Annotated in this window: 56 protein-coding genes and 2 tRNA genes (1 of these 58 only partly in view); 19 read left to right on the top strand and 39 right to left on the bottom strand. The window is 68.4% G+C overall.

What is annotated here, in order from left to right:
* Together NM1_RS32765 and NM1_RS32760 are read left to right on the top strand one after the other, a co-directional pair.
* Window positions 1-161 carry the end of a DivIVA domain-containing protein gene (locus NM1_RS32765; RefSeq protein ID WP_068029028.1) on the top strand. Its footprint begins 742 nt before the window's first position, so only the last 161 of its 903 coding nucleotides appear in the window; its start codon lies beyond the left edge, outside the window; the stop codon is at window positions 159-161.
* A 60-nt stretch (window positions 162-221) separates the two neighbouring features.
* Window positions 222-587: a group I truncated hemoglobin gene (locus NM1_RS32760; protein ID WP_068029024.1), complete on the top strand. Its 366-nt coding sequence runs from the start codon at window positions 222-224 to the stop codon at window positions 585-587.
* A 1-nt stretch (window position 588) separates the two neighbouring features.
* Here the strand turns inward: NM1_RS32760 and NM1_RS32755 are convergent, their stop codons facing one another.
* From NM1_RS32755 to NM1_RS32685, 15 genes are all read right to left on the bottom strand, one after another.
* Complete coding sequence (locus NM1_RS32755; RefSeq protein ID WP_068029021.1) at window positions 589-1,176, bottom strand: cob(I)yrinic acid a,c-diamide adenosyltransferase; 588 nt, start codon at window positions 1,174-1,176, stop codon at window positions 589-591.
* A 297-nt stretch (window positions 1,177-1,473) separates the two neighbouring features.
* Window positions 1,474-1,908, bottom strand: coding sequence for a DUF2550 domain-containing protein (locus NM1_RS32750; RefSeq protein ID WP_068029017.1), 435 nt, complete (start codon window positions 1,906-1,908; stop codon window positions 1,474-1,476).
* Window positions 1,909-2,210: 302 nt separating this feature from the next.
* The gene (locus tag NM1_RS32745) at window positions 2,211-2,903 is read right to left on the bottom strand and encodes an MspA family porin (protein ID WP_068029014.1); all 693 of its coding nucleotides are present in this window, start codon (window positions 2,901-2,903) and stop codon (window positions 2,211-2,213) included.
* A 29-nt stretch (window positions 2,904-2,932) separates the two neighbouring features.
* Window positions 2,933-3,595, bottom strand: coding sequence for an MspA family porin (locus NM1_RS32740; protein WP_068029011.1), 663 nt, complete (start codon window positions 3,593-3,595; stop codon window positions 2,933-2,935).
* Window positions 3,596-3,827: 232 nt separating this feature from the next.
* Window positions 3,828-4,205, bottom strand: a complete 378-nt coding sequence (locus NM1_RS32735; RefSeq protein WP_068029008.1) for a F0F1 ATP synthase subunit epsilon — start codon at window positions 4,203-4,205, stop codon at window positions 3,828-3,830.
* A 6-nt stretch (window positions 4,206-4,211) separates the two neighbouring features.
* Complete coding sequence (atpD, locus tag NM1_RS32730; protein ID WP_068029005.1) at window positions 4,212-5,660, bottom strand: F0F1 ATP synthase subunit beta; 1,449 nt, start codon at window positions 5,658-5,660, stop codon at window positions 4,212-4,214.
* 27 nt (window positions 5,661-5,687) lie between these two features.
* Complete coding sequence (locus NM1_RS32725; RefSeq protein ID WP_068029002.1) at window positions 5,688-6,653, bottom strand: F0F1 ATP synthase subunit gamma; 966 nt, start codon at window positions 6,651-6,653, stop codon at window positions 5,688-5,690.
* 63 nt (window positions 6,654-6,716) lie between these two features.
* A complete protein-coding gene (gene atpA / locus NM1_RS32720) occupies window positions 6,717-8,354 on the bottom strand; it encodes a F0F1 ATP synthase subunit alpha (RefSeq protein WP_068028999.1) in 1,638 nt (545 codons plus the stop codon).
* 54 nt (window positions 8,355-8,408) lie between these two features.
* Complete coding sequence (locus NM1_RS32715; protein ID WP_068028995.1) at window positions 8,409-9,218, bottom strand: F0F1 ATP synthase subunit delta; 810 nt, start codon at window positions 9,216-9,218, stop codon at window positions 8,409-8,411.
* 19 nt (window positions 9,219-9,237) lie between these two features.
* Complete coding sequence (locus NM1_RS32710; RefSeq protein ID WP_114699885.1) at window positions 9,238-9,795, bottom strand: F0F1 ATP synthase subunit B; 558 nt, start codon at window positions 9,793-9,795, stop codon at window positions 9,238-9,240.
* Between the two features lie 5 nt (window positions 9,796-9,800).
* Window positions 9,801-10,049, bottom strand: coding sequence for an ATP synthase F0 subunit C (locus NM1_RS32705; protein ID WP_068028989.1), 249 nt, complete (start codon window positions 10,047-10,049; stop codon window positions 9,801-9,803).
* A gap of 70 nt (window positions 10,050-10,119) precedes the next feature.
* Entirely contained in the window at window positions 10,120-10,896 is a 777-nt protein-coding gene (atpB, locus tag NM1_RS32700; protein WP_114699886.1) for a F0F1 ATP synthase subunit A, read from the bottom strand.
* Window positions 10,897-11,207: 311 nt separating this feature from the next.
* Window positions 11,208-11,660, bottom strand: a complete 453-nt coding sequence (locus NM1_RS32695; RefSeq protein WP_174556943.1) for a Cg1360 family ATP-synthase-associated protein — start codon at window positions 11,658-11,660, stop codon at window positions 11,208-11,210.
* A 10-nt stretch (window positions 11,661-11,670) separates the two neighbouring features.
* On the bottom strand, window positions 11,671-12,849 hold the full coding sequence (locus NM1_RS32690) for an MraY family glycosyltransferase (protein WP_068028983.1): 1,179 nt from the start codon (window positions 12,847-12,849) through the stop codon (window positions 11,671-11,673).
* Window positions 12,850-12,860: 11 nt separating this feature from the next.
* The gene (locus tag NM1_RS32685) at window positions 12,861-13,526 is read right to left on the bottom strand and encodes an L-threonylcarbamoyladenylate synthase (protein WP_068028981.1); all 666 of its coding nucleotides are present in this window, start codon (window positions 13,524-13,526) and stop codon (window positions 12,861-12,863) included.
* 161 nt (window positions 13,527-13,687) lie between these two features.
* On the opposite strand from NM1_RS32685, the gene NM1_RS32680 reads away from it, so the two are divergent.
* Window positions 13,688-14,131 (top strand): nuclear transport factor 2 family protein, encoded by a 444-nt coding sequence (locus tag NM1_RS32680; protein WP_068028978.1) that lies wholly within the window; start codon window positions 13,688-13,690, stop codon window positions 14,129-14,131.
* A 106-nt stretch (window positions 14,132-14,237) separates the two neighbouring features.
* Here NM1_RS32680 and prmC read toward each other — a convergent pair whose 3' ends face one another.
* The 9 genes from prmC to argS all read right to left on the bottom strand — a co-directional run bounded on the left by prmC (window position 14,238) and on the right by argS (window position 26,254).
* The gene (prmC, locus tag NM1_RS32675; protein ID WP_068028975.1) at window positions 14,238-15,116 is read right to left on the bottom strand and encodes a peptide chain release factor N(5)-glutamine methyltransferase; all 879 of its coding nucleotides are present in this window, start codon (window positions 15,114-15,116) and stop codon (window positions 14,238-14,240) included.
* A gap of 36 nt (window positions 15,117-15,152) precedes the next feature.
* On the bottom strand, window positions 15,153-16,232 hold the full coding sequence (prfA, locus tag NM1_RS32670; RefSeq protein WP_068028971.1) for a peptide chain release factor 1: 1,080 nt from the start codon (window positions 16,230-16,232) through the stop codon (window positions 15,153-15,155).
* Between the two features lie 144 nt (window positions 16,233-16,376).
* Window positions 16,377-16,607, bottom strand: coding sequence for a 50S ribosomal protein L31 (rpmE, locus tag NM1_RS32665; protein ID WP_068028967.1), 231 nt, complete (start codon window positions 16,605-16,607; stop codon window positions 16,377-16,379).
* A gap of 745 nt (window positions 16,608-17,352) precedes the next feature.
* The gene (gene rho, locus NM1_RS32660; protein ID WP_218022181.1) at window positions 17,353-19,272 is read right to left on the bottom strand and encodes a transcription termination factor Rho; all 1,920 of its coding nucleotides are present in this window, start codon (window positions 19,270-19,272) and stop codon (window positions 17,353-17,355) included.
* Window positions 19,273-19,726: 454 nt separating this feature from the next.
* A complete protein-coding gene (thrB, locus tag NM1_RS32655; protein WP_068029053.1) occupies window positions 19,727-20,686 on the bottom strand; it encodes a homoserine kinase in 960 nt (319 codons plus the stop codon).
* A gap of 25 nt (window positions 20,687-20,711) precedes the next feature.
* Window positions 20,712-21,800: a threonine synthase gene (thrC, locus tag NM1_RS32650; RefSeq protein WP_068028960.1), complete on the bottom strand. Its 1,089-nt coding sequence runs from the start codon at window positions 21,798-21,800 to the stop codon at window positions 20,712-20,714.
* On the bottom strand, window positions 21,797-23,152 hold the full coding sequence (locus tag NM1_RS32645) for a homoserine dehydrogenase (RefSeq protein ID WP_068028958.1): 1,356 nt from the start codon (window positions 23,150-23,152) through the stop codon (window positions 21,797-21,799). Before NM1_RS32645 ends, thrC begins: the two co-directional genes overlap by 4 nt.
* Window positions 23,149-24,570 carry a diaminopimelate decarboxylase gene (gene lysA, locus NM1_RS32640; protein WP_068028955.1) on the bottom strand — a complete coding sequence of 474 codons (1,422 nt, stop codon included), beginning with the start codon at window positions 24,568-24,570 and terminating at the stop codon, window positions 23,149-23,151. The genes NM1_RS32645 and lysA overlap by 4 nt, the downstream gene beginning before the upstream one ends.
* A 25-nt stretch (window positions 24,571-24,595) precedes the next feature.
* Window positions 24,596-26,254, bottom strand: coding sequence for an arginine--tRNA ligase (gene argS / locus NM1_RS32635; RefSeq protein ID WP_068028952.1), 1,659 nt, complete (start codon window positions 26,252-26,254; stop codon window positions 24,596-24,598).
* A gap of 136 nt (window positions 26,255-26,390) precedes the next feature.
* On the opposite strand from argS, the gene NM1_RS32630 reads away from it, so the two are divergent.
* The 3 genes from NM1_RS32630 (at window position 26,391) to NM1_RS32620 (ending at window position 28,206) form a co-directional block, all read left to right on the top strand.
* Entirely contained in the window at window positions 26,391-27,353 is a 963-nt protein-coding gene (locus NM1_RS32630; protein ID WP_068028948.1) for a thioredoxin-like domain-containing protein, read from the top strand.
* Window positions 27,350-28,042: a DUF305 domain-containing protein gene (locus NM1_RS32625; protein ID WP_068028945.1), complete on the top strand. Its 693-nt coding sequence runs from the start codon at window positions 27,350-27,352 to the stop codon at window positions 28,040-28,042. Before NM1_RS32630 ends, NM1_RS32625 begins: the two co-directional genes overlap by 4 nt.
* 91 nt (window positions 28,043-28,133) lie before the next feature.
* Window positions 28,134-28,206 (top strand) — tRNA-Arg (locus NM1_RS32620).
* A 60-nt stretch (window positions 28,207-28,266) separates the two neighbouring features.
* On the opposite strand, the gene NM1_RS43180 is transcribed toward NM1_RS32620, so the two are convergent.
* The gene (locus NM1_RS43180) at window positions 28,267-29,244 is read right to left on the bottom strand and encodes a helix-turn-helix transcriptional regulator (RefSeq protein WP_068028942.1); all 978 of its coding nucleotides are present in this window, start codon (window positions 29,242-29,244) and stop codon (window positions 28,267-28,269) included.
* An 83-nt stretch (window positions 29,245-29,327) separates the two neighbouring features.
* Between NM1_RS43180 and NM1_RS32610 the strand changes: the two genes are divergently transcribed.
* Entirely contained in the window at window positions 29,328-30,266 is a 939-nt protein-coding gene (locus NM1_RS32610; protein ID WP_068028939.1) for a Gfo/Idh/MocA family protein, read from the top strand.
* Between the two features lie 92 nt (window positions 30,267-30,358).
* On the top strand, window positions 30,359-31,135 hold the full coding sequence (locus NM1_RS32605; RefSeq protein ID WP_084520265.1) for an SGNH/GDSL hydrolase family protein: 777 nt from the start codon (window positions 30,359-30,361) through the stop codon (window positions 31,133-31,135).
* Between the two features lie 64 nt (window positions 31,136-31,199).
* On the opposite strand, the gene NM1_RS32600 is transcribed toward NM1_RS32605, so the two are convergent.
* Window positions 31,200-32,117, bottom strand: coding sequence for an SDR family NAD(P)-dependent oxidoreductase (locus NM1_RS32600; RefSeq protein WP_068029047.1), 918 nt, complete (start codon window positions 32,115-32,117; stop codon window positions 31,200-31,202).
* Between the two features lie 134 nt (window positions 32,118-32,251).
* Here NM1_RS32600 and NM1_RS32595 point away from each other — a divergent pair, with 134 nt between their 5' ends.
* Together NM1_RS32595 and NM1_RS32590 are read left to right on the top strand one after the other, a co-directional pair.
* A complete protein-coding gene (locus NM1_RS32595) occupies window positions 32,252-33,205 on the top strand; it encodes an SDR family NAD(P)-dependent oxidoreductase (protein WP_068028934.1) in 954 nt (317 codons plus the stop codon).
* A gap of 142 nt (window positions 33,206-33,347) precedes the next feature.
* The gene (locus NM1_RS32590; RefSeq protein WP_373864086.1) at window positions 33,348-34,907 is read left to right on the top strand and encodes a flavin-containing monooxygenase; all 1,560 of its coding nucleotides are present in this window, start codon (window positions 33,348-33,350) and stop codon (window positions 34,905-34,907) included.
* Here the strand turns inward: NM1_RS32590 and NM1_RS32585 are convergent.
* Window positions 34,853-35,764, bottom strand: a complete 912-nt coding sequence (locus NM1_RS32585) for an SAM-dependent methyltransferase (RefSeq protein ID WP_084520263.1) — start codon at window positions 35,762-35,764, stop codon at window positions 34,853-34,855. The genes NM1_RS32590 and NM1_RS32585 overlap by 55 nt on opposite strands.
* A gap of 95 nt (window positions 35,765-35,859) precedes the next feature.
* Here NM1_RS32585 and NM1_RS32580 point away from each other — a divergent pair, with 95 nt between their 5' ends.
* Window positions 35,860-36,651, top strand: a complete 792-nt coding sequence (locus NM1_RS32580) for a thioesterase family protein (RefSeq protein WP_068028927.1) — start codon at window positions 35,860-35,862, stop codon at window positions 36,649-36,651.
* A gap of 18 nt (window positions 36,652-36,669) precedes the next feature.
* Here NM1_RS32580 and NM1_RS32575 read toward each other — a convergent pair whose 3' ends face one another.
* The 3 genes from NM1_RS32575 to NM1_RS32565 form a co-directional block, all read right to left on the bottom strand.
* Entirely contained in the window at window positions 36,670-37,320 is a 651-nt protein-coding gene (locus NM1_RS32575; protein ID WP_068028924.1) for a TetR/AcrR family transcriptional regulator, read from the bottom strand.
* Between the two features lie 26 nt (window positions 37,321-37,346).
* Window positions 37,347-39,734, bottom strand: coding sequence for an MFS transporter (locus NM1_RS32570; protein WP_068028922.1), 2,388 nt, complete (start codon window positions 39,732-39,734; stop codon window positions 37,347-37,349).
* Window positions 39,735-39,887: 153 nt separating this feature from the next.
* On the bottom strand, window positions 39,888-40,457 hold the full coding sequence (locus tag NM1_RS32565) for a TetR/AcrR family transcriptional regulator (protein WP_068028920.1): 570 nt from the start codon (window positions 40,455-40,457) through the stop codon (window positions 39,888-39,890).
* A gap of 105 nt (window positions 40,458-40,562) precedes the next feature.
* Between NM1_RS32565 and NM1_RS32560 the strand changes: the two genes are divergently transcribed.
* Together NM1_RS32560 and NM1_RS32555 are read left to right on the top strand one after the other, a co-directional pair.
* Window positions 40,563-41,729 (top strand): FAD-dependent oxidoreductase, encoded by a 1,167-nt coding sequence (locus NM1_RS32560; RefSeq protein ID WP_068028917.1) that lies wholly within the window; start codon window positions 40,563-40,565, stop codon window positions 41,727-41,729.
* A gap of 250 nt (window positions 41,730-41,979) precedes the next feature.
* Entirely contained in the window at window positions 41,980-42,660 is a 681-nt protein-coding gene (locus tag NM1_RS32555) for a hypothetical protein (RefSeq protein ID WP_068029045.1), read from the top strand.
* Here NM1_RS32555 and NM1_RS32550 read toward each other — a convergent pair.
* Window positions 42,647-43,561 carry a zinc-binding dehydrogenase gene (locus tag NM1_RS32550; RefSeq protein ID WP_174556942.1) on the bottom strand — a complete coding sequence of 305 codons (915 nt, stop codon included), beginning with the start codon at window positions 43,559-43,561 and terminating at the stop codon, window positions 42,647-42,649. The genes NM1_RS32555 and NM1_RS32550 overlap by 14 nt on opposite strands.
* A 96-nt stretch (window positions 43,562-43,657) precedes the next feature.
* On the opposite strand from NM1_RS32550, the gene NM1_RS32545 reads away from it, so the two are divergent.
* Window positions 43,658-44,227: a TetR/AcrR family transcriptional regulator gene (locus NM1_RS32545; protein ID WP_084520262.1), complete on the top strand. Its 570-nt coding sequence runs from the start codon at window positions 43,658-43,660 to the stop codon at window positions 44,225-44,227.
* A gap of 5 nt (window positions 44,228-44,232) precedes the next feature.
* Here the strand turns inward: NM1_RS32545 and NM1_RS32540 are convergent, their stop codons facing one another.
* A complete protein-coding gene (locus tag NM1_RS32540) occupies window positions 44,233-45,252 on the bottom strand; it encodes an extracellular solute-binding protein (RefSeq protein WP_068029036.1) in 1,020 nt (339 codons plus the stop codon).
* Window positions 45,253-45,403: 151 nt separating this feature from the next.
* On the opposite strand from NM1_RS32540, the gene NM1_RS32535 reads away from it, so the two are divergent.
* Complete coding sequence (locus NM1_RS32535) at window positions 45,404-46,012, top strand: Rv0361 family membrane protein (RefSeq protein WP_068028913.1); 609 nt, start codon at window positions 45,404-45,406, stop codon at window positions 46,010-46,012.
* 66 nt (window positions 46,013-46,078) lie between these two features.
* Window positions 46,079-47,500, top strand: coding sequence for a metallophosphoesterase family protein (locus NM1_RS32530; RefSeq protein WP_068028910.1), 1,422 nt, complete (start codon window positions 46,079-46,081; stop codon window positions 47,498-47,500).
* A gap of 39 nt (window positions 47,501-47,539) precedes the next feature.
* Here NM1_RS32530 and NM1_RS32525 read toward each other — a convergent pair.
* A tRNA-Cys gene (locus NM1_RS32525) sits at window positions 47,540-47,610 on the bottom strand.
* Between the two features lie 94 nt (window positions 47,611-47,704).
* On the opposite strand from NM1_RS32525, the gene NM1_RS32520 reads away from it, so the two are divergent.
* On the top strand, window positions 47,705-48,241 hold the full coding sequence (locus tag NM1_RS32520) for a MarR family winged helix-turn-helix transcriptional regulator (protein WP_068028907.1): 537 nt from the start codon (window positions 47,705-47,707) through the stop codon (window positions 48,239-48,241).
* A gap of 81 nt (window positions 48,242-48,322) precedes the next feature.
* Window positions 48,323-49,387 (top strand): acetate and sugar kinases/Hsc70/actin family protein, encoded by a 1,065-nt coding sequence (locus tag NM1_RS32515; protein WP_068028905.1) that lies wholly within the window; start codon window positions 48,323-48,325, stop codon window positions 49,385-49,387.
* Between the two features lie 224 nt (window positions 49,388-49,611).
* On the opposite strand, the gene NM1_RS32510 is transcribed toward NM1_RS32515, so the two are convergent.
* From NM1_RS32510 to NM1_RS32490, 5 genes are read right to left on the bottom strand one after another with little or no spacing between them, the layout of a single operon-like run.
* On the bottom strand, window positions 49,612-50,388 hold the full coding sequence (locus NM1_RS32510) for an enoyl-CoA hydratase (RefSeq protein ID WP_068028902.1): 777 nt from the start codon (window positions 50,386-50,388) through the stop codon (window positions 49,612-49,614).
* Entirely contained in the window at window positions 50,385-51,281 is an 897-nt protein-coding gene (gene mmsB, locus NM1_RS32505; protein ID WP_068028900.1) for a 3-hydroxyisobutyrate dehydrogenase, read from the bottom strand. Before mmsB ends, NM1_RS32510 begins: the two co-directional genes overlap by 4 nt.
* A complete protein-coding gene (locus tag NM1_RS32500; protein ID WP_068028897.1) occupies window positions 51,278-52,366 on the bottom strand; it encodes an enoyl-CoA hydratase/isomerase family protein in 1,089 nt (362 codons plus the stop codon). The genes mmsB and NM1_RS32500 overlap by 4 nt, the downstream gene beginning before the upstream one ends.
* On the bottom strand, window positions 52,363-53,502 hold the full coding sequence (locus NM1_RS32495) for an acyl-CoA dehydrogenase family protein (protein ID WP_068028895.1): 1,140 nt from the start codon (window positions 53,500-53,502) through the stop codon (window positions 52,363-52,365). Before NM1_RS32495 ends, NM1_RS32500 begins: the two co-directional genes overlap by 4 nt.
* Before the next feature lie 2 nt (window positions 53,503-53,504).
* The gene (locus tag NM1_RS32490; protein ID WP_068028892.1) at window positions 53,505-55,004 is read right to left on the bottom strand and encodes a CoA-acylating methylmalonate-semialdehyde dehydrogenase; all 1,500 of its coding nucleotides are present in this window, start codon (window positions 55,002-55,004) and stop codon (window positions 53,505-53,507) included.
* 213 nt (window positions 55,005-55,217) lie between these two features.
* On the opposite strand from NM1_RS32490, the gene NM1_RS32485 reads away from it, so the two are divergent.
* On the top strand, window positions 55,218-55,697 hold the full coding sequence (locus NM1_RS32485) for a hypothetical protein (RefSeq protein WP_068028889.1): 480 nt from the start codon (window positions 55,218-55,220) through the stop codon (window positions 55,695-55,697).
* 111 nt (window positions 55,698-55,808) lie between these two features.
* Here NM1_RS32485 and NM1_RS41645 read toward each other — a convergent pair whose 3' ends face one another.
* Window positions 55,809-55,922 (bottom strand): DUF397 domain-containing protein, encoded by a 114-nt coding sequence (locus tag NM1_RS41645; protein WP_084520261.1) that lies wholly within the window; start codon window positions 55,920-55,922, stop codon window positions 55,809-55,811.
* Between the last annotated feature and the right edge of the window lies 1 nt (window position 55,923).

Below are 55,923 nucleotides of genomic sequence, written 5' to 3'. Positions count from 1 at the left end.
CCTACGCCACCGCCGCCGCGGCGACCGCCACCCGAGCGACCCCGAACCCCGCCGTGCCGGTCGTCCGGACCGGCACGCCGATGCCGAGCCGGGCACAGCTCGCCCGCACGGACGAACTCGGCATCCAGCGGCCGGCGCGGGAACCGAACACCGACAACTAGCCCGAACATGTTGCACTACAGTTGATTTCACGTTCTACAGATTCGAGGGGGAACGCCGCCATGGCGCAATCCATCTACGACCAACTCGGCGGAGCCGAGGCCATCGCCGCCGTCGTCGACGACTTCTACGTGCGGGTGCTCGACGACCCGGACCTGGTGGGGTTCTTCAGCGGGGTGAACATGTCCCGGCTCAAGGGCCTGCAGACCGAATTCTTCGGCGCCGCGCTGGGCGGGCCGGAGCCCTACACCGGTGCCGCCATGGCGGAGGTGCACCGCGGGCGCGGCATCGCACAGCAGCACTTCGACAAGGTCGCCGCCCACCTGACCGAATCCCTGCTCGCCGCCGGCGTCCCCGAGGACGTGACGGGGCAGATCATCGGCGCCGTCGCACCGCTGGCCGACGACATCGTGAGTTCCGGAGCCTGAGCTAGGACTCCGAGCCGTCGGCGGAGCCGCCCGGGCGCCAGAGCACATCGCCGTCCGGGTTGGCCACCCTGCCCAGGATGAACAGCAGATCCGACAGCCGGTTCAGGTATTTCGCGGGCAGCACCGAGGTGTCGTCGGGGTACGCCGCGACCGCCGCCCACGCCGAGCGCTCGGTGCGGCGGGCCACCGTCCGCGCGGTGTGCAGCAGGGCGCCCAGCGGCGTGCCGCCGGGCAGGATGAACGAATTCAGGGGTGCCAGCTCGGCATTGAATTCGTCGCACCACTGCTCGAGGCGGTCGATATATGCCTGGGTGATGCGCAGCGGCGGATACTTCGGCTCCGCCACCACCGGGGTGGACAGGTCGGCGCCCGCGTCGAAGAGGTCGTTCTGCACCTGCCGCAGCACCTGCGCGATCTCCGGGCCCGGCGCACCCAGCGCGATCGCGACACCGATCGCCGCATTGGTCTCGTCGCAGTCGGCGTAGGCCACCAGCCGCGGGTCGGTCTTGGCCACCCGGGAGAAATCGCTCAGCCCGGTGCTGCCGTCGTCGCCGGTGCGGGTATAGATCCGAGTCAGGTGCACGCTCACACATTCACCCTACGGGTCCCGGCAAAGAGCGCGCCGGGAATGGGAGGGGGAGCCAGCGGCCTCGGAGCCAGAGGACGTGGGCGGCGGCCTCGGAGCCAGAGAGGCGCGGACGGCGGGCTAGGAACCCAGAGAAGCGCGGACGGCGAGCTAGGAACCCAGAGAAGCGCGGACGGCGAGCTAGGAACCCAGAGAAGCGCGGACGGCGAGCTAGGAACCCAGAGAAGCGCGGACGGCGAGCTAGGAACCCAGAGAAGCGCGGACGGCGGGCTAGGAACCCAGAGAAGCGCGGACGGCGGGCTAGGAACCTGAGAGGCGGGGTGGGCGGCGGCGGATGCGCTCGGACGGGCGGGACTCGACCCAGGAGAGGAAGGCCGCCAGGGCGCCGCGGTCCAGCGCCAGTTCGTAGCTGCCGTCGCCGTCGGACACCGCGATCACGATGATGTCGTCGGTCATGATGTCGTATTCGTCGCCGACCGGGCCGCGCCGGTCCACGACCTCGATGCCCAGGCGACGGATCGCGGCATCGGCCCCCAGTTTCAGGCTGGTCAGCTTGAAGAAGACCAATCGGTCCTCGTCGTAGCGAATCAAACCGTGGCGCCAGCCCTGGCCGCCCTTGGCGGGCAATATGCGCAGGATCGCGGCGGTACCGCCGCGGCGCAACATGACGAACCGATAGATCGAAATCAGCGCCAGGGCGACGAGCAGCAGCACCAGAATGAGAAGAAGCACCATCCCGGTCCGCAATCCAGGTCCGTCCCTTCGCCTTTGCCCCTGTGCTGTTGCGAGTGCCGTGCCATCCCGAACAAGGTCACCGTTGGGGCGAGTCTACAAACCGGTCCGTCCAGGGTCGCGCCCGGTACACCTCGCGTGCGCTCGATCCTAACGGTGGGCGGAACTCCACGGGCCGGGTCACGGAAAGGACCTGGTACGCAAGGGATTCTGGAGAGAGTAGAACGAGCGGGCTACAGGCTGGGCGAATGCGGGCCCGGCGGTGCGCCGAATACGGCGCCGCCGGACCCGCGGCACCGGGTTCGTCAGCCCATGCTGAACGGCGCGCCCCACACCGTGAGCATGCTTTCTCCGGCATCGGTCGAGACATCGGCCATCGTGAACGCCCGGGCCTGCGCATACCCTCCGCAGCCGTTGACGGCGAACGTCTCGTCGGTCCACCTGACGCTCGCGTGCGAACCCTTCACCGTCGGATGCCTCTTGTGGTCCTCGTTGCCGTAATCGTCCGGCTGCTCGATATCCAGCAAATACCGGGCGACGGCCTGGCCGGGCCCGAGGGTCAGCGTCTCCGTGGCACCGATGACCGGCGGTTGCGGCGTCAGTCCACCGTTCGCACCAGCCTTGGTGCCCTGGGTATCGGTCTCCTCCGAATTCAGCGAGGCGATATCGACCTGGCATCCGACGACATATCCGGGATTCAATTGGATACTGGCGCTGCTCGCGCCCGGTCCGGACACGTCCGCGACGACGCGGCCGCTCGTCCAGACATTGCGATGCAGTGGTGTCGCACCCATCGAGCCACTGATCGTTGCCGACTCGTCCACGATGGACAGCGTGACCTCGGTCCCGTCGCCCAGCGTGGTGGTGATCGAACCGCCGGGCAGCGGAATGAAGGTGTCGGCATTCGCGGCACCCGAGGAACACAGGCCAATCCCGACAGCGATCGCGACCGCCAGTCCCGTCAGCCGGCCACATCGCAAAGCATTACTGCGGATCATGCGTTTCCTTTCGCATTCTGTGGCCGATGTCAGCCGATGCTGAACGGCTGCCCGTAGAGAGTGAGTTTCTGGTAGTCGGGGCCGATGACCTCGACCACGGCGAAGCTGCGTGCCTGCGCATAGCCGGCGCACCCCTGCACATCCATGGGGACGTCCCGGTAATTCAGGTAGTACTGCCCGGACTTCTTCATGTCCTTGTTGTTGATCTGAACCCACTTCACCTCGCCGGGACTGATCGGGAACGACAGACCGGCGGCCGCCGACGGGGTCTGCGACAGCGTCACGGCCAGTGACGGGCCGAAATTTCCCAGTGCCACTTGGCATCCGACGAGATAGCCGACGGTGAGCCCGGAGGCGCCGTGTGTCGACGAGTTGTTCGTCCCCGGCTCGTTCAGCGCGCCGTTGTTGGGCCCGACCTCACCGTCCGGGGTTTCGATATCGACCGTGACGTTGCCGCTCACCCACGTCGTACGACCGGCTCCGTTGGCTGCCAGCGATGGCGAGATGACCGCGCGCTCACCGACATTGGTAATTTTCACGCCGGGGCGCTCGATATGCCCGTCCGGCAACGGCACGAACGTATCGGCCCGAGCCGCTCCGGGCGACCACAAACCGACCGCGGTCATAACAATTGCCGCGGCCGCGCCGAATCGCGCGATCCACCGTGGCCCTATTCCCTGGTACTTGTTCATCCACCCCTCGCTCAATCGTGACGAGGTCGCCCGGTACCGCCGATGGCGACCACGCGTGCGCCAACCAACCAGTGCTGAGGTAATGCTCGGTACTTCAGGTGAAGCTGAAAAGCTTATGAAAAGGGCCGACAGGAAATCCGGCCGTTCGGTCACGATCGGACCGTTGCCAGATGTTAACAGCAAAGGCCCCCAGGGCAATTCCCCGGGGGCCTTCGCTGGATAATTCGGCGCGTTATCGGGCGCTCACGGCCTCCGCCGCACGCACCTGTCCGCGCGCCAGACTCTGCTCCTGCTCGGACGCATTCGGATCGGCGAGCACCGCCCGCGCGGCCGCGACATCCACATCGGCGGCGAATTCCGCCGATTCGGCGAGAATCCGCACGGTCGACGCCGTCACCGAGAAGAAGCCACCGTGCACGGCGGCGACGATGCGCTCGCCCTCGGTGCTGACGATGGTCACGGTGCCGCCCTCGACCAGCTGGCCGAGCAGCGGCTCGTGGCCGGGCAGAATACCGATCTGTCCCTCGATGGTCTCGGCGATGACGAGACTCGCCTTCCCCGACCACAGCCGCCGTTCGATGGCGACCAGATCAACTGACATCTCCGCCATGGTGGACTACTTTCCGGCGATCTTCTTCGCGGCCGCCTCGACGTCGTCCAGGCCACCGCAGGAGTTGAACGCCTGCTCCGGCAGGTGATCGAATTCGCCCTTGCAGACCCGGTCGAAGTCGTCGATGGTCTGCTCCAGCGGCACCACCGAACCCACCTGACCGGTGAACTTCTCGGCCACGATGAAGTTCTGGCCGAGGAACTTCTCCAGGCGACGGGCGCGGCCGACGAGGACCTTGTCCTCCTCGGACAGCTCGTCCATACCCAGAATGGCGATGATGTCCTGAAGTTCCTTGTACTTCTGCAGGATTCGCTTGACCTCGTTCGCCACCGCGAAGTGCCGGTCGCCGACGATCGAGGCCTCGAGAATGCGCGAGGTCGAGGTCAGCGGGTCGACGGCGGGGTAGATACCCTTCTGCGAAATCGGGCGGGAGAGCTCGGTGGTCGCATCCAGATGGGCGAAGGTGGTGGCCGGCGCCGGGTCGGTGTAGTCGTCGGCGGGCACGTAGATCGCCTGCATCGAGGTGATCGAGCGACCACGGGTCGAGGTGATGCGCTCCTGCAGCTGACCCATCTCGTCGGCCAGGGTCGGCTGGTAACCGACGGCGGAAGGCATGCGGCCCAGCAGGGTCGACACCTCGGAACCCGCCTGGGTGAAACGGAAGATGTTGTCGATGAACAGCAGCACGTCCTGGCCCTGCACATCGCGGAAGTACTCCGCCATGGTCAGCGCGGACAGCGCCACGCGCATACGGGTGCCCGGCGGCTCGTCCATCTGGCCGAAGACGAGGGCGGTGTCCTGCAGGACGCCCATCTCTTCCATTTCCAGGTGGAGGTCGGTGCCCTCACGGGTGCGCTCGCCGACGCCCGCGAACACCGAGGTGCCGGAGAACTCGCGCGCGATACGGGTGATCATCTCCTGGATCAGCACGGTCTTGCCGACACCGGCGCCACCGAACAGGCCGATCTTGCCACCCTTCACGTATGGGGTGAGCAGGTCGATGACCTTGACGCCGGTCTCCAGGATCTCGGTCTTGCCCTCGAGCTGGTCGAACGCGGGCGGCTGGCGGTGGATGCCCCACTGCTCGCCGTCGCGGCCGGTGCCCGGGGAGTCCAGGCAGTCGCCGAGGGCGTTGAAGACGTGGCCCTTGACGACGTCGCCGACCGGAACCGAGATCGGCTTGCCGGTGTCCGACACCGGCACGCCGCGGACCAGGCCGTCGGTCGGCTGCATCGAGATGCAGCGAACCAGGTTGTCGCCGAGGTGCTGGGCGACCTCGAGGGTCAGAGTCTTCGCCACCGACGGGAGGGTGATCTCCGCGTGCAGGGCGTTGAACAACTCGGGAATGGCACCCCGCGGGAACTCGACGTCCACGACGGGGCCGATGACCCGGGCGACGCGGCCTGTGCCAGCGCCCGCCCGGCTCGTGCTATCTGCAGTAACTGCTGCGGTCATTTGTCTTCTTCCTAGGTGGGCTCGGGCTCAGTCGCTAGGACTTGCTGCCAGCGCGTTCGCGCCGCCGACGATTTCACTGATTTCCTGCGTGATGTTGGCCTGCCGGATCGAGTTCGCCTGGCGGGTCAGGTTGTTGACCAGATCCGTGGCGTTGTCGGTGGCGGCCTTCATTGCCGTGCGGCGCGCGGCCGACTCCGAGGCCGCGGCCTCGAGCAACGACGAGTAGATGCGGGTGTTGATGTACTTCGGCAGCAACGCCGCCAGCAGCGTGTCCGCATCGGGCTCGAACTCGTACTGGGCCGTGACCTCCGCATCGGAATCGGTGAACGGATCCGGGCCCAGCTCGTAGTTCTCGTCGACGAAGCTCACCTGGATCGGCGCCAGCCGGCGGACCTCCGGGGTCTGCGTCAGCATCGAGACGAATCGCGTGTACACGACGTGCAATTCGTCGACACCGGCCATGGTGCCCGCACCGTCCGGCGTGGCCACCTCACCGTCGGCACCGGCCATGAAGGCCGTCACCAGGTGATTGCACGCGGCCGACGCGTCGGTGTAGTTCGGGCGCTGGGAGAACCCGAGCCACGAACCGTTCACCTCACGCTGCCGGAACGTGTAGTACGTCAGGCCCTTGGCGCCCATCACATACAGCACCGGCTCCTTGCCCTCGCCGCGCAGCGTGGTGACCAGTTCCTCGGCGCGCTTGAGCACGTTCGAGTTGTAGCCGCCGCACATGCCGCGATCGCTGGTGATCACCAGGACCGCGGCGCGGCGCGGATTCGGCCGCTCCACCAGCAGCGGGTGGTTGAGATTCTTGGAGGCGGCGGCCAGTTCGCCGAGCGCCTTCGTGATCTCTTCCGAGTACGGCTTGGCGGCCGCGACCCGGGCCTGCGCCTTGGTGATTCGCGAGGTCGCGATCAGCTCCTGAGCCTTCGTGATCTTCTTGATCGAGCTCACACTGCGAATGCGGGAGCGCAATTCGCGCACGCTTGCCATCAGCTACTCACACTCCCTTCATTCGCTCGGTCTTCGACAGACAACATCCGGTCTACGACCCGATCACTTCTCGACGTGCTTGCGGGTGACCGCCAGCGACTCGACCTCTTCGTGGCCCAGTTCGCCCGCGGCGGCCTCGTTCACGACACGGCTGCCGTCGGAGGCCAGGAAGCCCTGCTTGAACTTCTCGGTCGCGGCCTTGAACTGGTCGGCGGCCTCGCCCTCGACCTTCTTGCCGCCCTCGATCGCCTTGAACGCGTCGGCGGCGCTGCGGTGCAGATCCTCCAGCAGTTCGTTGTTGAAGCGGCGGACGTCGCCGACCGGCACGGTGTCGAAGAAGCCGCCGTCGACCAGGAAGATCGACACGATCTGGTCCTCGACGGCGACCGGGCTGTACTGGTCCTGCTTGAGTAGCTCGACCCAGCGGGCACCGCGCTCCAGTTGCGCCAGCGACGCGGCGTCCAGGTCGGAGGCGAAGGCGGAGAACGCCTCCAGCTCGCGGTACTGGGCCAGCTCCAGACGCAGCGACCCGGCGACCTGCTTCATACCCTTGGTCTGCGCGGCGCCACCGACACGGGAGACGGAGGTACCGACGTTGATCGCCGGGCGCACACCCTTGTTGAACAGGTCGGACTCGAGGAAGACCTGGCCGTCGGTGATGGAGATGACGTTGGTCGGGATGAACGCCGAGATGTCACCGGCCTTGGTCTCGATGATCGGCAGACCGGTCATCGAGCCCGCGCCCAGCTCGTCGGACAGCTTCGCGCAACGCTCCAGCAGACGGGAGTGCAGGTAGAAGACGTCACCCGGGTAGGCCTCGCGGCCCGGCGGGCGGCGCAGCAGCAGCGAGATGGAGCGGTAGGCCTCGGCCTGCTTGGACAGGTCGTCGAACACGATCAGCACGTGCTTGCCCTGGTACATCCAGTGCTGGCCCAGCGCCGAACCGGTGTAGGGCGCCAGCCACTTGAAGCCGGCGGAGTCCGACGCGGGCGCCGCGACGATGGTGGTGTACTCCATCGCGCCGCGCGCCTCGAGCGCGGCCTTGACGCCGGCGATGGTCGAGCCCTTCTGGCCGATGGCGACGTAGATGCAGCGCATCTGCTTGGTCGGATCGCCCGACTCCCAGTTCGCCTTCTGGTTCAGGATGGCGTCGATGCAGACGGCGGTCTTGCCGGTCTTGCGGTCGCCGATGATCAGCTGGCGCTGGCCGCGGCCGATCGCGGTCAGGGCGTCGATGGCGGTGATGCCGGTGGCCATCGGCTCGCCGACCGGCTGGCGCTCCAGCACGGACGCGGCCTGCAGCTCCAGCGCGCGGCGCTCGTCGGACTCGATCTCGCCCAGGCCGTCGATCGGCGCGCCGAGCGGGTCGATGACGCGGCCGAGGAAGTTGTCGCCGACCGGCACCGAGAGCACGTCACCGGTGCGGCGGACCTGCTGGCCCTCCTCGATGGTGTCGAACTCACCCAGGATGACCGCGCCGATCTCGGTGTCCTCGAGGTTCAGCGCGACGCCCAGCACGCCGCCCGGGAACTCGAGCAGCTCGTTGGCCATCGCCGAGGGCAGGCCGCTGATGTGGGCGATGCCATCGCTGGTGTCGGTGACGACACCGACTTCCTCGATGGAGGTCTCGGGGGTGTAGCTCTGGGTGTAGCTCTCGATCGCGCTACGGATCTCATCGGGGGAGATCGTCAGCTCCGCCATGGTTCTTCCTGCTCTCGCTGTGTGGTCTGGAATGTCGGGGGGTGGCGCGCCGGATTATCCGAGGGACTGGCGCAGCCGCTGCAGTCGGCCGACGGCGCTGCCGTCGATCACGTCGTCACCGACGCGCACGACGACACCGGCCAGCAGGCTCGGGTCGATCTGCACGTGCACGGTGACCGGCTTGTCGTAGATGCGCTGCAGCGAGGCCGCCAGGTGTTCCCGCTGCTGCGGCGTCAGCTCCGAGGCGGCCCGCACGTGCGCCACGATCTGCTTGCGCAGCGACGCCGCCAGATCCGACAGGTGGTCGAAGACGACGCCGACGTCGCCGTGCGAGCGGCTGACCGCCTGCTCGGCCAGCTGGATCGTGATGTCCTCGACCTTGCCGGTCAGCAGGCGCCCGATCAGGCCGCGCTTGTCCGCGGCGGACTTGCCGCGGTCGGCCAGGGCCTGCTCGAGGTCCGGATTGTCCTCGACGATGCGACCGAGCCGGAACAGCTCGTCCTCGACGGCGTCGATCCGCTCGCGATCGGCCGCGGCGCGCAGCAGCGCCTCCCGGCCGAGCAGCACCAGCGTGTCGACCAGGTCCCGGGTGCGGGACCAGTCCTCGGCGACGGCCGTGGTCAGCACGGCCTGGGTGGCCGCGCTGATCTTGCCGCCGAAGACACGTTCGGCCAGTTCGGCGCGCGCCGAACTCGACACCGACTTATCCGCGAGCGCTACACGCAGCGAACGCTGGTCGTCGAGTACGGCGACAACGGCGAACAGTTCGGAGCCCGTCGTGGCGGCGACGGAGTCGCTCCCGGTGAGAGCGGCCGAAAGAGCTTCCCGGGCACGGGAACTCGCCTCGCGGCTCGCTGCGTACATGCTTCCCACTTTCGGTTCGTTACCTTCCGACCCCGATGCCGGCCTTCTCGTCCAGCTCGGCGAGGAACCGGTCGATCGACGCAGCCTGCTTGGCCTCGTCCGACACCGACTGCCCGATGACCTTCTCGGCCAGATCGACGGCGGTGTGGCCCAGTTCCGACCGCAGCTCGGTCACGATCTGCTGGCGCTGAGCGTCCAGCTGCGCATTGCCCGAAGCCACGATGCGGTCGGCCTCGGCCTGTGCGTCCGCGCGCATCTGCGCGAGGATCTGCTGGCCCTGGGTGCGCGCCTCTTCACGGATGCGCGCGGCCTCGAGCCGGGCCTCGGCCAGCTGCTGCTGGTACTGCTCCAGGGTCGCCTGCGCCTCGGCCTGCGCGGCCTCGGCCTTGGCGATGCCGCCCTCGATCTTGTCCGAGCGCTCGTCGAGCACCTTCATCAAACGCGGGATGACGTACTTGTAGAAGACGAACCCGATGATGATGATGCAGACCGCCGACCAGACAATGTCGTACGGCTCCGGGATGAGAGGGTTTTTGTCCTCCGCCGCCTCTTCGGCGAGCAAATGAATCCCGTTCATGGCAATCAGAAGATGAAGCCGGCGACGAGACCGATCAGTGCCAGCGCCTCGGTGAACGCGATGCCCAGGAACATGTTGGTCCGGATGGTGCCCTGCAGCTCGGGCTGGCGGGCGAGGCCCTCGATCGCCTTACCGACGACGATGCCGACGCCGATACCGGGGCCGATGGCGGCCAGACCGTAACCGATCGCGCCGTAGCCCTTGACCTTCTCGGAGGTCTGGGCGAGTTCGGCGGCCACGTAGGAGAGGCTCATGAGATTTCTTTCCCTTTCTGTTGCCCACCCGCCGGGCGACGAGGTGGGGCAGTCTTGTGCGGTTGTGCGGTCAGTGCGAGTCGGCGTGCTGCGCCAGTCCGATGTACACGGCGGTGAGCAGCGCGAAAACGTAGGCCTGCAGGAAGATCACCAGGATCTCGAAGAGCGTGAAGGCGAATCCACCGAGCAGCGCGAACGGGGACAGCCCCTTCATCCAGGCGGCGCCGTCGAACAGGAAGTACTGGGTCGCGCTGAAGAACAGCACCAGCATGATGTGTCCGGCCAGCATATTGGCCATGAGTCGGACGGTCAGCGTGAACGGGCGCAGGATGAAGGTCGAGATGAACTCGATCGGAATCAGCAGTCCGTGCATCGCGATCGGCACATTGGGCACGACGATGCTCGAACGCATGTACTTCCAGAAGCCGTACTTTTTGATGCCCACGTAGTTGAAGGCGACGTACGCGATCGCGGCCAGCACTATCGGCATGCCGATTCGGGCGTTCGAGGAGATGTTCAGGAAGGGGATGATGCCCGAGAAGTTCAGGAACAGCACCGTGAAGAAGATCGTCGCGATGAGCGGGAAGAACTTCCGACCGGATTCCTTACCGAGCACCTCGTCGCAGATCTGCTCCTTGACGAAGACCAGGCCCGACTCCGCGATGTTCTGCAGTCCGCGCGGCACGATCTTGGGGCTGCGGAATGCCAGCAGCATCACCGCGACCAGGACCGCCGTCATCAGGACGCGGATGAGCATCAAACGGTCGAGCTCGAAAGGCGTCCCCTCGAACAGCACAGCTGGAGGGAAGAAATCTGACAGCGACGGCGCGTGAAACTCGGCCGCCAAAGTGGTGACGCTCAGCGTTCTCTCCCGTGTTCGGGCCGCAGGACATGCTTTCGCCTGCGGTTCGATCGGACATTGACGATCTTGTGGTCGACTCAGGTCGGCTCGAGTTCGTCAGCAGCTGCGCGGGTCGGCATACCCGCCATGGCGTCTGTACGTCGGCGACATCGTCGACGGTGCAGAGCCGAACCCCCTCAGGTCCGGCACGGCTGTAAGCATAGCCACCCTGGCTCGATCTTTGTGAACGCCCCTGGTTTGGCTGCCTACGGTAAAGAGTTTACCAAGCTATCTACGACAACGTGTAGGGGGTGGTCTCAAACGTTTGAACGATCTTGGTCCGCGTGGTCGTCCGGCAGGTCGACCACCGGAACCCGTTGTCGCAGAAGACCGTACGTTTCCGCACCCAGAACGATCAGCAGCGCACCCACCACGGTGAGGAACAGCGTGCCGGGGCTGTAGAAGTCGAACCGCTGCAGCACCGCGACCACGACCATCACCACCAGCAACTTGCCCACCCAGCTGCCCAGCATCACCATGCCCTGGATGCCGGAGTCCAATCGCCCGCTGAACAGCACCAGCGCCGCGGTCGTGAGAATGAAGAAACCGCCGATGGCCGCGCCGATCAGCGCGCCCCACAGGCCGGGCAGTCCGGCGAAGATCGACCCCAGGACGGCGGACAACACCACCAGCACGATCAATCCGGCGATGCCGTAGCGCAGCGCCGCGCGCAGCGGGGCGTCGGGATGATACTCGGATGCCGTGCTCACGCGGGCCACTCTACTCGGCGCCGCCCTCGCCCCCGCGCGGTGCCCGGCGGCGTATTCCGACGGCCTCGCGCAGCGACGGCACCGCGGTCAGCACCAGTGCGCAGATCAGCCCGGCCGCGAACAGCAGCACGACCGCCTGACGATTCTCGATCAGCGAGGTTCCGACCGCACCGAAGGCCAGCACGCCCACCCACAGATAAATCGTCAGCACCACCCGGCGCTGCGAATGGCCGATCTGCAGCAGCCGGTGATGCAGGTGCATTTTGTCCGGAGTGGAGAAACTCACGCCCGCCCGCACCCGGCGCACGATCGCCAGCACCAGGTCCAGTACCGGAATGAACATCACGGCCCCGACCAGCAGCAGCGGTGAAAGCAGACCGACGATATCGCGCGGCCCGTATCCGTTGAGCGGAATTCGACCCGAGGCGCCGGTGGAGATGGCCGCCAACATCAGCCCGATCAGCATGGAACCGGAATCGCCCATGAATATGCGGGCGGGTTGGAAATTATGCGGCAGGAATCCCAGGCAGGCGCCGGCGAGCGCGGCCGCGAGCAATGCGGGCGGATAGGTACTGACGTCACCGCCCTGCGCGTAGAGCAGGCCCATGGAAAAGACGAATACCGCCCCGGCGCAGATCAGGCCGAGCCCGGCGGCCAGGCCGTCCATGCCGTCGACGAAATTCATCGCATTGATCATGGTGATGGTGACGACGACCGTCACCAGGCCGCCCTGCAGCGTGTCCAGCACCACCGTGGTCTGGTTGAACGGGTTGTAGATGACGACCCAGCTCAGCCCGATCACCGCCATGACACCCGCGGCGGTGATCTGACCGACGAATTTGGTCAGCGCGTCCAGGCCCCACCGATCGTCGACGATGCCGACCAGCACGATCAGCGTGGCCGCCACCAGCACCGCGGGAATATCCGGCACGAAATCGAATCCCCGTCGCAGCGCGGGCAATTGGTGCGCGAACAGCACCGCGGCGAGGACGCCGATGTACATGCCGACGCCGCCCATCCGCGGGGTCGGCTTGGAGTGCACGTCCCGCTCGCGGGGCACGGCCACCGCGCCGAAGGCGATGGCCAGCACCCGGATGCCGCCGGTGGACAGCAGCGTCACCACCGCCGACACGAGCAGCACCAGGAGCAGCTCGCGCAGCGGAACGACCGCGCTCTGACTGAAACCCATCTAGCAGGCCGTCACCGCGCGGTTTCGGGCGTGAGCTCGTCCGGCGACAGGCCCAGCACCTCGGCCACCTGGACCGCTGTCACCGCGCCCTCGCGCAGGATGCGCGGTGTATCGGCGGTGAGGTCGACGATGGTGGACGGCAGGCCGTGCTCGGCCGTGCCGCCGTCCAGGTACACGCCGACCAGGTCGCCCAACTGCGTGCGGGCCTCGTCGACGGTCGTGGCGGGCGGCTGCCCCGAGACATTGGCACTGGAGACCGCCAGCGGGCCCACCTCGCGCAGCAACTCCAGCGCGACCGGATGCAGCGGCATGCGCAGCATGACCGTGCCGCGGGCGTCGCCGAGATCCCACGCCAGCGAGGGCGCCTGTTGCACAACCAGACTCAGCCCGCCGGGCCAGAACGCCCGGATCAGATCGCGCGCCTGCGACTGCACCGAGAAGACGAGTCCGTCGATGGTGCTCCAGGACCCCACGAGCACCGGCACCGGCATATCCCGCCCGCGCCGCTTGGCGGCGAGCAGGGATTCGACGGCCGCCGAATCGAACGCGTCGGCGGCGAGGCCGTACACCGTATCGGTCGGAATGACGGCCAGCCGCCCGGATTTCAGGGTCGTCCGCGCGGCGGTCAGACCGGCGGCCCGCGAGTCGGGGTCGGAGCAGTCGTAGACGGTACTCACGGCAGGGAGTCTATTGAATGTGTCTCACCGCACGTCCCCCGGCGGGGTACGCACCCGCCCGAACCAGCCCGGCCAGCACGAATACCCTGCCCGCACCCCAGGGGAAAGCGGGGACGGATTTCCGCCAGCGAGGGTCGGGACCTGGCCCGATAGTGGTTGCCATGACCACTTCTTCTGCGTCGACCGCTGTTGCTGTTCTCGAAGGGATGTATCGGGCCGAGGCGGAGTACCTTGCGGCCGGAGGGCCGGGGCGGGCGTCGTTCGCGACGCTGGCGCCCTACTTCGCGCCGGATGTCGCGCTGTATCAGGCCGAGGCGCTGCCGTACGGCGGGATCTGGCGCGGGCATGCGGGCATGGAGCAGTTCTTCCGGGCGATGAGCGGGGTATGGGAGCGCTTCGACATGGTGGAGCAGACGTTCCTGAGCGATGTCAGCCCGCTCGTCGTGCTGACGCGGGTGCATGCCCGCGCGCGGGCGACCGGCCGGGAGCTCGAGTTCCCGATCCTGCAGACCGTCGAGATCACCGACGGGCAGATCAGCGAGGTGCACCCGTTCTACTGGGACACCGCCGCCATCGCCGAGATCTGCCGCCTCGAGGTCGGATAGGCCCGGCAGGAATCGCTCCGCCCCATGGGCGAGAGTGCTCCGAGGGATACGAACCGGGTTGCCGAGGGCCGGCTGGACCCGCGGAGCCGACGGACGGTCCGGTGAATCAGTCGGCGACCACCCGGCGAGCGGCGACGAAGCGTGGCTTACCGGCGAGGTCCGGATGCTCGACCACGGCGATGAATCCGGTGCGTTGGAACAGCGCCGCGACCTGAGAACCGTTGGAGTCGTCGTGTTCGACCGCCGTGACACCGTCGGCGCGGAGCAGGCGGGCGATGGTGCCCACCATCGGGCGGATCACGTCCAGGCCGTCGCCGCCGCCGAACAGTGCGAGGTGCGGATCATGGTCGCGCACTTCGGGATCCAGCTCCGCGGCGACGGGGACGTACGGCGGGTTGGCGACCACGACGTCGACCCGCCCGTCGAGTTCGGACAGGATCCGCGGGTCGGTGACGTCACCGGCGTGCAGGGTGATCGGGGTGTCGCCGTCCGCGGCGCAGCGGTCGGCATTGCGCCGCGCCCAGCTCAGCGCGGCCGGATCGAGTTCGACCGCGTGCACCTCGGCATCGGGGCGGGCGTGCGCGATGGCCAGCGCCAGTGCCCCCGAGCCGGTGCACAGATCGACCACGATCGGCCGATGTTCGTGCCCGGCCGCCTCCAGTTGCGCCAGCGCCCAGGCGAACAGCAGCTCCGTCTCCGGCCGCGGCACGAACACCCCGGGCCCGACCGCCAGGTCGATCTCCCCCATCGCCGCGCTGCCCGTGAGATGTTGCAGCGGAACGCGTTCCGCGCGCCGCGCCACCAGTTCCCGGAACTCCCCCAGCTGTTCGGCCGTCACCATCGGGATCAACGCCAGCCGCGAACGCTCGACACCGAGCACGTGCGCAGCCAGGAATTCGGCATCCACGCGCGGACTGTGCACCCCCGCTGCCCGCAGGGTCTCCGCGGCCTCGAGGATCGCGGGCCGCAACGGAACTCGGCTCACACCGTCCAGAATGCCCGCCCCGTCAGCCATCGACGGTCACTCGGCGGCGAGGCGGGCCGCGCGGTCTGCTTCACCCAGTGCGTCCAAGAGGGCGTCCAGGTCACCACCCAGCACCGAATCCAAATTGTGAGCTTTGAAACCGATGCGATGATCGGTGATCCGGTTCTCCGGGAAGTTATAGGTGCGAATGCGTTCGGACCGATCGACCGTGCGAATCTGGCTGGCTCGCCCGGCGGCCGCCTCCGCGTCGGCCTGCTCCTCCGCCAGTGCCTGCAGCCGCGCCGCGAGCACCTGCATGGCGCGAATCTTGTTCTGCAGCTGCGATCGTTCGTTCTGACACGTCACCACGATGCCGGTGGGCAGGTGGGTGAGGCGCACCGCCGAGTCGGTGGTGTTGACGCCCTGACCGCCCTTGCCGGAGGACCGGTACACGTCCACGCGCAGATCCGATTCGTCGATCTGCACCTGCTCGACCTCGTCCGGCTCGGGGTAGATGAGCACGCCCGCGGCCGAGGTGTGGATGCGTCCCTGCGATTCGGTGACCGGCACCCGCTGCACGCGGTGCACGCCGCCCTCGAACTTCAGCCGCGACCACACTCCGTCGCGGCTGGGCTCGCGGCTCTTGATCGACAGCGTCGCCTCCTTGTAACCGCCCAGATCGGAGACGTTGGCGTCGAGCACCTCGACCTTCCAGCCGTGCCGCTCGGCATAGCGGATGTACATCCGGGCCAGGTCGGAGGCGAACAGCGCCGATTCCTCGCCGCCCTCGCCGGACTTCACCTCGAGCACCACGTCGTCGGCGTCGTGCGGATCGCGCGGCGCGAGCAGATCGGTGAGCGTCTGCTCCAGCTCGGACACCAGCTGCTCCAGGTTGGGCACCTCGGCGGCGAACGACGCATCGTCGGCCGCCAGCTCCTGTGCCGCGGCCAGATCGTCGCGCGCGGACTGCAGCCTGGTGTAGGTCGACATGATCGGAGCGAGCTCGGCGAACCGCTTGCCGACGCGACGGGCCTCTCCCGGGTTGTTGTGCAGCGCCGGATCGGACAGCTGCATCTCCAGCCCGGCATGCTCGGCCAGGATGTCGTCGATCGCGGACGGGGCCGTCTTATCGGCCATCGCGTGTGCTCCTATGACGATGGGGAGATCCCGGCCGAAAGCATGCCGGGAATACAAAGGGACGCTCAACGCCGGGAACGTGAAGCGGGCGCTCAAACACGTCGACGCCCGACCTGCTGGGCAGGACGGGCGTCGGCGGGACAGTTACTTGGCGTCTTCGGCCTTCTTGGCGCGCTTGCCGTAGCGGGCCTCGAAGCGGGCGACGCGGCCGCCGGTGTCCAGGATCTTCTGCTTGCCCGTGTAGAACGGGTGGCACTGGGAGCAGACCTCGACGTTGATGTGGCCCGACTCCTTGGTGCTGCGAGTCTGGAACGTGTTGCCACAACCGCAGACGACGGTCGTGTCCACGTACGTGGGGTGGATTCCTGCCTTCATGGGTGTCCTTTCGATGTGGTCGCCGGGTCGCCGTCGAAGCTCGAGGGCGTGAACCGGAACCGACTAGGCGGGATGGTCTGCCTTCTACCAGCAGACGCACCAGCGATCCAGTATGCCAGAACCGCTGACACGCTCCCAAAACGCACCCCGGGTCGGGTTTGTTCCCCCCTTGCCCCCAACTCCTTCCCCCCTGAAATTTCGGGCACGCATCTTTGCAGCTCTCGAGCCAGGCTGAAGTCGAGTAGTCGACTACGCAGGAACACGAACACCGTTGTTCATAGAGTATCGCCAGGTGAGAACCGTGCGATCACATGAGAGGACAGCAGTGAATCTCCACGCCGCTCGGGGGGCGACGAGGTCCAGGTCCCTGACATCCGGGAGGGACCCGACGCGCTCGAGGCGCCGCGCGCTGCCGGGGGGTAGGCACGCGGCCCGCATGTCGGCCGGTGCCGTACTGGCCGCGCTGGCATTGACGGCCGGGATCGGCTGGTGGCTGGCACCCGGTGAGCAACCGGACCCGTCCGCCGCCCCGCAACCCGGCACACCCGAACTCGAATACACCGCCCACACCGTTCCCACGGGCGGCATCACCTCGGCCACCGCGATGATCCTGGCGATGTTGATCATCGGTGCGGCCGTTATCGGGCTGCTGTTCTTCGGCCCGAAAACACAGCGGCGGCCCCGCCGAAGCGAGGCCGCCGTGAGGTCCCGGCCGAAAGCATGCCGGAATGCAATATCAGGACTCCTATTCCTCCAGCTGGCCCGGGGCGGTCTTGGAGACCGTCATCAGGAACTCGAGGTTGTTCTTGGTCTTCTTCAGCCGGTCGATCAGCAGATCGATGGCCTGATGCGAATCCAGTCCGGACAGCACCCGGCGCAGCTTGTGCAGGACCGCGGCCTCGTCCGGGTTCATCAGTAGATCGTCGCGGCGGGTACCGGACGGATTGACGTCCACCGCCGGGAACACGCGCCGCTCCGCGATCTTGCGGTCCAGCTTCAGCTCGGCATTACCGGTGCCCTTGAACTCCTCGAAGATCACCGTGTCACCGGTCGAACCGGTCTCCACCATGGCGGTGGCGATGATCGTCAGCGAGCCGCCGTTCTCGATATTGCGCGCCGCGCCGAGGAACCGCTTGGGCGGATACAGCGCGGTCGAGTCGATACCACCGGAGAGGATGCGGCCCGACGCCGGCGACGAGTTGTTGTAGGCGCGGCCCAGTCGGGTGATCGAGTCGAGCAGCACGACCACGTCCTGCCCCATCTCCACCAGCCGCTTGGCCCGCTCGATCGCGAGCTCGGCGACGGAGGTGTGATCGCCCGGCGGACGGTCGAAGGTGGAGGCGATCACCTCGCCGCGCACGGTGCGCTGCATATCGGTGACCTCTTCCGGACGCTCGTCGACCAGCACCACCATGAGGTAGACCTCGGGGTTGTTGACCGCGATCGCGTTCGCGATGTCCTGCATGATCGTGGTCTTACCCGCCTTCGGCGGCGACACGATCAGCGCGCGCTGGCCCTTGCCGATCGGCATGATCAGGTCGATCACGCGCGTGGTCAGCTTGTTCGGCTGGGTTTCCAGCCGCAGCCGCTGATTCGGGTACAGCGGGGTCAGCTTGTTGAAGTCCGGGCGGCGCTTGGCGCTGTCGATATCGGCGCCGTTGACGGTGTCCAGTCGCACCAGCGGATCGAACTTCTGCCGCTGATTGCTCGAATCGCCGTCGCGGGGCGCACGCACCGCACCGGTGATGGCGTCGCCGCGGCGCAGGCCGTTCTTACGGACCAGGTTCATCGAGACGTACACGTCGTTCGGCCCGGCCAGGTAGCCCGAGGTGCGCACGAACGCGTAGTTGTCGAGCACGTCCAGGATGCCGGCCACCGGCTGCAGGACGTCGTCCTCGCGGATCTCGACATCGCGGCTCTCGCCACCGCCGCCGCCCTCGCGGTCGCGGCCGCGACGGCGCTCGCGGAAGCGGCGACCCCGCCGCCCGCGGCCCGACTCCTCGTCGTCACCGCCGCGGTTGTCACTGCGGTTGCCGTTCTGGTTGTTCTGGTTCTGGCCGCCCTGATTGCGGTCGCGGCGGCGGTCGCCGGCCTCCTGCTCCGGCTTCGCCTCGCCCTCGGACTTCGCGTCGGCACCCTTGCCCTCGGAAACCTTGGCTTCCGACTTGGCGTCGCCACCCTTGCCCTCGGCCTTCGCCTCGCCCTCGGCATTCGCTGCGCCGGAACGCTGTTCGCGCCCGCGGCGCTGCCGGCCCCGGCCCCGCTGGCCGCCCTCGCGGCCGCTGTCGTCGCCCGAATCCGATGCGGCGTTCTGCGATTCGGCGGGCTTGTCCGCGCCGACGCCGTCCAGCGTCTGCTGCTCCGCGCGCGCCGATCCCGACTTACCGCCGGATTCGGTCTTGGCGCCGGACTCGGCCTTGTTCCCCGATTCGGTCTTGGTGGCCTCGGCCTTGGTCGAGCCGGACTCCCCACCGGCCTTCGGCGCCTCGGCGGCCGCGGTCTTCGCCTCGTCCCGGGCGTCCGCGGTCTTGGTCTCACGCGTCGGCTTTCCCGACCCGGAGGCCTGATTTTCCTTGATGGCGGCGATCAGATCGCCTTTACGCATCCCGGATGTCCCTCGGATACCGAGTTCTCCGGCAAGCGCGCGCAACTGCGGCAACAACATTCCAGTCAGCCCCGATCGTGCGACGTCGGTTTGTTCGCTCATCTTCGAAATCTGTCCGGAGTCACTTTCGCGGCCCGAGGTGCGCGCATCGGTATCCACCCCGGGGGTCGCGAGCAGGTCCGTATCTGTCACGGAGATCCTTTCCTTCCCTCGATTGCCGTGTGCTTATTCGAGGGTTCCGTACCGAAGTCCGGTCATTGCGCCGAACTCGGATGCCGTATCGCCTGCCCCGCCGGACCGGCGGCCATCAACCACCTGGTCACAGCCACCGGTTCACAAAGGTGGGAGTGATCATTCCAGTTGCTATCCCCGACGTCCGAGACCCGGGTTCCGAGCCTGAGCAAGGAGCCTGCTGGAGCGATTGCCCTGATGAAGCACCGGCGACTGACGCGCACGATGTACGGACTCGCTCAGGATAGCTCCCACTGTTCAGCTCAGCAAGGCAGGCACGCCGTCAAACCACCCGCACGCCGTCGGAGATGGCGGGATGCACCACGCGCAGGCCGTCGGCGGCGGCCTGTTGACGCAGCTCAGCAGGGAATTCTCCGGTGTGCAGAGCCAGCACCGTCGGCCCGGCGCCCGATACGGTGGCGGCGATTCCGGCGTCCCGCAGCCGGGTGATCCACGCCGTCGTCAGCGGCAGCGCAGACGACCGGTAGCCCTGATGCAGACGGTCCGCCGTGGCCGGTAGCAGCAGGTCAGGACGCTGCGTCAAGGCCACTACCGCCAGGGCGGCACGGCTCGCGTTGAACGCCGCATCACCGTGCGGAACCAGTTCCGGCAGCAGGCCGCGGGTGTGCGCGGTCGAGGACCGCTCCTCGGGAACCAGCACCGTCGCCCGCAGGGCGGCATGCGGATCCAGCCGCACCGCGCGGTAAAGGCGCTGGTGGTGGTCGGATTTTCCGTTCACGCCGGTGTCTACCGGGCTACCGGTTTCGGTCCACGACACCACGATGCCGCCCAGTACGCTGGCGGCCGCGTTGTCCGGATGACCCTCGAATTCCGAAGCGAGCTGCACCAATTCGGCATCGTCACCGGCCAGCTCGGGATCGAACTCGCGGGCCAGGCCGCGACCCGCGGCCAATCCACCCACCACTGCCGACGCGGAGGACCCCAACCCCCGCGAATGTGGAATCACGTTGCGGCACAACACATCCAGGCCGTCGGCCCAGACTCCCGCCGATTCCAACCCCCTTTCGATCGCTCGCACCACGAGATGTGAAGGGCCCCAAGGTACGTCGTCGGCACCCTCGCCCTCCACCCGGATCGTAAGCCCGGAGTCGGTCGTGCGCACGACGATCTCGTCATAAAGCCCCAGGGCGATTCCGAGCGAATCGAAACCCGGGCCCAGATTTGCGCTCGACGCGGGCACCCGCGCCGTCACCGAAATATCGGCGGGCAGGGTCCTTGCCATCACCTGGCCTTCGCGCGAACTCAACTCAGGCCAGCTCGAGCTCGTGGGCCACCGCGACCGGATCGACCTGGATCGCCTGAACTTCCGGCATCCCCGACAGTGCGGTGTCGGGATCCTTGAGACCGTTGCCGGTCACGGTGCAGACCACGGTCAGACCGGCGTCCAGCCAGCCCTCCGCGCGAGCGGCCAGCAGCCCGGCCACGCTCGCGGCCGAGGCGGGCTCCACGAAGACGCCCTCGGTGCTCGCGATCAGCCGGTACGCGGCGAGGATCTCCTCGTCGGTGGCGGCCCGGAAGGCGCCGCCGGATTCCTGCTGCGCGGCCACCGCGCTGTTCCACGAGGCCGGCGCGCCGATCCGGATGGCGGTCGCGATGGTCTCGGGATCCTTCACGGGCGAGCCGCTGACCAGCGGCGCCGCCCCGGCGGCCTGCACGCCCAGCATGCGCGGGCGGATCGCGGTGACGCCGTCGGCGTGGTATTCGCTGTAGCCCTTCCAGTACGCGGTGATGTTCCCCGCGTTGCCGACCGGCAGCGCGTGCACGTCGGGGGCCCGGCCGAGGGCGTCGCAGATCTCGAACGCCGCGGTCTTCTGTCCCTCGATGCGGGCCGGATTGACCGAGTTCACCAGGCCGACCTCCGGGAATTCCGCGGTCACCTTGCGCGCCAGCTCCAGGCAATCGTCGAAATTGCCCTGCACCTGAATAATCTTGGCGCCCAGCATGACCGCCTGGGCCAGCTTGCCCATCGCGATCTTGCCCTGCGGGATGAGCACCGCGCAGTGCATGCCCGCGCGGGTGGCGTAGGCGGCGGCCGAGGCCGAGGTGTTGCCGGTGGAGGCGCACAGCACGGCCTTCTGGCCGCGGGCCTTGGCGTCGGTCATCGCCATGGTCATGCCGCGGTCCTTGAAGGAACCGGTCGGGTTGAGACCCTCGACCTTGAGATAGACCTCACAGCCGGTCAGCTCCGACAGGTGATGCGCGGGCACCAGCGGGGTGCCGCCCTCGAACAGCGTCACCGGCTCCCAGTCGGCGCCGACCGCGAGCCGGTCGCGATAGGCGGCGATCAATCCGGGCCAGGGAGTGTGCACAGCCGCCGGCTGCACTCCTGTACTCATTCTTCGGTGCCTTCCAATCTCAAGACGCTGGTCACGGACGTGACGGACTCCAACTCGGCGAGCGCTGCCACCGTATCGGCCAGCGCCGACTCCTCCGCGTGGTGGGTGACCACGACGAGTCGGGCGCCCTCGTCGTGTCCCTCCTGGCGGACCGTCGAGATGCTGACACCGTGCTCGGCGAACTCGCCGGCCACCGCTTGCAGCACCCCGGTGCGGTCGGCAACCTTCAGGTTCACGTGGTAGCGGGTGGGGGTGTCCCCGATCGGCGCGATCGGTAGCTCAGCATAAACCGATTCGCCCGGTGCGCGACCACCGTAGAACTTGTTGCGGGCCGCCATCACCAGGTCGCCCATGACCGCGGAGGCGGTCGGCGCGCCACCGGCGCCCTGGCCGTAGAACATCAGTCGGCCCGCGTTCTCGGCCTCCACGACCACGGCATTGAAGGCGCCGTCGACCGCCGAGAGGGGATGCTTGCGCGGGATCAGGGCCGGGTACACCCGGACCGACACCCGTTCCTTGCCGCCCTTGTCGGGGGACGGGTCGCCGGAGATCCGCTCGCAGATTGCCAGCAGCTTGACGGTGCAACCGACCGCATCGGCGGTCTCGAGATCCTCGCCGGTGATCCGGGAGATGCCCTCGCGATAGACGTCGGCGGCGGTGACGCGGGTGTGGAAGGCCAGCGAGGCCAGGATCGCGGCCTTCGCGGCGGCGTCGTAGCCCTCCACGTCGGCGGTCGGATCGGCCTCGGCGTAGCCCAGGCGGGTGGCCTCCTTCAGCGTGAGGTCGTAGTCCGCACCGGTCTCGTCCATCGCCGACAGGATGAAATTCGTTGTGCCGTTGACGATTCCGATGATCCGATTGACCCGGTCGCCGGACAGGGACTGGATCAGCGGGCGCACCACCGGGATCGCTCCGGCGACCGCGGCCTCGAAGTACAGGTCGGCGCGGCTGCGCTCGGCGGCCGCGGCGAGTTCCCCGGTGTAGTCGGCCAGCAGCGCCTTGTTCGCGGTGATCACGGACTTACCGGCGTTGAGCGCGGCGAGAATGAGCTTGCGGGCCGGATCGATGCCGCCCATCACCTCGACCACGAGGTCGACGTCGTCGCGAGCGACCAGGGCCTCGGCGTCGGTGGTCAGCAGTTCCTCCGGAATGCCGCGGTCGACGCCGACGCGGCGCACGGACACCCCGCGCAGCACGACCGGCGCACCCGCCCGTTCGCGCAGGTCGTCGGCGTGATCACGCAGAATCCGGACCACCTCGGTACCGACGTTGCCCATGCCGAGCACCGCGACGCCGATCGGATGGTCGGGTCCGAAACCTCCGGCCCGCGCCTGCCCCAGAACCTCGGTCATGCTTCCACCTCCAAGCTCAACAAGTCGCCTACCGTCTCCCGACGCAGAATCAGCCGCGCCTGCCCGTCGCGCACGGCCACCACGGCCGGGCGCGTGAGCATGTTGTAGCGGCTGGACATCGAGTAGCAGTAGGCGCCCGTGGCCGCCACCGCCACCAGATCGCCCGGACCCACGTCCGCGGGGATCCAGGTGTCGCGGATGACGATATCGCCACTCTCGCAATGCTTTCCGACCACGCGCGCGACGACCGGCGCCGCGTCGGTGGACCGCGAAACCAACCGGCAGTCGTAGTCCGCCTGATACAGCGCGGGCCGGATGTTGTCGCTCATGCCGCCGTCGACGCTGACGTAGCGGCGCTGCGCGCCGGCGTCGAGCGTGACGTCCTTGGTGGTACCGACCTCGTACAGCGTCACCGTGCCCGGACCGGCGATGGCCCGGCCGGGCTCGACCGCGATCTCCGGTGTGGCCAGCCCGATCTGGGCGGCCTCGCTCGCCACCAGATCGCGGACCTTGGCGGCGAAGTCGTCCAGCGGCGGCGGATCGTCGCTGGGCAGGTACGAAATGCCAAGCCCGCCACCGAGATCCAGCGTGTGGATCTGCTCGGTGCGCTCGACGCCGAACTTGTCGATGGCGTCGCGCAGCAGCCGCAGCATGCGCCGGGCGGAGATCTCGAAGCCGTCGATCTCGAAGATCTGCGAGCCGATGTGGCTGTGCAGGCCGACCAGTCGCAGGTTCTGCGCCTCGAACACCCGCGTCAGCGCCTCCATGGCGTCGCCGCCCGCGATCGAGAAGCCGAATTTCTGATCCTCGTGCGCGGTCGAAATGTATTCGTGCGTATGGGCTTCCACGCCGACGGTGACGCGCACCAGCACGTCCTGGACGACGCCCGCGCGACCGGCCACCGCCTCCAGCCGATCGATCTCGATCAGCGAGTCGACGACGACGTGGCCGACCCCGGCGGCGACCGCCTCTTCCAGCTCGGGGACGGATTTATTGTTGCCGTGCAACGCGATTCGCCGAGCCGGGAAACCGGCGTGCAGCGCCACGGCCAGCTCGCCGCCGGAGCAGACATCCAGGTACAGGCCCTCGTCGCGCACCCAGCGCGCGACCTCACCGCACAGGAATGCCTTGGAGGCGTAGTGCACTCGCGCATTGTCACCGAAGGCGCGCAGCATGTCGCGGCACCGGGACCGGAAGTCGTCCTCGTCCACCACGAACAGCGGCGTGCCGTACTGCTGTGCCAGCTCGGTGACCGGCACACCGGCCAGCCGCACCACCCCGTCGGCGTCGCGAGATGCGTTGCGCGGCCACACGTTCGCGGGCAGCTCGATCAGCTCCGACGGGTGCGCGGGGCGCTCGGGCAGATTGGGGGCGTGCGGGATTTCGGCGTGCCGGGGCCCGGCGGGGTGTGCGCTCACGATGGTTCCTTTCCAGCCGGGGTGTTCACATGCGCTCCGGTGCCGAGACACCCAGCAGGGCAAGGCCGTTGGCCAGGACCTGCCGAGTGGCCCGGACCAGTTCCAGGCGGGCGGCGTTGAGCGGCGTCACCGGGTCGTCGCCCTTGGGCAGCACGCGCATGTCGTCGTCGGACTGGAAGGGGTGGTACACGCCCGCCAGCTCGTCCAGGTAGCGCACGACCCGGTGCGGTTCACGCATCTCGGCCGCCGTCGCCACCACCCGCGGATACTCGCCGAGGGTCCGGATGAGATCGCCCTCCCGGTCGGAGGTCATGAGGCCGAGATCCGGTGTCACCGAATCGAATCCGAACGCGGCCGAGTTCTCGATGATGCGGCAGGTGCGCGCGTGCGCGTACTGCACGTAGTAGACCGGGTTCTCGCTGCCCTGGGTCGTCCACAGGTCGAGGTCGATATCGATGGTGGAGTTCACCGACGACCGCACCAGCGAGTACCGCGCGGCGTCGACGCCGATCGCGTCGACCAGGTCGTCCAGCGTGATCACCGTACCGGCACGCTTCGACATCCGTACGGCCACACCGTCTTTCACCAGATTCACCATCTGGCCGATGAGCACCTCGACGGTGTCGGGATCGTTGCCGGAGGTGGCGGCGATCGCCTTCAACCGGCCGATGTAGCCGTGGTGGTCGGCGCCGAGCATGTAGATGCACAGGTCGAAGCCGCGATCGCGCTTGTTCTGGTAGTAGGCGATGTCACCGCCGACGTAGGCCGCCTTGCCGTCGCTCTTGATGACGACGCGATCCTTGTCGTCGCCGTACTCGGAGCTGGCGATCCACCAGGCACCGTCCTTCTCGTACAGGTCGCCGGAGGCCTTCAGGGCATCGACCGCCCGCTCCACCGCGCCCGACTCGAACAGCGAGCTCTCGTTGAAGTAGACGTCGAAATCGGTGCCGAAGTCGTGCAGCGTCTGCTTGATGTGCGCGAACATCAGCTCGACACCCTCGCGCCGGAACAGCTCGTGCCGTTCGGCTTCCGGCAGTTCGGCCGCGCCCGGGTTCTCGGCGACGATCCGGGCGGCGATCTCGCCGATGTAGGCGCCCGCATAGCCGTCATCGGGTGTGGGCGCGCCCGTGGCCGCGGCGACCAGCGAATTCGCGAACCGGTCGATCTGCGCGCCGTGGTCGTTGAAGTAGTACTCGCGCGTGACGTCGCCGCCCTGCGCGGCCAGGATGCGGCCCAGGGCGTCGCCGACCGCGGCCCAGCGGGTGCCGCCCAGGTGGACCGGCCCGGTCGGGTTGGCGGACACGAACTCCAGGTTGATCTTCCGGCCGGACAGCGCGGCGGCCGTGCCGTAGTTCTCGCCCGCGGCCAGCACCTGTTCGACGATCGCGCCCTGTGCGGCGGCGGCCAGCCGGATGTTCAGGAAGCCCGGGCCCGCGACCTCGGCGGAGTCGATCCCCTCGGCCGCCGACAGCGCCTCGGCGAGCAGCCCGGCCAATTCCCGCGGGTTCAATCCCGCCTTCTTGGCCACCTGCATGGCCACATTCGTGGCATAGTCACCGTGTTCCGGGTTGCGGGGACGCTCCACCTTGACCTCGTCGGGCAGGACCGCAGGGTCCGATCCACGTTCGACGAGCACCTTCGCCGCGGTAGCACGAAGGAGGTCTGCAAGGTCAGCTGGAGTCACGAGTCTCTATCCTATGGTCCGAGCAGGTGGGCGACGTCAGCGGGCACCTGCCGGGCGGGCGCCCGGGCGCGCGGGACCGGCAAGGCCGGGGTGCCGCACCGGGGAACGTCGGATAAATCGAAGAGAGCACAGCAGGATGCCGAACACCAGCGCGAAATCGGCCAAGGCCATTCGGGCCGCCGCGAAGTACTCGCCCGCAGGCAAGTCCGCAGGCGGCAAACGGCCCAAACGACAGATTCCGTGGCTGGCCATCGGCGCCGCCGCCGTCATCATCGCGCTGATCGGGGCGCTGGCGGTCTACCTGGTGCCCAAGTATCAGGAGAAGGCCGAGGCGGAGAAGTTCACCCCCACCGCCGACAAGAAGGATCCGTCCACCGAGATCTCCGGCGTGACCAAGAAGGACTATCCGGCGGGCCTGCACGTGCGGCCCGGGCAGCGGGTGGCCTACGACCAGAGCCCGCCGATGGGCGGCCCGCACGACGCCTCGTGGGCGAACTGCACCGGCGTGGTCTACCCCAAGCCCATCCGCACCGAGAACGCGGTGCACTCGCTCGAGCACGGCGCGGTGTGGATCGCCTACGACCCGGACCGGATCGACGGCGCCGCGGCCGACACGCTGAAACGGAAGGTGCAGGGGCAGCCCGCCATGCTGATGTCGCCCTATCCGGGCCTCGATTCGCCGATCGCCTTGCAGGCGTGGGGCCATCAGCTGAAGCTCGACAGCGCCGACGACAAGCGCATCGGCCAGTTCATCGCCGCGCTGCGGCTCAACCAGTACAGCTATCCCGAGGTCGGCGCCGACTGCGCGAACCCGACGTTCGACACCGACAACCCGCCGCCGTTCGACGCCACGCCCCCGGGCCCCGACGCGGTGCCGATCGACGGTAGGGGCCTCACGCCCGACCTCAGCGAAACGACCGGCGGCCTGCCCGGCGGGATCCCCGGGCTGCCCGGCATGCCGGGTGTTCCGGGCGGGCTGCCGGGCCAGGCGCTGCCAGGCGGGGCGATGCCCGGTGCGGCGCTGCCAGGCGGGGTGATGCCGGGTGACGCCCTGCCAGGTCAGCAGCCGGGCGGCGCCGCAGGGCGGCCGGGGCAGTGACCGAGGCCGAGAATGGCGTGGGCGGGGGTACCGAAAGCCCGCCGCAGCGACGTCGCCCGGCCCTGCTGGCACTGGTGGCGATCGTTCTTGTGCTGGTCGGCTGCGCGATAGGTGTAGCCGCGCGAATTCCATTGCAGGACAAGACCGATGCCGCCCCGAATGCCGTCGACACCGGATTCTGTCAGGACATGTCCGTGCACCACACCCAGGCGGTGCAGATGGCCGGGCTGGAGCTGTCCGGCGGCAGCGACGCCGACGTGCGGCGGCTGGCCTACGACATCCTCACCACGCAGCAGAACCAGGCCGGGCGGATGCAGGGCTGGCTGCAGCTGTGGGGGAAGCCGACGGTGAGCCCGGACGGCTACATGGGCTGGATGGAGTCGACCGGCGGGCACGACCACGGCGGGCAGCACGCGGGCCCGATGCCGTCGATGCCGGGCATGGCGAGCCCGGAGGAGATGGAGCAGCTGCGCCGCTCGACCGGCCCCGCGCTCGACACGCTGTTTCTGCAGCTCATGCTGCGGCACCATCAGGGCGGCATCCCGATGACGGACTACGCCGCAACCCGCGCCGACACCGACGCGGTGCGTTCACTGGCCACCGGCATGGGCGCCACCCAGCAGGGTGAGATACAGCTCATGACCCGGATGCTGGCCGCTCGCGGCGCCACTCCCCTCCCCCTCGGCTGACACCCCGGTCACCCCACTTTTTGGCGCACGCGGCCGGATGCGATACGCTTTCCCAGCCCGATCGGACAACGTAACCGAGAGGGTCCACCCCGCCCTCGTAGCTCAGGGGATAGAGCGTCTGCCTCCGGAGCAGAAGGCCGCAGGTTCGATTCCTGCCGAGGGCACAGTCACCGAAGCCCCTGACCAGCGAATGCTGATCGGGGGCTTACTCGTTCTCGCCCCGGTTAGCAGCTCGGCGCGGTGGGGCCCGATCCTGTTGCGTCGAGGGCGCGTTCGGCGATGGCGCGGACGAGTGGGACGAGTTCGGGCGGGTCGAGCAGGGTGTAGGGCATCGGCAGCAGCACGATGTTGAAGGCGACGTAGCGCGGGGCGTCGGGGTAGGTGGTGAGGATGCACGCTTGCTCGTCGGCCGGTTCGAGCATTCCCTGCCGAGCACCCACATGCCTGCGGGCGACGTCGATCGGTTCGTGAAGCAGCAGCCGGGCCTGCACGGTTCCGGTGCGGCGCAGCGAGCGGGTCAGCCAGCTCGCACCGTCCATCCCGTCGGGGAGTTCCCGCTCCGGGACGCGCACGCCGGTGCGGTGGATCGCGCTGATGCGGTCGAGCCGAAAGGTTCGCCAGTCGGAGCGGTCGTCGTCGAAGGCGATCAGATACCAGCGGCTGCCCGCGGCCACCAGCCGGTGCGGTTCGGCGAACCGCCTGGTGATCTCGCCACCAGGCTTGATGTGGGTGAAGCGCACCTTCTCGTGGGCACGGCACGCGGCCGCCAGGCCCGCCAGGATTTCGGGATCCACCTCAGCCCCGCCGCCGGTCGGGAGCACGTCGGCCTGCGACAGGTCCGAGACGCGCCGCCGGAGCCGGCCCGGCAGCACCTGTTCGAGTTTCGCCAGCGCCCGCAGCGAAGCGTCCTCGATACCGGTGACGGCCGACATCGCGCCGGTGCGCAAGCCGACCGCGATCGCGACGGCTTCCTCGTCGTCGAGGACCAGCGGTGGCAGCGCCGCGCCCGCGACCAGGCGATATCCGCCGATATTGCCCTGGGTGGCGTGCACCGGATACCCCAGTTCGCGGAGCCGTTCGATATCACGGCGGATGGTTCGGGCAGTGACCCGCAGACGTTCTGCGAGTTCGACGCCGGTCCACTCCCGCGGGGACTGCAGCAAAGACAGCAGATGCAACAAGCGGCCGGATGGATCGCGCATACGCCCATTCTGTCGCCCCAATAGGTCTTTGGGTGACCTATTGACCCCTTAGCGTCGATGAGACACGCAAGGAAGGGGTCATCGTGAAGGTTGCACTGCTGGGCACCAGCATCGCGCAGGCGCACGCCGCGGGTTTCCGGACACATCCGGAGGTCGAGGTGATCGTCTACGGTCATACGGCCGAGAAGGCCGAGCAGATGGGGAACCGATTCGGCTATCCGTTCACCGCGGACCTCGATTCGGTATTCGCCGATCCAGATATCGATCTCATCGATATCTGCCTGCCCACCCGCATGCACGCCGACCTCGTGCTGCGTGCCCTCGACGCCGGGAAGCACGTGCTGACGGAACTGCCGCTCGCGCCGAATATGACGGACGCTCGTGCGGTCGCCGAGGCCGCGGCGAACACCGACAGGCAGGTGTTCGTGGATATGTTCAATCGTTTCGTGCCGCAGAGCCGTCTGCTGGTCGACACCGTGCGCGGCGGTTCCCACGGCCGGCTGCGCCAACTGTCGGTCGAGATGAACACCGCCCTGCTGTGGCCGGGCGCGAGCATCGGCCTGCGGCAGATTCCGCTGGATTCGATGCTCGGCGATATCGACACGATCGTGCGTGCGCTAGGCGTGCCCGACGGGGTCTCGGTAGCCACGACGGAAAAGGACGCGGAGTCCGCTGCGGTGGACGTTCATCTCGACTACCCGGGCGCGCTGGTGCGTTGCTCCACGTCCTCCATGCTGCCGATGAGCTACGGCGCCCAGGGCGGTTACCGCGCCGTCTTCGACGACGGCACCCTGGAATGCGCCTTCACCATGGGCTTCGACGGCAAGCCCGCTTCCGTCGTCAGCGCCTACACCGCCGGGGGCGCGCAGCGGCTCGACATTCCGGCCGCCGACCAGTATTCGGCGATGATCGACCACGTCCTGGACTGCCTGAACGGCGAGGCCGCCAACATGATCGGGCCGCAGACCGTGCTCGACAGCCTCGATGTGACGCTGCGGATCGATAGGGCCGTGAACGGCTGATCCCCGCGCGTGCCGCACATCCAGGGCACAATGCGAAGTCGCGAAGTAACCGTCAGCCCGTCTGCGATTCATCCATCGATGAGGAGACCTCGATGCCCGCTGCTCGCACCTGTCGCGTGCTCGCCGCCGCCTTGGCCACGGGAGCTGCCCTGCTGCTCGCCGCGCCCGCGGCCCAGGCGGCACCCGCCTACGGAAAGTATGTCGCCCTGGGGGATTCCGCGGCGGCCGTGGGCACGGTGGATCGTCTGAAGCCCGGCAGCTCCCCGGGGTGCCTGCGGGCCGCGGACAACTACCCTTCGGTGCTGGCACGCACGCTGGGCGTCGCGAACTTCACCGATGTCAGCTGTGCGGGTGCACAGACCCAGCACATGACCGTGCCGCAGACGCCCCGGGTCGGGCCGCCGAATCCGGCGCAGTTCGAGGCGCTCACCGCCGACACCGATCTGGTCACGATCACCATCGGGGCCAACGACGTCGGCGCCACGAATATCAACACCCTCACCGCGGAGCAACTCGACACCGTGCGCGGCAACGTCGGCGCGGTGCTCGACGGGATCCACGCGCGCGCACCGCATGCCACCGTCGTCGTCACCACCTACCTGCGCTACCTGCCGGTCGGTGGTGGTTGCTACGGCCTCACCGATCAGGGTGGCATGCAACGGGTCACCGATACCCTGCGCGCGGTGGCGGCGACACACGACGCGCGCTTCGCCGACAACTTCGCGCTCACCGGGCACGGCATGTGCGAGCCGCCCGGCGCCAACTGGGTCGAGGGCCCGATTCCCTTCACACCCTCGGTTCCCTTGCACGCCAATGCGACCGGGCAGGCACACATCGCCTCGGTGGTCGCCGCCACGCTCGCCGATTGATCCGGGGAACGATGCGCACGGGGCCGGATAACCGTCCCCCGACCGGACGACGCCCAGCGAAGCGTCAGGCCGACTTGCTGCCCGCGAGTATGCGCTCCGCAAGGCCGTCCACCGCGCGCACGGCGATATCCGGGGCGAAGCGTGTCGCCAGCTCGATCATGGTGCCCGGATCCATGAATCGCGACGCCAGCCGGGCACCGGCGGGCGACAGACGCGACGCCAGGTAGACGACGCGGGCCTCGATCGGCGTCGGCGCGATCGCCGGATTGCGGGCGGCGATCCGAACGATATTGCGGCCCACCGTTTCCGGGCTGCGCGCGATCACCTTGGCCGCGAGCACGGAGATGTTCTTCCCCCGTTCGAGCATCTCCCTGTTGTCGCCGACCAGCCGCGCCGACGGATAGAACCCGGTATCGATGAAGGCCGGAAGAACAGCTGTCACACCCACTTCGGTCCCGGCGAACTCCAGACGCAGGCACTCGGTGAGCATCTGTGCCGCCGCCTTGCTGGTGCAATACGGGGTCGACAGCGGAATCGGGGTGATGGCGGCGGGCGAGGTCACATTCAGGATGCGGCCGCCCCGGCCGGACTCGATCATCCGCCGCCCGAACAGGCGGCTGCCGTGGTAGACGCCCCAGAAGTTGACCCCCATGATCTGCTTCCAGTCCTCGGCAGTGTGGTTCAGAAAGGGCCCGGCCGTGGTGAATCCGGCGTTGTTGACCAGAACGTGCGGCGCGCCGTGTGCGCCGTCCACCTCGTCGGCGAAGGACTCCATCGCGGCCCGATCCGCCACGTCGACCGCGTACGCGTGCGCCTGGCCACCGGCGGCCGCGATCAGGTCGACGGTCGAATTCGCGGCGTCGGTATTGATATCGCCGACGATGAGACGGGCGCCCCGCGCCGCGAATCGCCTCGCCGCGGCGCGGCCGATGCCGCTGCCCGCTCCGGTCACGATGACGAGCTTGCCGTCGAAGTTGGCCATGACCGCGCCCTTCACCCTCTTGTGGACTGTCCCAGACACTGTACGCTGGATGCACAGTGCCGACAAGGTTGCGGCCCACCGCCCGTGGCGGAGTCACCGATGGCGGCGTACCGAATTCCGAAGGGAGACAGCCGATGAAGGACTTTCATCCCGGAGTCGCAGTGGTCACGGGCGCGGGCAGCGGAATAGGGCGCGGCACTGCGAAAGCGCTGGCCGCGCACGGTGCGGAGCTGATCGTCGCCGATATCGATCGCGCGGCGGCCGACGACGCCGTCGCCGAGCTTCGCGATCTGGGCAGCAAGGCAACGGCTTACGAGCTCGACGTCGCCGATACGGCCGCGCTGGAGGAGTTCGCCGAGACCGTCCGCACCGCACACGGCGTGCCGGACGTCGTGGTGAACAACGCCGGAATCGTCGTCGGCGGACCCTTTCTGGACGTGCCTGTCGAGGACCTGGAGCGCATCATCGACATCAACCTGATGGCGATGATCCACGGGTGCCGCATCTTCGGGCAGCAGATGGTCGCGCGCGGCACGGGCGGGCATCTGGTGAACATCTCGTCGATGGCCGCCTTCGCTCCGGCGCCGTACGGCTGGCCGTACAGCATCTCCAAGTACGCGGTGAAGCATTTCAGCGAATGCCTCCGGGCCGAGCTGGCGCCCCACGGCATCGGTGTGACGGTGATCTGCCCGGGTCTCATCGCGACCAACCTCACCGCCACCGCGCGCATGGCATCGCTGACCGACCGGCAGGCCGATATCGGGCGGCGCCTCGCACTCGCGGGGCAGGCGCTGTTCGGCGCGGATCCCGACGGGGCGGGCCGGACGATCGTGCGTGCCATCCGCAAAAACATTGCGGTGGAACCGATCCGGCCCGAGGCGCGGATCTCCTATCCGCTGGCACGCCTGTTTCCGGGCGTTGTCCGCGCCGGAATGATCCTGGCGAGCGATCGCCGCGTCGAACGACTCGTGCGCCGGGTCATCGACGATCCTCGAACCGTCCACCTGGCGACGACCCTCGCCGACCGGCTCCCGCTCGGTACCGCCATCAGCACGCCCGAATCCGCATCGCGGACGGCATCGGTCTGAACCTGCCGGCCTGGTGACACACCCTGCCGACGAGATACCCTGTCTGGGACAGAACCAGGCGCTGACGGCCGCAGCGAGGCGTACCCGCAGCTCGAGGAGGTTGACGATGACCGCTACCGCCCCAGGGAGTTCGACCGGGCAGGTGGGACCCTCGACCCCCGACTTCGAGGTGGCCGTGATCGGCGCCGGACCCGGCGGCATCGCCGCCGCGGTGAAACTGCGCAAGGCCGGGCTGCGTGATTTCGTGGTGCTCGAGCGCGCCGACGACGTCGGTGGCAGCTGGTACGAGAACCACTATCCCGGCCTCGGGGTCGATATCCCCGGCGTCGCCTACCAGTACTCCTTCGCTCGAAATGCCAACTGGAGCAGGGTGTTTCCCCGCGGGGCGGAGGTCCGGCGCTACCATGCCGACGTCGCCCGGCGCTTCGGAATCTATCCGCACATCCGATTCGGCGTCGACGTGGCGAAGGAGCAGTGGGACGACGCGAACCACCTGTGGCGGCTGCATACCGCCGCAGGCGAGGTGATCACCGCGCGCTTCCTGATCAGCGCGGTCGGCGCCTTCGTGCGGCCCAAGGACGATCCGGGCATTCCCGGCCTGGCCGCATTCGGCGGGAAGATCCAGCGCCCGTCGGACTGGGACGACGAATACGACCACCGCGGCAAGCGCGTCGCGGTCATCGGCACCGGCGCCAGTTCCGTGCAGATCGTGCCCGCCATCTGCCGTGATGCCGCGAAACTCGAGGTGTTCCAACGGACTCCGGTCTGGTGCGCACCGAAGCCGGACTTCCGGGTCCCCCGCCTGGCGCAGCGGGTGCTCGGCATACCGGGGCTGGTCGCGGCCGGGCACGGGGCCGTGCTGGCCGTGGTCGACGCCGGGCTGCGGTTCGGCACCTCCGCCCCGCTCTGGTCGGCCAAGGCCGTCATGCGGACCTTCGACAGGGCGGCCATCACCGGGTATCGGCGGTATCTGCGAATGGTGGTGCGCGACAAGGACACCGCGAATCGGCTCGCACCGGACTACGGCCCGATCGCCAAGCGGCCGACCATGTCGACGGGATACATCCTGGCGTTCAACCGCGACAACGTCGACCTGGTGACCGAACCGATCGACCGAATCACCGAGCGCGGCATCCGCACTCGCGACGGCGCCGAGCACGACGTCGACATGATCGTGCTCGCCACCGGCTACGAGGTGTTCTCGGACCCGGAGACCTACCGGCCCGGCGCCATCGTCGGTCGCGACGGCTTCGATCTGGCCGAGTTCTACACCGCGCACGGCCTGCAGGCGTACCAGAGCGTTTCGCTGCCGGGCCTGCCGAACCGCTGGACGCTGGTCGGCCCGTATTCCTGGACCGGCAGCGGCTGGCACGCCTTCGTGGAGATGACCGCCGACCATGCGGTGCGCGCGATCAAGGAGGCCACCCGGCGCGGGGCCACCGTCATGGAGATCCGCCCCGATGTGCACGATGCCTATCATCGGCGCATCTATCGACGCGCGGCCGCGCTGCGCTACTACCTGGCCGACCTCAACGGCCACGTGCCGACGTATTACCGCAACTCCCAAGGGGATACGACCTATGTCCGCCCCTCGGGGTTCTTCGAGGCCAGCCGGGGCAACCGCCGCTTCCCGCTCGACGACTACAGCTACGAGCGCCTGGACCGCGAGTCCGAGACACCTCGCGCGACCCTGGTCTCCTGACCCCCGTCCCCCTTGGTCGCCACCGCGATCACATAGTCCAGCCACACCGACCACGCCCGCACCCCGCCGGTGCTGAACATCATGCGCAGCAACGGATTCACCTCGCGCATATCGGGATCACGCAGCCGCGTGCGCAGATACACCGACAGCGGCCGGTACACATCGCGCCGGATCGAGTACACCCGGACATCCTGGAAACCCGTCTCGCGCAAGGCATCACGATATCCCTCCCGGTCGAGCTGGTTCAGCACGCCGCGCCGGGGGACGATGTCGGCGGTCACCAGGCGACCACCGGGCTCCAGCACCCGCAACGACTCGGCGAAGAACCGCCGCTGCGACGGGAAGTGGAAAGGCGACTCCAGCGCCAGCACCTTCGTCACCGAGGCGTCGTCGCGGGGCAGCTCCATCGCCGAGGCTTGCACGTAGCGGATCCGATCGCCCAGCCCGGACGCCGCGACGCGCGCGTTCGCGGCCCGCACCTGCTCCGGCGCGACGTTCACCCCGATGATCTCCGCGCAGCCGAATTCCCTGGCCCACAGCAGATCCTGTTCGCCGTAACCGCAGCCGACGTCGAGGACCACATCGTCGGCACGCAGGAACGCCTCCCGGCCGAGCAGCCGCGCCAGTTCGACCGATGCCTCGTCCAGCGTGGCCGGATGGTGGCGCCAGTAGCCGAGGTTGATGTACAGCGAGTCCTCGCCGAACAGATTTCCGGTCCCGACCAGGTCGTACAGCCGCCCGATCCGCTCCGCCCGATCCGGCACGAGCGGCAGTGCGGCCAACCGCAGCCACTCCCGCGTCCAGCGCCGCATCCGGTGTTCCGTCGATGCGGCGGGGGTACTCGCCCTCGCTACCATACCCTCGACGATAAGCCGTCCCAGACAGTAGGTCAATCAAGGTCGTGCCGCCCCTGACCCGGCGTCGATGCGATGCGTCGTAGGCTCACCTCACCATGGATGCCTACTACCTACCCGACCCGGCGAATCCGAACCGCTTCGAATCCACCGAGCTCACCCGGGGGCCGTGGTCACCCCACGCTCAGCACGCGGGGCCGCCGTCCGCGCTGCTCGCGCACGTGATCGAGCGGTGCGAGCCGCGGGACGGTTTCCGCATCGGCAGGATCGCGGTGGAGATCCTGGGGCCGGTCCCGATCGCCCCGCTGACCGTCGAGGCCCGGGTGGTCCGCCCCGGCCGCAGCGTCGAAATGCTCGAGGCGACCCTGAGCTCCGACCAGGGGCCGGTGCTGAAGGCCACGGCGTGGCGGCTGCGGCAGGCGGAACCCGAACTCGAGCTGCCGCCCGAGGTGCTGCCGACCGGCGGCCACCCCGGGCCTGAAACCGGTAACGAGGAAGCACATTTCCCGTCCGACCAGCCGATCGGGTATCACACGAGTATCGACTTCCGGTTCCTCACAGGCGATTTCGCGGAACCGGGCCCGGCGGTGTGCTGGTTTCGGCTGCGGCAGCCCATCGTCGCCGGGACCAGCCCGAGCCCGTGGGAGCGCACCCTTGCGGCGGCGGATGCGGCCAGCGGCGTGAGCGCCACATTGGACTGGGGCCGTTACCTTTTCATCAACACCGATCTCACCGTGACCCTGCACCGCGAACCGGTCGACGAATGGATCTGCCTCGACGCGGTCACCTATCCGGACCGCGGCGGTATCGGCCTGGCGGAATCGCGCATCTACGACGAGAAGGGCGCGGTCGGCCGCAGCGTCCAGACACTGCTGCTCGCCAACCGGTAGGTCACGTGCCGCTCGACGCTATTCGTTCCGTTCCAGCCCCGAGATCACCAGCGATTCGTCGGTGGGCGGGAAGTCCAATTGCGATGCGCCGGGGCGGAATCCGGCCAGCTGGAGGGAGAGGTGGCGGCGCCAGGCGTCCGGGGCGCGATCGGCGGTGGCGTTGATCAAGCCGCGGACGGAGAGCACGCAGAGGAATACGTCGGTGAAGGTGAGGTCGTCTCGAATCTGCCCGGCCGCCTGAGCTTCGTGCAGCAGCGATCGGATCATCGCCCAGAATTGCGGCCTGCCGGGATCCTCGTCCGAAGAGAAGGTGTGCCACAGCAATTCGCGGTCGCGGTGATGGGATTGGATCTCGGCACAGACGCTCCACAGGCACGCCTCCAGCCCGAGGCCGGGGGGCTGCTCGGCCGCCGCAGCGGAACCGTGGCTCGCGATATCGGCGAGGATCTCCTGCCGCAGCGTCAGCAGGAGATCCTTCTTCGTGGGGAAATGCCGATACAGGGTGCCCATGCCGAGCCCGGCCCGGCGCGCGATCTCCTCGACACCGGCATCGAGACCCTGCTCGGCGTAGACCTCCCGGGCCGCCTCCAGCAGCAGCTGCCGATTGCGCAGGACGTCGCGGCGCACCGGCCGGCTACCGGCGCTCCCAGGCGGTTCGGGTGAGGTCATCGATGAGTCAACCTACGGCACCCGGGTCACCGCACGGGCAGCCGCATCGCCTCGTCGTAGCCGAGTTCCACGTCGTGGGTGATCTCTCTGCCGGTCACCGTGACGCTGCTGGTCACCGAGGGGTAGCCGCGGGCCACCACGACATAGTCGCCCGCGGGCAGGTCGGGCACGAGGTAGCGGCCGCCGTCGTCGGTGTGGGCGGTGGCGACCAGGCCGCCGGTCTCGTCCAGCACTGTGACCTGCGCATTCGATACCACCCGACCCTCGGCCTGCACCGCTCCGGCCAGGGTCGCCATCGGATCGAGCTCCGCGTCGTAGCGCAGCAGTCCGCTCTCGGGCACGGTCAGGGTCGCCGCGTGCGGACGCTGGTGTTCGGCGACTACGACCACGGTGTGCGTGCCCGAGGGGACGCCGCGGCAGACATAACTGCCGTCGTCGCCGCTGACCGCCGCCCCGACGACCTCCCCGCGCGCATCGGTCAACGTGACGGTCGCGCCCGCCACCGGTCCCCCGCCGACCCGGCGCACCGTGCCCGACAGCTGACCGGAGCTCGACAGCGTCAGGTCCACGTGCTGCGGTCGCGAACCGGCGACGACATTGACCGCCACCGGCTGATGTCCCTCGGCCGAAGCGATCAGCACGTAGCTGCCGGGGATCGCGACGGTGATGTGGTAGTTGCCATCGGCGGTGCTGTGCGTCCGTGAAACCTGATGTCCATGTTGATCGATCAGAGTCAGCGCGGCACCGGGCACCGGATCGCCGCTGTCGCGATGCAGGTAGCCCTCGATCGAAGCACCGGTAACCGACTGCGCCGGAACGGAATTCACCACGACCGGCTCCGATCTGCGGCCCGATCCGGCGGGCACGGCCTGATTCGCCGTCACGATGTGACCGGTATCCCGTTCGTGCGCAGCGGTTCCCGCGAGGTGCACGGCGGCACCAACGAGTTCCCCGGCAGCGGCGGGATCCACCACTGTCGGCTCGTTCGCCAACAGCTCCGTATCCACCGCTTCCTCGGACTTCGACCGTGACCGGCGGGACGGGATGATCATCGACGCCAGCACGGCCAGCAACGCCACCCCGCCCAGGAACCAGAAGACGTTGGTATAGCCGGAACCCGCGGGCAACCCGTGCGCGGTGTGTGCGCCCGAGGTCAGGATGACCGACGAGACCGCACTGCCGACCGCGCCGCCGACGGTACGCACGTTGGCGTTCATGCCGGTGGCCGCGCCGGTCTGCGCGGCGGGCACCGCGGAGACGATGATCGCCGGCATCGACGAGAACGCCATACCGATGCCCAGGCCGAGCAGCACCCCCGCCACCAGCACCTGCCAGACCTGATCGTGCCCGACGGCGACGATCCCGAAGGCCACGACGGTGAGGATGCTGCCGACCAGCACGATCATCTTCGGTCCGAACCACCGCGACATCGGCCCGATGGCCAGGCCGATCAGGAACATCGCCACCGACAGCGGCAGCATGTACAGCCCGGACTGCGTGATGCTGGCGCTCAGCCCATATCCCGCAATGGCTTTCGGAGTCTGGATCAGCTGCGGCAGGAAGGTCATCATCGCGTACATGGCGGCGCCGACCAGCACCGCGACCACGTTGGTGGTCCACACCGCCGGAATGCGCATGGTGCGCATATCAATCAGCGGCGACTTCGACCGCAGTTCGACGAAGACCCATGCGATCGCGCAGACGACGGCCGCCGCGAACAATCCGAGGGTGACTCCAGAGGTCCAGCCCCACGCCGGCCCCTTGCTGACCGCCAGCAGCAGCGCCACCAGCCAGGCCGACATCAAAAGCGCTGCGCCCCAACTGATCTTCCCCGGACTGCGCACGGGAGAGGCCGGCACGAGCAGCACGGCGGCCACCGCGGCCACGCCGCTCACGATCATCGGGATCCAGAACAGCCAGTGGTAGTTCAGGTGATCGGCGATCGGCCCGGCCAGTACCAGGCCGATGCCGGAGCCGACGGCGATCAGCGAGGAGGCGATCCCCACCGCGCCGTTCAGTTTGCGGGCCGGGAACTCGTCGCGGATGATGCCGAAGGCCAGCGGGATCACGCCACCGCCGAGGCCCTGGATCACGCGCGCGACGATCATCACGCTCACCGATTCGGTCAGCGCCGCGAGCAGCGAACCGCCGGCCAACGCGACCAGGGTGACCACCAGCATCTTTTCCTTGCCGACCTTGTCCCCGATCCGCCCCAGGATCGGGGTGGCCACCGAGGCGGACAGCAGATAGCCGGTCATCAGCCAGGTCGCGGTGTTCTGGTCGGTATGCAGCGCCGGGATCAGCAGCGAGAACACCGGCACGATCAGCGACTGCAACAGGCCGTAGGACGCGATGCCGAGCAGCAGCACGGCGAAGACGACGTTGTAATGCGGGCGGGTTTTCACGAGCGCCATGGGTCAGGTTTCTCCCCACGAGTAGAAGCGGAGCAATTCTCCGGTTCAAAACCCTAACAGGAAACGGAGAACGTTCTCCGTATCGCGGCTGTGATCTCACCCTCGTCCGATCGGGGAATATTCACCCGGCGCCGGGCGTGGCCGATCGCTGCGCTACGCGGCGGAGGTCAGATAGCGCTGCAGGGTGGGGCCCACGTCGGCGACGATCTGCGCCCGCGTCAGCGCCACCACCGGGGGCAAGCGCAGGACATAGCGACACAGCGCGAGGCCCAGCACCTGGGAGGCGATCAGCCCCGCCCGCCGGGGCGCATCGGCCGGATCGCCGATCCGCAGCACCACCGGGGTCAATTGGTGCGCGAAAACCTGCTGCAGGCGCTCGACCACCGCATCGTCGGTCACCGAGGACCGCAGCAGAGTCAACAGGATCTCGTTGCCCGGGGAGGAGTCCCACAGTTCTATGAAGCGCCGGGCCAGCAGTTCTCCCAGCGAATCCGGGTCCGCCCCGGCGAGGTCGGGCAGCGACAGGTCGACGTCGAGGGCGGCGTCGAACAGCCCCTCCTTGTTGCCGTAGTACCGCATCACCATCGACGGATCGATTCCGGCATCGGCGGCGATCGCGCGGATGGTGGCCTTGCGGAATCCGTCCTCGGCGAAGCGGCGGCGGGCCGCGTCGAGGATCGCGGCGCGGGTGCCGTCCGAGCGGCGGGGCGTATCGACGGTCATGCCAACAACTGTAGGCCAACAATTGTTGACAGACCAGCGCCGGGGACTTACCTTTATTGCCAACACACGTTGGCCAACACTTGTTGGCAAGCCAGAGGAGTCGTCATGAGCGCAATCCCCGCCACCACCTCGGTCGTGATCGTCGGCGCCGGGCCCGCCGGGCTCACCGCCGCCGTCGCCCTCGCCGACGCGGGTGTCGATTTCGTGCTGCTGGATCGGCAGGCCGAGGGCGCCAACACCTCTCGCGCCGCGGTCGTGCACGCCCGGACGCTCGAGGTGCTGAACGAGTTCGGCATCGCGGAGGAACTGCACGACCTCGGCGTCGAGGTACCGCGGTTCGTCATGCACGACGGCCCGGCGCGGCTGGCCACCATCCCGTTCGGCGGACTCCCCACGGCATTTCCCTACACGCTGATGGTCGGCCAGGAGACCACCGAGGCGGTACTGCTGTCCCGGCTGCACAAGGCGGGCGGCGAGGTGCACCGGCCGTACGAGGTCACCGCCGTGACCGGGGACGGCACGGGCGTCACCGTCGAATTCACCGATGCCGCAGGGACTTCCGGATCGATTCGGGCCGACTACGTGATCGGCGCCGACGGCATGCACAGCGTGGTCCGGGAGCAGGCGGGAATCGGATTCACCGGCGCCACCTACCCGGAATCGTTCGTGCTGGCGGATGTCCGGATGGATTGGATGGACTCGCGCGAGGAGGTGTCGTTGAACCTGTCCCCGGAGGGGGTCACGGTCGTCGCGCCGCTGCCCGGCGCGGACGGCGACCGGTACCGCGTGGTCGCCACGGTCGCCGAGGCGCCCCAGCACCCGACGCGCGACGACATCCAGTCGATCCTGGATGCGCGCCGACCGGGCGCCCGGATCCGAGAGGTGTTGTGGAGCTCGCGATTCCGTGTCCACCATCGGGTCGCGGACCGCTACCGGGCGGGGCGGATCTTCGTGGCGGGAGATGCCGCGCACGTGCACAGCCCGGCGGGCGGGCAAGGCATGAATACCGGCATCCAGGATGCGGCAGCCCTGGGCGCCCTGCTGGTGCGGGTACTGCGCGGCGAGCCGCAGGACTTGCTGGACGAGTACGAAAAGACCCGTCGCCCGGTCGCTCTCGACGTGGTCGCGTTCACCGACCGGATGACCCGAGGCGCCACCCTGCGCCCGCGCCCCGCCCGCATGGTGCGCAATATCGCGCTGCGGACCCTCACCCGCGTTCCGGCGGTGCGGCAGGCCCTCGCCTACCGCCTGGCCGAACTCGCCAACCGCTGACCTCTCCGAACCACGTCGCGTCCGACCGGCCGCAACGACTGGACAGCCGTCCGGCCCGAGGCGGCACAACCACCGCAGTGAGCTGGCCTCGAGGCCCGGTGATCAACCGGACCCCGGGGCCCATGCCGCGTCGCCCCCTCGGCTGCCGACGGAAAACAGTCCCGCCCACCAGGATCGGCAGCCGAATCACCTGTGGCGTTCAGTGCACGACGATAGCGTCTACGCAGCCGCCGATTCGGGAGTCACCGCGATGAAACTGATGTACGCCCTGTGGGGTTCGAACCTCGACGAGGTGCTGCACGCTCAGGCACTGCACGAGCAGTTGGCCTCCGTGGGCGCCGAGTCGTTGCAGCTCAATATCTCCGACGCCGATGTGACGGCGGCCCAGCTGCGACATTCGACCTACGACAATCCGGTCGCCGCGATCGTCAGCATCTGGACCGAGGCCGACAACGGGCCGATCACCGACGCGCTGGCCGCGGTGTCCGACGGCGTCAACGGCTGGATCGTCGAAGAACGAGTGCCGCTCGAACCGCCGCCGACAGCGGACGGTGCACGGTGCGATGCGCTGGCCAACATTGCGCTGCTGCGGATTCCGCCGGACATCGAGCGCACGGACTGGTTCGGGCACTGGCGCGACAAGCACACGGCCGTCGCGATCGAGACCCAGGCAACGTTCGGCTACGTGCAGAACACCGTGGTCGCCGCCATCACCCCGGGCCGCCGCGTGGACGCGGTCGTCGAGGAGCTGTTCCCGATGGCCGCCATGACCGACCAGCACGCGTTCTGGGGCAGCGGCGGCGACGACGCGGAACTGCAGCGCCGCATCGGCCGAATGATGGACAGCGTCAACGCCTTCGGGGTCGGCCAGGACCTCGATGTGATCCCGACCAGCCGCTACCACTACCGGCTCGCCCTCAGCCCGAGGTAGGGATCTCGAGCACGGCCTTGCCCGCGATCCGGCGCTCGACGAGCGCGCGGGTGGCCTCCGGGAATCGCTCCCACGGACCGCGCCAATCCACCTCCGCCGAAAGCCGTCCTGCCGCAGCGAATTCCAGCAGCGTCGCCAGGTCCGGCCCTACCTCGCGCACATCACCGAACGTGTTCATCGACTTGGCGGGTCCGACGAAGAACAGCGAATACGGTTCGAAGACAGCCGGTTCGCCCGATGCCCAGCCGATGTTCTGGACCGCACCGCCCGGCGCCAGCAGCTCCCAGGCCGCGGCGAGTTGCGGACCGCCGACATTGTCCAGGACCAGATCCACCGGGCGCTCGATGCCGTCCACCCCGACCACGATCTCGTGCGCCCCCAGCTCGGCCAGGCCCGCGCCCCGGCCGGGCGACCCCACGGAGGCGATCACATGCGCACCGCCCAGCGCCGCCAGCTGGACCGCGAACCGGCCCACCCCGCCCGCGGCGCCCGTGATCAGCACCCGGCGGCCCAGAATGTCGCGCGACCGCAGCGTCCGCAGCGCGGTGACGCCCGCCATCGGAATCGCCGCGGCAGCACCGAGATCCACACCGTCCGGCACCCGGGCGACCGCGGTGGTTTCCACCGCCATCCGCTCCGCCCACGCCCCCGCGCCGAATGCCGCGACCCTCGATCCGACCTCCGGGCCCGACCCGTCCGCGGCCGCCCGCACGACGACACCCGATGCGTCGTAACCGTGCACGGTCCCGCGCGGCCTGCGCCCCGCGAACAGCACCTCGCCGCGATTGAGCGAAAAATGCCGGACCTCGATCACGACCTGATCGGACGCCGGTTCGGGCTCCGGCGCGGACCCCAGCCGCAACGATCCCGGCGCATCCGAATCGACCACGAGTGCACGCATGGCGGTGATACCTCCTCGAGACTTAAACGGACCACCGGTCCGATTAGTCGACGGTAGCATGATTCGGACCGGCAGTCCGTTTCAGTGGAGGTATCCATGCCCGAGCAGCGCGAACGCGCCGATGCGGCGCGCAACCGGCACGCGGTACTGCGGGCCACCGAGCAGCTGTTGACCGAGGGCGGCGGGGATCGGGTGTCGCTGGACCGCGTCGCGGCGCTCGCGGGAGTCGGCAAGGGCACGGTGTTCCGGCGCTTCGGCAGCCGCGCCGGACTGCTGCAGGCGCTGCTCGAGGAGCGATCCCGGGAGCTGCGCGAGGCGGTCTCGTCCGGCCCGCCGCCGCTGGGCCCGGACGCCCCGGTCCGGGCTCGGCTGCTGGCCTTTCTCGACGCCCTAGGCGCCATCGCCGAGGGTAATGCCGTCCTGCTGGCGGCACACGAACAAGCCTGTGCCGCAGACAAATTCGACGATCCCAGCTACCAGTTCTGGCATCGCCACCTACGGGCCCTGTACGCGACGGAACGGCCCGAACTGGATACCGATTTCCTGGCCCACGCCCTGCTCGCCGCGTTCGACGGCGACCTGGTGCGCCACCTGACCACGCCGGAGGAGCCGCGGCGATTCACGCGCTCCGTGCAGGATATGGCGGTGCGGCTACTCGAGAAGTAGCGCGGCTACTGCAGACCCGCCTCGGTGGTCAGCCGGATCGCCTGCTCGGCGTCCAGGGTGCTCGGGTCGATGCGCGGCGCCTGCAGGCTGTCCAGCGGCGGCAGTACCGGATTCGCGGGGACACCGGAGCCGACCGGATAGGCCATCGAGTCACCCCGGGCCAGCACTTCCTGGCCGATCCGGCCGGTGACGAAACGGACGAACCGCTGTGCGGCCGCCGCCTTCTTGCTCGACTTCAGCACTCCCGCACCGGAAATCGACACGAAGGCCCCCGGATCCTGATTCCTGAAGTAGTGCAGCGCGGTATTGCCGCTGTTTGCCCTGGCCGCGGCCTGATCGCGATACCAGTCGTCGTGGTAGATCACGCCGCCGTCGACCTGCCCGATGTCGACTCGACGCATCGCCGCGACGGCGATCCCCGAGGACACCGCGTTCTCCTTCATCCCCCGCAGCCAGGCCGCGGTGTCCTGCTCGCCCCGCAGCGCCAGCAGTCCGGCCACGAGCGCCTGGAAGTCCGCACCCGAGGTCGGGACGGTCCAGCGTCCCTTCCACTGCGGTTGCTGCAGGTCCAGCAGCGAGGCAGGCAGCTGCTCGGCGGGCAGCTTGCCGATGTTGTAGTCGAAAACCGTTGCGTGAGCGCCGGTTCCGATCCACCGTCCGCTCGACGGCCGGTACTGCTCGGGCACCTGGGCCAGGGTCGGCGGCTCGAGCTCGGCGAACAGCCCGGACCTGTCGACCAGCGCCATGGCCGGGGCGTTCTCGGTGAGCAGCACGTCGGCCGGGGACGCCGCATCCTCGGAGACGACCTGACGGGCCAGATCGATGTCGTCGCCGTTGCGCAAGGTGACCCTGATACCGGTCTCCTTGGTGAACGCCTCCACCCACTGCCTGGTCAGCGGCTCGTACTGGGCGTTGTAGACGAGGATCTCGTTATCGTCGGCCGGCGTACTCGAGCACGCGGTGGTCGCCGTCAAGACTCCGAGCGCCGCGATCGCACCGGTGAGCAGTTTTCGACGGGCCGACATCATGACGGGATCCTTCCGAGTCACAATTCACTGCTGTGAGGTCGGCCAACCGTACTCGGTGAGTATCGGATCGCGGAGTGGCGCCCCGAAGGTTCGAGCCCGATTTGCCGTAATGTTCCGACGAGACCGGCGGGTATATGACGGGAGCGCCATGACCTATTCACCCGGTGAGGAGCCGTACGAGCCACGGCCCCAGCCGCAGCAACCTCACGGCTATTCGACACAGCAGCCACCGAGCTACTACCCGCCGGAGGGTTATCCGCCGGAGGACGGCTATCCGCCGCCACCGCATGCCGCGCCACCGCCGCGCAGGCGTCACACCGCCGTGGTCGTGGGCCTGGTGCTGCTGGCGATGATCGTGGCGGGCGGCGGTGCCGCGACGGCCGTGGTGCTGACCAGCCAGGGCATCGGCCCGCTCGCCTCGGACGAGAAGAAGATCGAGGTCGCGATCCGCGATTTCTACCGCACCCTGGACGCCGACGGCGCCGATGCCGCGATGGCCAAGTCGTGCCGCCAGGACCGCGCCGAGTACGCCGAACTGCCCGACGACGAGCGCGCGGCGATCGGCAGCACCACGTTCTCCGCGCACGTCGACACGATCGAGGACATCACGGTCAGCGGCGACCGGGCCACCGCGCAGGTGCGCGGCACGCTGGACGTGTCGATGTCCGGCGACCAGCTCGACGGCGCCGACACCACCACCGAGCAGTTGCGCAAGGAAGACGGCGACTGGAAGGTCTGCACGGCGAACACCCCGTAGTCCCCTGATACGGTCGCCGGGACAGGGTGCACCAACGGCGAGATCGCGGATGAGGGTGGGCTGGCGATGACCTGCTGCGGACCGAACCGGCGTCGCGCGCTGCAGGCCCTCGGCCTGGCCGCCGCGGTGCCGCTGCTGCCGATCCTCCGGCCGGGACCTGCTCGTGCACAGGCGAATTCGATGATCGCCACCGATCTCGAGGTCGTCACCGTCACCGACACCTCGGTGGTGCTGACGTGGACCACGCTGGCACCCGGTGCGGGCGGTGGCCCGGCCCCCGTGGCGGCGGGGACGGAGGTCCGGCTCGCTCCGGCGGATTCGCGGGCTCCGGCGGCGGTGCACTTCCCCGCCGATCCGGAACCGACCCCGTTCCACTATGCCGAGGTCGATGGCTTGGAGCCGGGCCGCGCCTATCGGTTCGAGGCCTGGTCGGACGGCGTCCGTGCCACTCCGGCGCTGAATCTCGTGACTCGCATGCCCGCGAGTCCCGAATGCACCGGGGAATTCACGACTTTGGTGCCGCCGCCCGGGCGCCCGCTGCGCACCGTCGCACTGTGCAACGACGTGCATTTCGGCGAGGAGGTGAGCGGACTGATCGCGGCCGACCTGCCGCCGGGGGCACGACAGGAGCCGGGGCTGGCGCCGTATCCGGAGGTGATGCTCGCCGCCGTGCTCGACGATCTGCGCCGCCCGGACCGCGGTGCCGACCACCTGATCCTGGCCGGAGACCTGACCTCCGAGGCGACGGCCGCCCAATCTCGCGGTGTCCGAGCACATTTGGACGAATGGGGCGTCTCGGGACGGGACTGGTTCGCCGCCCGCGGCAATCACGACCGGCCACACACCGGCGCCGAGTACGCCGGATGCCCGGTGGTGGCCGACGCCGAACACCACGACTGCTGGGGCGAAACCTTCACCGCCCGAGGCGATGTGATCGACCACCGGGTGGGCGGCCTGCGCCTGCTGGGCCTGGACACCACCGAACTCGACGCCGCGGGCGGCAGCATCGACCGCGCGCAGTTCGACCGCGTGCGTGAGCTCCTGCGCGCGGACCCGGACCGCCCGACGCTGATGTTCGGCCACCATCCCGTCACGCAGGATTCGGCCGTATCCAATATCGCCGGACCGAGTTTCGTCCTGAACCGCCCCGACGCAATCCAACTCCAAACGCTGTACCAGTCCGCCCCCGGCGTCTTCCTACACCACAGCGGCCACACCCACCGCAACCGCCGCTCCCCCGCAGACCTCCCCCTGAACGTGGAATTCCTCGAGGTCGCCGCCGTCAAGGAATATCCAGGCGGTTACACCCTGCTCCGCCTCTACGAGGGCGGCTACATGGCCAACTTCTACAAAACCCGCACGGACCTCTCCCGCCGCTGGAGCACCCGCACCCGATCCGAATACCTGGGCCTACTCCCGGAATACACCCTGGGCACAACAGCCGACCGCAACCACGTTGTCCCACGAGACTTTTCGGGCCTGTCATAGTACAAGCCCCGCGACACCGGAGGCGGCGCCGAAATACAGAGCGAGTGGCGGGAATCGAACCCGCGTACACGGTTTTGCAGACCGCCCCCTAACCACTCAGGCACACCCGCATCGAGACCAATACTGCGCGACCGGCCGCCAGCTGCCCAGGGTTGGCGTCACGATGATCGGAACAGTCGTCCACATACCCCCTAAACTCACCCTATGGCTGCCACCCGCCCGCTCCCCCTGGATCCCATCGAGGAGGCCCACCGTCAGTGGACCGCCCACGGCTGGGGTGAGGTCGCGGACGGGATGGCCGCGGTCACCTCGCTGGTGCGGGCGCAGCAGATCGTGATGGCGCGGGTGGACGAGGCGCTGCGCCCGTCGGGGCTGACGTTTTCCCGGTACGAACTGCTGATGCTGCTGAGTTTCAGCAAGACCGGCGCGCTGCCGATGGCGATGGCCAGCGCGCGGCTGCAGGTGCACCCGACCAGCGTCACCAATACGGTCGACCGATTGGAAGCGGCCCATCTCGTCAAGCGCGTACCGCATCCCAGCGACCGTCGAGCAACCTTGATCGAGATCACCGGCGCCGGTCGCGAGCTGGTGGCGGAGGCGACGCGGGAACTGAACGAGCGGGTCTTCGCACTCCCGGGTCTGGCACCGGACCGGCTGCAGCTGCTGCTGCAATTGCTCGCGGAGTTCCGGCGATCGGCCGGCGACTTCGACACGGGCGACACGCCGACCCGATGGGCATGATGCGATAACCGTTCAGCATCCTGCCAGCGACATTCCGGCCCCCGTCTTCACATCAGCGCGCAAAAGGTCCACCATGGAGCCATGGTGCTGGTCCTGGGGGTGTCGGCGGGCGCTGGGGGCGCTCGCGCGATGCTCACTCACTCCGATCAGCCTCATCTGCCGCCCATCGACCGCTGCACGGTGCCGCGCCGCGCGGGCGGCGGCGTCGAGGAGCCGGTTTTCCAGGCGATCCGCCTGATGCGCGAATCGGCGGCCCGCCGCGACGAGTTCATCACCGGCATCGCGGTGACCTCCCGCAGCGCGGTACACGCCGACGCGATCCGCACCACGGCCGGGCGCAGCCGGCTCACCATCGTCGACGAGCCGGTGGCGCAGCTGCGGTACCTGCGGTTCAGCGGCCAGCTGCCGGACGAGGGCGCCGTGGTGCTCTACGACCTGGGCGCCTCGGGCCTCACCGTCACCGGCGCCGACTGCCGCACCGACGCCATCCTGGCGGCCCGGCGCAGCACGGTGCTCGGCGGCGACGGCCACGACGCGCTGCTGCGCTGGCGACTGGCGCACGGCGGGGTGATGATCGACAAGCCGACCAGCCGCGCCTACAAGGAGGCGCTGACCTCCACCCCGGTGCTCACCACCAGCGATCCGCTGACCGGTACCCGAATGGTGTTCACCCGCAGCGATTTCAGCGAACTCGTGGCAGCCGGGATCCACCATTCGGTCTCGTTCGTGCGGCAGCAGATGGAGGAGACGGGCGTTCCGGCACAGGCGCTGGCGCTGCTGGGCGGCTGCACGCGCAATCCGGGTATTCGCGAGTCGCTGGCGCAGATGCTGGATCTGCCGGTGATCTACGACCCTGAGCCGGAATATGTTTCGGCCCGTGGCGCCGTGCTGATGGCGACGCAGATGCCCTCGGCGCGCCGGGTGCGCGGCGTCCGTTTCGCCGCCCCGGTCCTACGCCCCGACGGATCGTCCCCGGTCTCCCGCCGCAAGGTGGTCGCGGCCCTGGCGGTCACGGCAACACTGGGCGCAACGGTGGCCGGACTACTCGCCGCCGACCGCCAAACCCCGCAGCCGACAACCCACGGCGTCGCGCCTTCCCCGGTCGAAGTGGCGGGCACCCCCGCAAAACCCGCCCAGCCCAGGTAATTTCGCGCCCTCCACCTGCAGGAACACCCACGCCCACTCCCCCATCTCCGGCGTGCTTTCGGCCGGAATCCACAGTGAGATCCCGGCCAAAAGCATGCCGGGAATGACGTCGAAGACGCACGCCGGGAATGAAGCTGAAACGCACGCCAGGAATGCAGGCTGCCGTCTGCGTCGGTCATTCCGGCGTGCCGGCCCCAGTCATTCCGGCGTGCTCTTGGCCGGAATCAGCGGTTGGTGAAGTTGGCCGGGCGCTTTTCTACGAAGGCGTTCATGCCCTCGGTCTGGTCCTCGGTGGCGAACAGGGAGTGGAAGACTCGGCGTTCGAAGCGCAGGCCCTCGGTGAGGGTGGTCTCGTAAGAGCGGTTCACCGCCTCCTTGGCGATCATCACCGAGGGCAGCGACATGCCCGCAATGGTTTCGGCCACCTCGAGGGCGGTCGATACCAGGTCGGCGGCGGGCACGATCCGGGCCACCAGGCCCGCGCGCTCGGCCTCCTCGGCGCCCATGTTGCGGCCGGTGAGGATCAGGTCCATCGCCTTGGCCTTGCCGACCGCGCGGGTGAGCCGCTGCGAACCGCCCATTCCCGGAATCACACCCAGCTTGATCTCGGGCTGGCCGAACTTGGCGGTATCCGCGGCGATCAGGATGTCGCACATCATCGCGAGCTCGCAGCCGCCGCCGAGGGCGTATCCGGAGACCGCGGCGATGATCGGCTTGCGGAAGGCGGTGAGGCGGTCCCACCCGGCGAAGTGGTCGGCCAGGAACATGTCCATATAGGACTTGCTCTGCATCTCCTTGATGTCGGCCCCGGCGGCGAACGCCTTCTCGGACCCGGTGAGCACGACAGCACCGATGTTCTCGTCGGCCTCGAGCTCGTCGAGGGCGGCGGTGATATCGGTGAGCACCTGCGAGTTCAGCGCGTTGAGGGCCTTCGGCCGGTTCAGCGTGAGACGGGCGACGCGGCCCTTGCGCTCCAGCAGGATGGTCTCGAAGTCGGTCACAGGGTTTCCTCTCCGGATCGCTTGCGAATATCGGTCACGATAGCGGAGAAGTCCTTGTCCGCCTCGGCCTGGTTGAACCGGCTGTAGAGCTCGGCGGCGAGCATGCCGATCTGCCCGTCGACGCCGTTGTCGCGCAGCGCATTCGCGGCCAGGCCCAGGTCCTTCGTCATCAGGGCGGTGGCGAATCCGGGCCGGTAGTCGTTGTTGGCCGGGCTGGTCGGTACGGGTCCGGGGACCGGACAGTAGGTGGTCAGCGCCCAGCACTGCCCGGAGGCCGTCGAGACCACGTCGAAGAACTTCTCGTGCGTCAGACCCAGCTTCTCGCCGAGCACGATGGCCTCGGACAGGCCGATCATGGAGATGCCCAGCATCATGTTGTTGCAGACCTTGGCGGCCTGGCCGACGCCCGCGCCACCGCAGTGCACGACCTTGCCGCCCATCACGTCGAGCAGCGGCTGGGCCGCGGCGAAGTCCTCGGCCTCCCCGCCGACCATGAAGGTGAGCGTGCCCGCCGCCGCGCCCGCGACGCCGCCGGAGACCGGAGCGTCCAGGGCCCGATGTCCTGCCGCCACAGCCAGTTCCGCGGCCTGCTTGGCATCGCCGACGTCGATGGTGGAGCAGTCGATGAACAGCGTGCCGGGCTTGGCGGCGGCCAGCAGGTCCGGATAGGCGTCGAGGACGATGCGGCCGTTGGGCAGCATGGTGATGACGATCTCTGCCTCGGCGGCGGCCGCGGCGCCGGTGTCGACGACGGTGGCGCCGTCGGTGCGGGCCTGCTCCTGTGCGGCGGGGACCGGGTCGAAGGCCAGGACCTCGTATCCGGCCTTCACCAGGTTCGCGGCCATCGGACCACCCATGTGGCCGAGGCCGAGGAATGCGACCTTGATGCTCATCGGTTTCCTTCCGGGGCAACGAGATTCAGCTCGTCGTCGCCCAGCTCGGCGAAGTAGGCGTCGACCTGTCCGGCCGGGACGTCGGCGAGGGCGGCGGGCTGCCACCGCGGGTTGCGGTCCTTGTCCACCACCTGCGCGCGGATGCCCTCGACCAGATCGTGGCTGGACAGCGAGGCCACCGAGACCCGGTACTCCTCGTTCAGCGCCTCCTCGAGGCTCGCGGCCGCACCGGCATTGCGCAGCGAGCGCAACGTAACCTTCAGCGCCACGGGCGATTTCGACAGCACGTCGGTGGCCGCCTGGTTCGCCGCGGGCTCGGGGCGCGCCTGCAGCCGCGCGACGATCTCCTCGACGGTATCGGCGCTGTAGCAGGCGTCGATCCAGTCCTGTTGCGCGACAAGCCCGGACTCCGGGGCCTGCTGGGCGAACTTGGCGATCGCCACATCGGGCTCCGCGGTGTGCAGCGCCTCCAGCAGCGCCGGAATCTGATCGGAGGGGACGAAGTAGTCGGCGAATCCGGCGGCGATGGCGTCGCCCGCGCTCATGCGCGCGGTGGTGAGCGCGACATGGGCGCCGATCTCGCCCGGCGTGCGCGAAAGCAGGTAGGTGCCACCGACATCCGGGATGAAGCCGATGCCGGTCTCCGGCATGCCGACCTTGGACCGCTCGGTGACGATGCGGTGGCTGCCGTGCCCGGAAAGCCCGACGCCGCCACCCATCACGATGCCGTCCATGACGACCACGTAGGGCTTGGGGTACCGGCCGATATAGGCATTGAGGATGTACTCGTCACGCCAGAACCGGCCGGTGGCGGAGTCCGCCGCGCGATGGGAGCCCGACTCCTCCTGCGCCGCATTGTCTTTCGCATCGTTATAGATGGCGACGATGTCGCCGCCCGCGCACAGGCCGCGCTCGCCCGCGCCGGTCACGACCACCGCGCGCACCTCGTCGTCGTCGGCCCACTCCCGCAAGGCGGTCAGGATCGCCAGCGCCATCGGATGATTCAGCGCATTGATCGCCTTGGGTCGGTTCAGCGTGATCAGGCCGAGCCCGTCGCGCTGGGAGATCAGAACCTCGTCGCTCATGCTGCTCCTACCACTGAGCGGGCCACGACCACCCGCATGATTTCGTTGGTGCCCTCGAGGATCTGGTGCACCCGCAGATCCCGGACGATCTTCTCCAGGCCGTACTCGGCCAGATAGCCGTAGCCGCCGTGCAATTGCAGCGCCTTGTTGGCGACCTCGAATCCGGCGTCGGTGGTGAAGCGCTTGGCCATCGCGCACAGCTCCACCTTGTCGTCGGCGTCGGCGTCCAGCGCCGCCGCGGCACGCCAGAGCAGCGTCCGGGCGGCCTCCACCGATGTCCGCATATCGGCCAGTTCGAACTGCAGTGCCGGATTGTCCAGCAGCCGCGCGCCGAATGCCTTGCGCTGCGCCAGATATGCCACGGACTTGTCCAGTGCGGACTGCGCGCCGCCCAGCGAGCAGGCCGCGATATTGAGCCGCCCCCCATTGAGCCCGTTCATGGCGATGCGGAAGCCGTTGCCCTCGGCGCCGAGCAGATTCGCCGCGGGCACCCGGACGTCGTCGAGGATCACCTGCCGGGTGGGCTGCGCGTTCCAGCCCATCTTCTTCTCGTTGGCGCCGAAGGAGATTCCCGGGGTGTCGGCCGGGACGATGAAGGCGGAGATGCCCCGCGCCCCGTCGGCACCGCTGCGCGCCATCACCACGTAGACGTCGGTACTGCCCGCGCCGGAGATGAATTGCTTGACGCCCGTGAGCAAGTAGTCGTCGCCGTCGCGAACGGCCTTGGTGCTCAGGGCCGCCGCGTCGGAGCCGACACCCGGCTCGGTCAGGGCGTAGCTGCCGAGCAGATCCATCGACGTCAGGCCGGGCAGCCAGCGATGCCGCTGCGCCTCGCTCCCGTAGCTGTCGATCATCCACGCGACCATGTTGTGGATGGAGATGTATGCGGCGATCGCCGGACATCCGGTGGCCAGCTGCTCGAAGATGCGCACCGCATCCAACCGGCGCAGCCCGGACCCGCCCACGTCGTCGCCGACGTAGATACCGCCCATGCCCAGCGATCCGGCCTTGCGGACCACGTCGACCGGAAAGTGCTTGCGCTCATCCCATTCCAGCGCGTGGGGGGCGAGTAGCTCGTCGGCGAAGCCGCGGGCGGTCTCCGTGATCGCCTTCTCGTCGTCGTCGAGTGCGAACACGGTCAGTCCATCGTGGGGATGACGAAGGCGTTGGATTCCTTCAGCCCCTTGGGCCAGCGCTGCGTCACCGTCTTGGTCTTGGTGTAGAAGCGGATGGAGTCGGGGCCGTGCTGGTTGAGATCGCCGAAACCGGAACGCTTCCAGCCGCCGAACGTGTGGTACGCGATCGGCACCGGGATCGGCACATTGATGCCGACCATGCCCACCTCGACGCGCGCCGCGAAGTCGCGAGCGGTATCGCCGTCCCGGGTGAAAATCGCTACGCCATTGCCGAATTCGTGCTCGTTCGGCAGGCGAAGCGCCTCCTCGTAGTCCTTCGCGCGCACGATGGACAGCACCGGGCCGAAGATCTCCTCGCGGTAGATCCGCATCTCCGAAGTGACGTTGTCGAACAGTGTTGCGCCGGCGAAGAATCCGTCCTCCGCGCCGTCGACGGTGACGCCGCGGCCGTCGATCACCAGCTCCGCGCCCTCGTCGACGCCGATCTGGACGTAGCTGTTCACCCGGTCCACACCGTCGCGGCCGACCAGCGGGCCGAAGTCGGCGCCCGGATCGTCGGAGCGGCCGACATTGAGCTTGTTGACGCGCTCGATCAGCTTGGCCCGCAGTCGATCCGCGGTCTCCTCGCCGACCGGTACGGCCACCGAGATGGCCATGCAGCGCTCACCGGCCGAACCGTATCCGGCGCCGATGAGCTGGTCGGCCACGTCGTCGAGATCGGCATCGGGCATGACGATCGCGTGGTTCTTGGCGCCGCCGAAGCACTGAGCGCGCTTGCCGTGCGCGGTCGCGGTCTCATAGATGTACTGGGCGATCGGCGTCGAGCCGACGAAGCCGACGGCCTTGATCCGCGGGTCGGTCAGCAGCGCGTCCACGGCCACCTTGTCGCCGTTGACCACATTGAAGACGCCCGCGGGCAGTCCGGCCTCCAGGAACAGCTCCGCCAGCCGCAGCGGCACCGACGGGTCACGCTCGGAAGGCTTGAGCACGAACGCGTTTCCACATGCCAGCGCCGGGCCCGCCTTCCACAGCGGGATCATGGCGGGAAAGTTGAACGGGGTGATCCCCGCGACCACGCCGAGCGGCTGCCGCATCGAGTACACGTCGATGCCGGTGCCCGCGCTCTCGGTGTACTCACCCTTGAGCAGATGCGGGATGCCGGTGGCGAATTCGACGACCTCCAGGCCGCGCTGGATATCGCCCTTGGCGTCGGGGATGGTCTTGCCGTGCTCCGAGGACAGCAGTGCCGCAAGGGAATCCATCTCGTCCTGCACAAGGCTCACGAACTTCATGAGCACCCGAGCCCGCCGCTGCGGATTGAACGAAGCCCATTCCCGCTGCGCCTCGGCCGCATTCGCGACGACCGCCTCGACCTCCGCGGCGCTCGCCAGCGGCACCCGTGCCTGGACGTGCCCGGCGCTGGGGTCGTAGACGTCGCCGAAATTGCCGGACGCCCCCGAGACGTGCCGCCCGCCGATGAAGTGGGTGAGTTCGCGAACCATGCGAGTCCTGTTCTCGATGCCGTCGATGCCTGCCGCCGTGCCGAACGAACCGGAGCGAGCGGTATGCGGTCATCCTATAGTTGGACGTCCAAGTATTGGTAGGCGGTAGCCCGCGATGTGATCCATCCCACCGATTCGAGGGTGGGTAGCATGAAGACAATTTGCCGGACAGTTGCGTTATCCCCGCGGTCGACGCGAGGAGGGACGGAAGCCATGAAGCGAGCCGCACTGAAGATCGTCGCAGCACCGATCCTGCCGATTCTGGCGTTGGTAATTCCGGCCGGTCCAGCCTCCGCGGACCCGCTACATTTCGAAACCGCCCAGGTCAACGACGCGGGGTGCTCGGGCAAGGTCGGCGCCGAGGTCGCGGCCAGCCAGGGGCAGCAGGCGGGAGAGTTCGCGAGCTTCATCGACAGCTCGGCCCGGGTCACGGTGAGCTTCACCCCCGACGCCAACCCCCTCGGCTCGATGTCCGCGTCACCCGGCGGCAGCTGCGAAATCTCCACCACCGTGACGATGCGGAACCTGGACACCGGAGCGAACAAGACCGAGACGCGCAAAACCGAGTACGACGGCCACTACGGTTGGCACGCGGCATTTTTCACGCTCGACGGCTCGGGCCGAGTAGCCGTGCAGGTGAGCACCAACCCCAACCCGTCCGAGCTGACCATCGACGTACCCGCGCCGCGCTGATCGAGAGCGGATCCCCTCGGATGGTGTGATCGGCGCGCGCGAACGGCAGGCTGGCGTGCGCAGCAGTTCCTCGCCAGGAACGGGATGGCTTGCGCGCGTTGCGATTCCGCGTCAGGAACGCTCGAACTCGCCCGTCCGGGGACCGGCTAAGAACTCATCCCACTGTGCCGGGGTAAAGACCAAAGCAGGACCAGCCGGATCCTTCGAGTCACGGACACCGACCATG

Source organism: Nocardia mexicana NBRC 108244 (genome assembly GCF_001613165.1).
In the GTDB taxonomy this organism is placed as follows: domain Bacteria; phylum Actinomycetota; class Actinomycetes; order Mycobacteriales; family Mycobacteriaceae; genus Nocardia; species Nocardia mexicana.
The sequence above is the reverse complement of the archived record's forward strand: the minus strand, read 5'-3'. Positions and strand labels throughout refer to the sequence as shown.

What these genes read in the sequence shown, in the direction of transcription:
- NM1_RS32760 (WP_068029024.1), top strand. Translation starts at nt 222, where the DNA reads ATGGCGCAATCCATCTACGACCAACTCGGCGGAGCCGAGGCCATCGCC.
- NM1_RS32750 (WP_068029017.1), bottom strand. Translation starts at nt 1,908, where the DNA reads ATGGTGCTTCTTCTCATTCTGGTGCTGCTGCTCGTCGCCCTGGCGCTG.
- NM1_RS32745 (WP_068029014.1), bottom strand. Translation starts at nt 2,903, where the DNA reads ATGATCCGCAGTAATGCTTTGCGATGTGGCCGGCTGACGGGACTGGCG.
- NM1_RS32740 (WP_068029011.1), bottom strand. Translation starts at nt 3,595, where the DNA reads ATGAACAAGTACCAGGGAATAGGGCCACGGTGGATCGCGCGATTCGGC.
- NM1_RS32735 (WP_068029008.1), bottom strand. Translation starts at nt 4,205, where the DNA reads ATGGCGGAGATGTCAGTTGATCTGGTCGCCATCGAACGGCGGCTGTGG.
- atpD (WP_068029005.1), bottom strand. Translation starts at nt 5,660, where the DNA reads ATGACCGCAGCAGTTACTGCAGATAGCACGAGCCGGGCGGGCGCTGGC.
- NM1_RS32725 (WP_068029002.1), bottom strand. Translation starts at nt 6,653, where the DNA reads ATGGCAAGCGTGCGCGAATTGCGCTCCCGCATTCGCAGTGTGAGCTCG.
- atpA (WP_068028999.1), bottom strand. Translation starts at nt 8,354, where the DNA reads ATGGCGGAGCTGACGATCTCCCCCGATGAGATCCGTAGCGCGATCGAG.
- NM1_RS32715 (WP_068028995.1), bottom strand. Translation starts at nt 9,218, where the DNA reads ATGTACGCAGCGAGCCGCGAGGCGAGTTCCCGTGCCCGGGAAGCTCTT.
- NM1_RS32710 (WP_114699885.1), bottom strand. Translation starts at nt 9,795, where the DNA reads ATGAACGGGATTCATTTGCTCGCCGAAGAGGCGGCGGAGGACAAAAAC.
- NM1_RS32705 (WP_068028989.1), bottom strand. Translation starts at nt 10,049, where the DNA reads ATGAGCCTCTCCTACGTGGCCGCCGAACTCGCCCAGACCTCCGAGAAG.
- NM1_RS32690 (WP_068028983.1), bottom strand. Translation starts at nt 12,849, where the DNA reads ATGGGTTTCAGTCAGAGCGCGGTCGTTCCGCTGCGCGAGCTGCTCCTG.
- NM1_RS32680 (WP_068028978.1), top strand. Translation starts at nt 13,688, where the DNA reads ATGACCACTTCTTCTGCGTCGACCGCTGTTGCTGTTCTCGAAGGGATG.
- prfA (WP_068028971.1), bottom strand. Translation starts at nt 16,232, where the DNA reads ATGGCCGATAAGACGGCCCCGTCCGCGATCGACGACATCCTGGCCGAG.
- rpmE (WP_068028967.1), bottom strand. Translation starts at nt 16,607, where the DNA reads ATGAAGGCAGGAATCCACCCCACGTACGTGGACACGACCGTCGTCTGC.
- rho (WP_218022181.1), bottom strand. Translation starts at nt 19,272, where the DNA reads ATGTTGTTGCCGCAGTTGCGCGCGCTTGCCGGAGAACTCGGTATCCGA.
- thrB (WP_068029053.1), bottom strand. Translation starts at nt 20,686, where the DNA reads ATGGCAAGGACCCTGCCCGCCGATATTTCGGTGACGGCGCGGGTGCCC.
- thrC (WP_068028960.1), bottom strand. Translation starts at nt 21,800, where the DNA reads ATGAGTACAGGAGTGCAGCCGGCGGCTGTGCACACTCCCTGGCCCGGA.
- NM1_RS32645 (WP_068028958.1), bottom strand. Translation starts at nt 23,152, where the DNA reads ATGACCGAGGTTCTGGGGCAGGCGCGGGCCGGAGGTTTCGGACCCGAC.
- NM1_RS32630 (WP_068028948.1), top strand. Translation starts at nt 26,391, where the DNA reads ATGCCGAACACCAGCGCGAAATCGGCCAAGGCCATTCGGGCCGCCGCG.
- NM1_RS43180 (WP_068028942.1), bottom strand. Translation starts at nt 29,244, where the DNA reads ATGCGCGATCCATCCGGCCGCTTGTTGCATCTGCTGTCTTTGCTGCAG.
- NM1_RS32605 (WP_084520265.1), top strand. Translation starts at nt 30,359, where the DNA reads ATGCCCGCTGCTCGCACCTGTCGCGTGCTCGCCGCCGCCTTGGCCACG.
- NM1_RS32600 (WP_068029047.1), bottom strand. Translation starts at nt 32,117, where the DNA reads ATGGCCAACTTCGACGGCAAGCTCGTCATCGTGACCGGAGCGGGCAGC.
- NM1_RS32595 (WP_068028934.1), top strand. Translation starts at nt 32,252, where the DNA reads ATGAAGGACTTTCATCCCGGAGTCGCAGTGGTCACGGGCGCGGGCAGC.
- NM1_RS32585 (WP_084520263.1), bottom strand. Translation starts at nt 35,764, where the DNA reads ATGGTAGCGAGGGCGAGTACCCCCGCCGCATCGACGGAACACCGGATG.
- NM1_RS32580 (WP_068028927.1), top strand. Translation starts at nt 35,860, where the DNA reads ATGGATGCCTACTACCTACCCGACCCGGCGAATCCGAACCGCTTCGAA.
- NM1_RS32575 (WP_068028924.1), bottom strand. Translation starts at nt 37,320, where the DNA reads ATGACCTCACCCGAACCGCCTGGGAGCGCCGGTAGCCGGCCGGTGCGC.
- NM1_RS32570 (WP_068028922.1), bottom strand. Translation starts at nt 39,734, where the DNA reads ATGGCGCTCGTGAAAACCCGCCCGCATTACAACGTCGTCTTCGCCGTG.
- NM1_RS32565 (WP_068028920.1), bottom strand. Translation starts at nt 40,457, where the DNA reads ATGACCGTCGATACGCCCCGCCGCTCGGACGGCACCCGCGCCGCGATC.
- NM1_RS32560 (WP_068028917.1), top strand. Translation starts at nt 40,563, where the DNA reads ATGAGCGCAATCCCCGCCACCACCTCGGTCGTGATCGTCGGCGCCGGG.
- NM1_RS32555 (WP_068029045.1), top strand. Translation starts at nt 41,980, where the DNA reads ATGAAACTGATGTACGCCCTGTGGGGTTCGAACCTCGACGAGGTGCTG.
- NM1_RS32550 (WP_174556942.1), bottom strand. Translation starts at nt 43,561, where the DNA reads ATGCGTGCACTCGTGGTCGATTCGGATGCGCCGGGATCGTTGCGGCTG.
- NM1_RS32545 (WP_084520262.1), top strand. Translation starts at nt 43,658, where the DNA reads ATGCCCGAGCAGCGCGAACGCGCCGATGCGGCGCGCAACCGGCACGCG.
- NM1_RS32540 (WP_068029036.1), bottom strand. Translation starts at nt 45,252, where the DNA reads ATGTCGGCCCGTCGAAAACTGCTCACCGGTGCGATCGCGGCGCTCGGA.
- NM1_RS32535 (WP_068028913.1), top strand. Translation starts at nt 45,404, where the DNA reads ATGACCTATTCACCCGGTGAGGAGCCGTACGAGCCACGGCCCCAGCCG.
- NM1_RS32530 (WP_068028910.1), top strand. Translation starts at nt 46,079, where the DNA reads ATGACCTGCTGCGGACCGAACCGGCGTCGCGCGCTGCAGGCCCTCGGC.
- NM1_RS32520 (WP_068028907.1), top strand. Translation starts at nt 47,705, where the DNA reads ATGGCTGCCACCCGCCCGCTCCCCCTGGATCCCATCGAGGAGGCCCAC.
- NM1_RS32515 (WP_068028905.1), top strand. Translation starts at nt 48,323, where the DNA reads ATGGTGCTGGTCCTGGGGGTGTCGGCGGGCGCTGGGGGCGCTCGCGCG.
- mmsB (WP_068028900.1), bottom strand. Translation starts at nt 51,281, where the DNA reads ATGAGCATCAAGGTCGCATTCCTCGGCCTCGGCCACATGGGTGGTCCG.
- NM1_RS32500 (WP_068028897.1), bottom strand. Translation starts at nt 52,366, where the DNA reads ATGAGCGACGAGGTTCTGATCTCCCAGCGCGACGGGCTCGGCCTGATC.
- NM1_RS32490 (WP_068028892.1), bottom strand. Translation starts at nt 55,004, where the DNA reads ATGGTTCGCGAACTCACCCACTTCATCGGCGGGCGGCACGTCTCGGGG.
- NM1_RS32485 (WP_068028889.1), top strand. Translation starts at nt 55,218, where the DNA reads ATGAAGCGAGCCGCACTGAAGATCGTCGCAGCACCGATCCTGCCGATT.
- NM1_RS41645 (WP_084520261.1), bottom strand. Translation starts at nt 55,922, where the DNA reads ATGGTCGGTGTCCGTGACTCGAAGGATCCGGCTGGTCCTGCTTTGGTC.